General features: G+C 65.3%; 51 protein-coding genes and 1 pseudogene (2 of these 52 only partly in view). 14 read left to right on the forward strand and 38 right to left on the reverse strand.

All coding sequences use genetic code 11. The features are described from left to right. Positions 1-213, forward strand: partial view of a type II toxin-antitoxin system RelE/ParE family toxin gene (locus tag P8T11_RS09760; RefSeq protein ID WP_268082123.1) — the 3' portion only. 117 nt of this gene lie to the left of the window's left edge; only the last 213 of its 330 coding nucleotides appear in the window; its start codon lies beyond the left edge, outside the window; its stop codon occupies positions 211-213. Positions 214-255: 42 nt separating this feature from the next. Here the strand turns inward: P8T11_RS09760 and P8T11_RS09765 are convergent, their stop codons facing one another. Continuing rightward, a complete protein-coding gene (locus P8T11_RS09765; protein ID WP_268082122.1) occupies positions 256-1,146 on the reverse strand; it encodes a LysR family transcriptional regulator in 891 nt (296 codons plus the stop codon). A gap of 105 nt (positions 1,147-1,251) precedes the next feature. Between P8T11_RS09765 and P8T11_RS09770 the strand changes: the two genes are divergently transcribed. Continuing rightward, positions 1,252-2,316, forward strand: coding sequence for an NAD(P)-dependent alcohol dehydrogenase (locus tag P8T11_RS09770; protein ID WP_268082121.1), 1,065 nt, complete (start codon positions 1,252-1,254; stop codon positions 2,314-2,316). Between the two features lie 158 nt (positions 2,317-2,474). Here the strand turns inward: P8T11_RS09770 and aceA are convergent, their stop codons facing one another. Continuing rightward, a complete protein-coding gene (aceA, locus tag P8T11_RS09775) occupies positions 2,475-3,794 on the reverse strand; it encodes an isocitrate lyase (RefSeq protein ID WP_268082120.1) in 1,320 nt (439 codons plus the stop codon). 334 nt (positions 3,795-4,128) lie between these two features. Here aceA and queF point away from each other — a divergent pair, with 334 nt between their 5' ends. The 3 genes from queF (at position 4,129) to P8T11_RS09790 (ending at position 7,757) form a co-directional block, all read left to right on the forward strand. Continuing rightward, positions 4,129-4,953, forward strand: a complete 825-nt coding sequence (gene queF / locus P8T11_RS09780) for an NADPH-dependent 7-cyano-7-deazaguanine reductase QueF (RefSeq protein ID WP_268082119.1) — start codon at positions 4,129-4,131, stop codon at positions 4,951-4,953. A 133-nt stretch (positions 4,954-5,086) separates the two neighbouring features. Further along, complete coding sequence (locus P8T11_RS09785) at positions 5,087-6,241, forward strand: M20 aminoacylase family protein (RefSeq protein ID WP_268082118.1); 1,155 nt, start codon at positions 5,087-5,089, stop codon at positions 6,239-6,241. 97 nt (positions 6,242-6,338) lie between these two features. Beyond that, entirely contained in the window at positions 6,339-7,757 is a 1,419-nt protein-coding gene (locus tag P8T11_RS09790; protein WP_268082117.1) for an MFS transporter, read from the forward strand. Here the strand turns inward: P8T11_RS09790 and P8T11_RS09795 are convergent. The 12 genes and pseudogenes from P8T11_RS09795 to P8T11_RS09850 form a co-directional block, all read right to left on the reverse strand. Beyond that, positions 7,683-9,065, reverse strand: a complete 1,383-nt coding sequence (locus P8T11_RS09795) for an MFS transporter (RefSeq protein WP_268082116.1) — start codon at positions 9,063-9,065, stop codon at positions 7,683-7,685. The two genes, P8T11_RS09790 and P8T11_RS09795, sit on opposite strands and share 75 nt — an antisense overlap. 63 nt (positions 9,066-9,128) lie before the next feature. Continuing rightward, positions 9,129-9,701, reverse strand: a complete 573-nt coding sequence (pgsA, locus tag P8T11_RS09800; RefSeq protein WP_006225674.1) for a CDP-diacylglycerol--glycerol-3-phosphate 3-phosphatidyltransferase — start codon at positions 9,699-9,701, stop codon at positions 9,129-9,131. Positions 9,702-9,781: 80 nt separating this feature from the next. Continuing rightward, complete coding sequence (gene uvrC / locus P8T11_RS09805; RefSeq protein ID WP_259246079.1) at positions 9,782-11,611, reverse strand: excinuclease ABC subunit UvrC; 1,830 nt, start codon at positions 11,609-11,611, stop codon at positions 9,782-9,784. Next, a pseudogene (gene nagZ / locus P8T11_RS09810) lies at positions 11,574-12,631 on the reverse strand (beta-N-acetylhexosaminidase). Before nagZ ends, uvrC begins: the two are co-directional and overlap by 38 nt. Positions 12,632-12,645: 14 nt before the next feature. Next, positions 12,646-13,161, reverse strand: coding sequence for a holo-ACP synthase (gene acpS, locus P8T11_RS09815; RefSeq protein WP_268082114.1), 516 nt, complete (start codon positions 13,159-13,161; stop codon positions 12,646-12,648). A 70-nt stretch (positions 13,162-13,231) separates the two neighbouring features. After that, complete coding sequence (locus tag P8T11_RS09820) at positions 13,232-13,972, reverse strand: pyridoxine 5'-phosphate synthase (protein WP_268082113.1); 741 nt, start codon at positions 13,970-13,972, stop codon at positions 13,232-13,234. Then, positions 13,969-15,486, reverse strand: a complete 1,518-nt coding sequence (locus P8T11_RS09825) for an efflux transporter outer membrane subunit (protein WP_268082112.1) — start codon at positions 15,484-15,486, stop codon at positions 13,969-13,971. The genes P8T11_RS09820 and P8T11_RS09825 overlap by 4 nt, the downstream gene beginning before the upstream one ends. Beyond that, on the reverse strand, positions 15,483-18,713 hold the full coding sequence (locus P8T11_RS09830; RefSeq protein WP_268082111.1) for an efflux RND transporter permease subunit: 3,231 nt from the start codon (positions 18,711-18,713) through the stop codon (positions 15,483-15,485). The genes P8T11_RS09825 and P8T11_RS09830 overlap by 4 nt, the downstream gene beginning before the upstream one ends. Before the next feature lie 65 nt (positions 18,714-18,778). Further along, positions 18,779-20,065 carry an efflux RND transporter periplasmic adaptor subunit gene (locus P8T11_RS09835; RefSeq protein WP_268082110.1) on the reverse strand — a complete coding sequence of 429 codons (1,287 nt, stop codon included), beginning with the start codon at positions 20,063-20,065 and terminating at the stop codon, positions 18,779-18,781. A 304-nt stretch (positions 20,066-20,369) separates the two neighbouring features. Further along, on the reverse strand, positions 20,370-20,771 hold the full coding sequence (locus tag P8T11_RS09840; RefSeq protein WP_268082109.1) for a helix-turn-helix domain-containing protein: 402 nt from the start codon (positions 20,769-20,771) through the stop codon (positions 20,370-20,372). 159 nt (positions 20,772-20,930) lie between these two features. Continuing rightward, positions 20,931-22,124 (reverse strand): patatin-like phospholipase family protein, encoded by a 1,194-nt coding sequence (locus tag P8T11_RS09845; protein WP_268082108.1) that lies wholly within the window; start codon positions 22,122-22,124, stop codon positions 20,931-20,933. A 14-nt stretch (positions 22,125-22,138) separates the two neighbouring features. Then, complete coding sequence (locus P8T11_RS09850) at positions 22,139-22,735, reverse strand: DUF4136 domain-containing protein (RefSeq protein WP_268082398.1); 597 nt, start codon at positions 22,733-22,735, stop codon at positions 22,139-22,141. A 164-nt stretch (positions 22,736-22,899) separates the two neighbouring features. Here P8T11_RS09850 and P8T11_RS09855 point away from each other — a divergent pair, with 164 nt between their 5' ends. Then, a complete protein-coding gene (locus tag P8T11_RS09855; RefSeq protein WP_418910335.1) occupies positions 22,900-23,706 on the forward strand; it encodes a TOBE domain-containing protein in 807 nt (268 codons plus the stop codon). 9 nt (positions 23,707-23,715) lie between these two features. On the opposite strand, the gene P8T11_RS09860 is transcribed toward P8T11_RS09855, so the two are convergent. The 8 genes from P8T11_RS09860 to P8T11_RS09895 all read right to left on the reverse strand — a co-directional run bounded on the left by P8T11_RS09860 (position 23,716) and on the right by P8T11_RS09895 (position 29,433). Next, the gene (locus P8T11_RS09860) at positions 23,716-24,402 is read right to left on the reverse strand and encodes an ATP-binding cassette domain-containing protein (protein ID WP_268082107.1); all 687 of its coding nucleotides are present in this window, start codon (positions 24,400-24,402) and stop codon (positions 23,716-23,718) included. Continuing rightward, positions 24,399-25,085 (reverse strand): molybdate ABC transporter permease subunit, encoded by a 687-nt coding sequence (gene modB / locus P8T11_RS09865; protein ID WP_268082106.1) that lies wholly within the window; start codon positions 25,083-25,085, stop codon positions 24,399-24,401. Before modB ends, P8T11_RS09860 begins: the two co-directional genes overlap by 4 nt. Positions 25,086-25,109: 24 nt before the next feature. Next, entirely contained in the window at positions 25,110-25,868 is a 759-nt protein-coding gene (gene modA, locus P8T11_RS09870) for a molybdate ABC transporter substrate-binding protein (protein WP_268082105.1), read from the reverse strand. A gap of 114 nt (positions 25,869-25,982) precedes the next feature. Then, the gene (gene speD, locus P8T11_RS09875; RefSeq protein ID WP_268082104.1) at positions 25,983-26,333 is read right to left on the reverse strand and encodes an adenosylmethionine decarboxylase; all 351 of its coding nucleotides are present in this window, start codon (positions 26,331-26,333) and stop codon (positions 25,983-25,985) included. Further along, positions 26,330-26,503: a hypothetical protein gene (locus tag P8T11_RS09880; RefSeq protein WP_164741274.1), complete on the reverse strand. Its 174-nt coding sequence runs from the start codon at positions 26,501-26,503 to the stop codon at positions 26,330-26,332. Before P8T11_RS09880 ends, speD begins: the two co-directional genes overlap by 4 nt. Before the next feature lie 4 nt (positions 26,504-26,507). Then, on the reverse strand, positions 26,508-27,977 hold the full coding sequence (locus P8T11_RS09885) for a DUF4178 domain-containing protein (protein ID WP_268082103.1): 1,470 nt from the start codon (positions 27,975-27,977) through the stop codon (positions 26,508-26,510). Positions 27,978-27,983: 6 nt separating this feature from the next. Continuing rightward, positions 27,984-29,003 carry an SPFH domain-containing protein gene (locus P8T11_RS09890; RefSeq protein WP_268082102.1) on the reverse strand — a complete coding sequence of 340 codons (1,020 nt, stop codon included), beginning with the start codon at positions 29,001-29,003 and terminating at the stop codon, positions 27,984-27,986. 43 nt (positions 29,004-29,046) lie between these two features. Further along, positions 29,047-29,433, reverse strand: coding sequence for a DUF350 domain-containing protein (locus tag P8T11_RS09895; RefSeq protein WP_127186405.1), 387 nt, complete (start codon positions 29,431-29,433; stop codon positions 29,047-29,049). 89 nt (positions 29,434-29,522) lie between these two features. Between P8T11_RS09895 and P8T11_RS09900 the strand changes: the two genes are divergently transcribed. From P8T11_RS09900 to P8T11_RS09910, 3 genes are read left to right on the forward strand one after another with little or no spacing between them, the layout of a single operon-like run. After that, the gene (locus tag P8T11_RS09900; RefSeq protein WP_268082101.1) at positions 29,523-31,034 is read left to right on the forward strand and encodes a polyamine aminopropyltransferase; all 1,512 of its coding nucleotides are present in this window, start codon (positions 29,523-29,525) and stop codon (positions 31,032-31,034) included. Then, positions 31,034-32,686, forward strand: coding sequence for an NAD(P)-binding protein (locus tag P8T11_RS09905; protein WP_268082100.1), 1,653 nt, complete (start codon positions 31,034-31,036; stop codon positions 32,684-32,686). Before P8T11_RS09900 ends, P8T11_RS09905 begins: the two co-directional genes overlap by 1 nt. Beyond that, positions 32,679-33,926 carry an NAD(P)/FAD-dependent oxidoreductase gene (locus P8T11_RS09910; RefSeq protein ID WP_268082099.1) on the forward strand — a complete coding sequence of 416 codons (1,248 nt, stop codon included), beginning with the start codon at positions 32,679-32,681 and terminating at the stop codon, positions 33,924-33,926. Before P8T11_RS09905 ends, P8T11_RS09910 begins: the two co-directional genes overlap by 8 nt. A gap of 276 nt (positions 33,927-34,202) precedes the next feature. Here P8T11_RS09910 and P8T11_RS09915 read toward each other — a convergent pair whose 3' ends face one another. The 3 genes from P8T11_RS09915 to P8T11_RS09925 all read right to left on the reverse strand — a co-directional run bounded on the left by P8T11_RS09915 (position 34,203) and on the right by P8T11_RS09925 (position 37,065). After that, entirely contained in the window at positions 34,203-34,997 is a 795-nt protein-coding gene (locus P8T11_RS09915; RefSeq protein WP_268082098.1) for an ABC transporter ATP-binding protein, read from the reverse strand. A 1-nt stretch (position 34,998) separates the two neighbouring features. After that, positions 34,999-35,889, reverse strand: a complete 891-nt coding sequence (locus P8T11_RS09920) for an ABC transporter permease (protein WP_268082097.1) — start codon at positions 35,887-35,889, stop codon at positions 34,999-35,001. A gap of 204 nt (positions 35,890-36,093) precedes the next feature. Further along, on the reverse strand, positions 36,094-37,065 hold the full coding sequence (locus P8T11_RS09925) for an ABC transporter substrate-binding protein (RefSeq protein ID WP_268082096.1): 972 nt from the start codon (positions 37,063-37,065) through the stop codon (positions 36,094-36,096). 271 nt (positions 37,066-37,336) lie between these two features. Here P8T11_RS09925 and P8T11_RS09930 point away from each other — a divergent pair, with 271 nt between their 5' ends. Then, positions 37,337-38,293 carry an aldo/keto reductase gene (locus P8T11_RS09930; protein ID WP_268082095.1) on the forward strand — a complete coding sequence of 319 codons (957 nt, stop codon included), beginning with the start codon at positions 37,337-37,339 and terminating at the stop codon, positions 38,291-38,293. Between the two features lie 42 nt (positions 38,294-38,335). On the opposite strand, the gene P8T11_RS09935 is transcribed toward P8T11_RS09930, so the two are convergent. The 11 genes from P8T11_RS09935 to P8T11_RS09985 all read right to left on the reverse strand — a co-directional run bounded on the left by P8T11_RS09935 (position 38,336) and on the right by P8T11_RS09985 (position 51,137). Continuing rightward, positions 38,336-39,307, reverse strand: coding sequence for a Bug family tripartite tricarboxylate transporter substrate binding protein (locus tag P8T11_RS09935; RefSeq protein ID WP_268082094.1), 972 nt, complete (start codon positions 39,305-39,307; stop codon positions 38,336-38,338). Between the two features lie 167 nt (positions 39,308-39,474). Then, positions 39,475-41,016, reverse strand: a complete 1,542-nt coding sequence (locus tag P8T11_RS09940) for a malonate--CoA ligase (protein ID WP_268082093.1) — start codon at positions 41,014-41,016, stop codon at positions 39,475-39,477. 5 nt (positions 41,017-41,021) lie between these two features. Then, positions 41,022-41,813 (reverse strand): enoyl-CoA hydratase/isomerase family protein, encoded by a 792-nt coding sequence (locus P8T11_RS09945; protein WP_268082092.1) that lies wholly within the window; start codon positions 41,811-41,813, stop codon positions 41,022-41,024. A gap of 54 nt (positions 41,814-41,867) precedes the next feature. After that, a complete protein-coding gene (locus P8T11_RS09950; protein WP_268082091.1) occupies positions 41,868-43,184 on the reverse strand; it encodes a malonyl-CoA decarboxylase domain-containing protein in 1,317 nt (438 codons plus the stop codon). Then, positions 43,135-43,887 (reverse strand): GntR family transcriptional regulator, encoded by a 753-nt coding sequence (locus P8T11_RS09955; RefSeq protein ID WP_268082090.1) that lies wholly within the window; start codon positions 43,885-43,887, stop codon positions 43,135-43,137. Before P8T11_RS09955 ends, P8T11_RS09950 begins: the two co-directional genes overlap by 50 nt. Positions 43,888-44,054: 167 nt before the next feature. After that, a complete protein-coding gene (locus P8T11_RS09960) occupies positions 44,055-44,825 on the reverse strand; it encodes a spermidine synthase (RefSeq protein ID WP_268082089.1) in 771 nt (256 codons plus the stop codon). Between the two features lie 105 nt (positions 44,826-44,930). Next, positions 44,931-45,983 (reverse strand): acyl-CoA dehydrogenase, encoded by a 1,053-nt coding sequence (locus tag P8T11_RS09965; RefSeq protein ID WP_268082088.1) that lies wholly within the window; start codon positions 45,981-45,983, stop codon positions 44,931-44,933. An 18-nt stretch (positions 45,984-46,001) separates the two neighbouring features. Continuing rightward, entirely contained in the window at positions 46,002-47,231 is a 1,230-nt protein-coding gene (locus tag P8T11_RS09970; RefSeq protein WP_268082087.1) for an acyl-CoA dehydrogenase family protein, read from the reverse strand. A gap of 5 nt (positions 47,232-47,236) precedes the next feature. Beyond that, a complete protein-coding gene (locus tag P8T11_RS09975) occupies positions 47,237-48,205 on the reverse strand; it encodes a Bug family tripartite tricarboxylate transporter substrate binding protein (RefSeq protein ID WP_050448476.1) in 969 nt (322 codons plus the stop codon). A gap of 47 nt (positions 48,206-48,252) precedes the next feature. Then, positions 48,253-50,337 (reverse strand): acetate--CoA ligase family protein, encoded by a 2,085-nt coding sequence (locus tag P8T11_RS09980; protein ID WP_268082086.1) that lies wholly within the window; start codon positions 50,335-50,337, stop codon positions 48,253-48,255. Continuing rightward, positions 50,334-51,137: an enoyl-CoA hydratase gene (locus tag P8T11_RS09985; protein WP_050448478.1), complete on the reverse strand. Its 804-nt coding sequence runs from the start codon at positions 51,135-51,137 to the stop codon at positions 50,334-50,336. Before P8T11_RS09985 ends, P8T11_RS09980 begins: the two co-directional genes overlap by 4 nt. 139 nt (positions 51,138-51,276) lie before the next feature. On the opposite strand from P8T11_RS09985, the gene P8T11_RS09990 reads away from it, so the two are divergent. Further along, positions 51,277-52,050 (forward strand): IclR family transcriptional regulator, encoded by a 774-nt coding sequence (locus P8T11_RS09990; protein ID WP_418910314.1) that lies wholly within the window; start codon positions 51,277-51,279, stop codon positions 52,048-52,050. 45 nt (positions 52,051-52,095) lie between these two features. Here P8T11_RS09990 and bktB read toward each other — a convergent pair whose 3' ends face one another. Then, positions 52,096-53,277, reverse strand: coding sequence for a beta-ketothiolase BktB (bktB, locus tag P8T11_RS09995; protein WP_259246042.1), 1,182 nt, complete (start codon positions 53,275-53,277; stop codon positions 52,096-52,098). A gap of 52 nt (positions 53,278-53,329) precedes the next feature. After that, positions 53,330-54,115 carry a crotonase/enoyl-CoA hydratase family protein gene (locus P8T11_RS10000; RefSeq protein ID WP_268082084.1) on the reverse strand — a complete coding sequence of 262 codons (786 nt, stop codon included), beginning with the start codon at positions 54,113-54,115 and terminating at the stop codon, positions 53,330-53,332. Positions 54,116-54,339: 224 nt separating this feature from the next. Here P8T11_RS10000 and P8T11_RS10005 point away from each other — a divergent pair, with 224 nt between their 5' ends. The 3 genes from P8T11_RS10005 to P8T11_RS10015 all read left to right on the forward strand — a co-directional run. Next, the gene (locus P8T11_RS10005) at positions 54,340-55,497 is read left to right on the forward strand and encodes an acyl-CoA dehydrogenase family protein (RefSeq protein WP_268082083.1); all 1,158 of its coding nucleotides are present in this window, start codon (positions 54,340-54,342) and stop codon (positions 55,495-55,497) included. A 17-nt stretch (positions 55,498-55,514) separates the two neighbouring features. Beyond that, complete coding sequence (locus P8T11_RS10010; protein WP_268082082.1) at positions 55,515-56,522, forward strand: acyl-CoA dehydrogenase family protein; 1,008 nt, start codon at positions 55,515-55,517, stop codon at positions 56,520-56,522. Positions 56,523-56,611: 89 nt separating this feature from the next. Continuing rightward, positions 56,612-56,687 carry the start of a LysR family transcriptional regulator gene (locus P8T11_RS10015; protein ID WP_268082081.1) on the forward strand. The gene runs 830 nt beyond the window's last position, so only the first 76 of its 906 coding nucleotides appear in the window; the start codon lies at positions 56,612-56,614; the stop codon falls past the right edge of the window.

Genomic DNA, 56,687 nt, shown 5'->3' on the forward strand with positions numbered 1-56,687 from the left:
GAGCGTGCTTACTCACACCTTGGCCGTCACGCAACAACGGACTCTATTCGATACGCACACGAACTGGATTTGCCCGGGCTTCGGTCATGGCCACTCACCCGCTACCCTTATCTGGTTTTCTACGTCGAACGCACGGACCATATCGATGTTTGGCGCGTTCTGCATCAGAAACGTGACATTCCAGCGTGGATGCTTGGCCCTCAAGTTACGTGAGCAGACAACAGCACCGCCCGCTCCGCCTTCCCGTGCCCCGCGCTAGCCCGTCTGTTTCGCCATGTCGATAAACGCCCGTAACGCTGACGACACGCGACGTTGGCGCGGGTAGTACAGCATGAAGCCAGGTATCGTCGGGCACCAGTCATCAAGCATCCGCACCAATTGCCCCGATTGCAGCAGGTCGCGCACGTAGTGTTCCGGCACGCAACTGATGCCGATGCCGTCCACCGCCGCGCGCACTTCCGCGTGCACGTCGCTAAGTGCGATGCGGCCGGTCACGTCGACTTCCATGGCAACGCCATCCTTTTCGAATTCCCACTTGTAGAAGCGCCCGCTAGGAAAGCGGTAGCGCACGCACGCGTGGTTCAACAAGTCATGGGGATGATGGGGCAATTGCCTTCCTGCCAGGTAGGCGGGCGAAGCGACCACCACCGCGCGCAAGGCCGGGCCGATCTGCACGGCCACCATGTCTTCGGGCACGGCCTCCAACAAGCGCACGCCCGCGTCAAAGCCGGATGCCACGATGTCGACAAAGCTGTCGTCCTCGGCGATTTCCAGCTGGATATCCGGATAGGCAGCCAGGAAGCGCGCGGCGAACGGCATCAGCAGCATGTAGGACGCAGCCCGCGACGTGTTGATGCGCAACGTGCCGGACGCGGCGCCGCGAAAGTGGTTCATTTCTTCAAGCGCGTCGCCCAGGTCGGCCAGCGCGGGAAGCAAGCGTTCGGCCAGGCGCTGCCCGGCCGCGGTCAACGCCACGCTGCGCGTCGTCCGATTGAACAGGTTCACGCCCAAGCGCTCTTCCAGGTTGCGGATGGCGTAGCTGACGGCGGACGTGGACAGGGCCAGTTCCTCGCCCGCGCGGCGAAAGCTGCAATGCCGGGCCACGGCGGCGAACGCGGCCAGATGGGACAGGTTATCCGCCTGCATGGTTATGCAAATTCCTTCAATAAAACATGCGGAAATTCTAGCTTGATAGCGGCGATAGCGAGGCATATTGTGAACGCCTGCTTAACAAATTCCTGCGAATCGATCATGACCCAAGCCCGTGGCTATGCCGCCCACAGCACTGACACCCCGCTCGTTCCCTTCAGCTTCACGCGCCGCGAGCCGGGCGACGACGAAGTGCTCATCGACATCCTGTACAGCGGCATCTGCCATTCCGACCTGCATCAGGCGCGCGGCGATTGGGGCAACTCGATGTACCCGATGGTGCCGGGCCACGAAATCGTCGGCCGCGTCGCGCAAGTGGGCAAGAACGTCACCCAGTTCAAGGCGGGCGATTACGCCGGCGTGGGCTGCATGGTGGATTCCTGCCGGCACTGCAAGGCCTGCCGCCTGAACCTGGAGCAATACTGCGAGCAAGGCGCCACGCTGACCTATAACGACAAGGAGCGCGGCAGCGACCAATTGACGTTCGGCGGCTATTCCGACCACATCGTTGTCAAGGAACACTTTGTCGTTCGGGTATCCGACAAGCTGGACCTGAAAGCCGTGGCTCCCCTGCTGTGCGCCGGCATCACCACCTATTCGCCGCTGCGCCACTGGAAGGTCGGCCCCGGCCAGAAAGTGGGCGTTATCGGCTTGGGCGGCCTGGGCCACATGGGCGTGAAATTCGCGCACGCGATGGGCGCGCACGTGGTGATGATCACGACGTCCGCCGACAAGGGCCGCGACGCCAGGCGCCTGGGCGCCGACGAAGTTCTGGTGTCGCGTGACGCAGAGGCGATGGCCGCGCATGCCGGCTCGTTTGATTTCCTGTTAAACACGGTGCCCGTCAGCCATGACGTGAATCCGTACCTGGCATTGCTGACGCTGAACGGCACGATGGCGCTGGTGGGCGCGCTGACGCCGCTGGATCCGATCCCGGGCGCCAATCTCATCATGGGGCGCAAGTCGATTGCCGGCTCGGCGATTGGCGGCATGCAGGAAACACAAGAGATGATGGACTTCTGCGCCGAACACGGCATTGTCAGCGATGTCGAGATCGTGACGATCCAGGCCGTGAACGACGCCTACGAGCGCCTGGCCAAGAACGATGTGAAGTACCGCTTCGTGATCGACATGGCCTCGCTTGAGAAAGAGGCGGCCGCCGCCTGACGCGCAAGCGTGCTGGGCTAGGGAAAAAAAAGGGTGCCCGAAGGCACCCCGAATCCACCCTACAACAGCACCTACAACTACAACTGCAAAGCAATCAATCTCGTCACCCGGTCAACGGCTTACCGGGCGACGGGTCATGCGATAACGCAACCAGGCGATCAAGCCACCTTCTGTTCCTGGCCGTGTTCAAACTGGGCCTCTTCCGTGGAACCGGTCAAGGCGGTGGTTGAAGACTGGCCGTTTTCGATCGTCTGCGTCACGGCGTCGAAGTAGCCGGTGCCCACTTCGCGCTGGTGCTTCACGGCGGTGAAGCCCAAGTCGGCGGCGGCGAATTCCTTCTGCTGCAATTCCACGAAGGCGCTCATCTGGCGGCGGGCATAGCCGTGGGCCAGTTCGAACATGCCGTAGTTCAGCGCATGGAAGCCGGCCAGCGTGATGAACTGGAACTTGTAGCCCATGGCGCCCAGCTCGCGCTGGAACTTGGCGATGGTGCCGTCGTCCAGGTTCTTCTTCCAGTTGAACGAGGGCGAGCAGTTGTACGCCAGCAGCTTGCCCGGGAATTGGCGATGGATGGCGTCCGCGAACTTGCGGGCGTATTCCAGGTTGGGCGTGGACGTTTCGCACCAGATCAAGTCGGCGTAAGGCGCATAGGCCAGGCCGCGCGAGATGGCTTGGTCGATGCCGGCCTTGGTGCGGAAGAAGCCTTCCACGGTACGCTCGCCGGTGATGAACGGGCGGTCGTTTTCGTCGACGTCGCTGGTCACCAGGTCAGCCGCGTCGGCGTCGGTACGGGCCAGCAGCACGGTGGGCGTGCCCATCGTATCGGCGGCCAGGCGGGCCGACACCAGCTTGGCGACGGCCTCGCGGGTGGGCACCAGCACCTTGCCGCCCATGTGGCCGCACTTCTTCACCGAGGCCAACTGGTCTTCAAAGTGGACGCCGGCGGCGCCCGCGTCGATCATGGCCTTCATCAGTTCGAAGGCATTCAGCACGCCGCCGAAACCGGCTTCGGCGTCGGCCACAATGGGCGCGAAGTAATCGATGTAGCCTTCGTCGCCCGGGTTCTTGCCTTCCATCCACTGGATCTGGTCGCAGCGCGCCAGGGAATTATTGATGCGGCGAACCACTTGCGGCACCGAGTTGGCGGGGTACAGCGACTGGTCGGGGTACATCTCGCCAGCCAGGTTGGCGTCACCGGCCACTTGCCAGCCCGACAGGTAGATGGCCTTCAGCCCGGCCTTGACCTGCTGCATGGCCTGGTTGCCTGTCAAGGCGCCCAACGAATTCACGAAGGGTTCGCTATGCAGAGATTCCCACAACCGGGTCGCGCCACGTTCGGCCAGCGTGTGCTGCACGCTGATCGAGCCGCGCAGGCGGATGACATCCTCGGCGCTGTAGTCGCGCTTGATGCCCTGCCAGCGGGCGTTCTCGGCCCAGTCTTTCTGCAAATTGCGGATTTCGGTTTCGCGAGTGCTCATGGTCATGCTCCTGGTCAGTAATGGGAAAACTTCAAAAGATTCGCGTCTTGCATTGCGTGAATCGTTGGAGAAAGTCTATGCCTCTGCTGCAGGGCAATGTGGGCTTATGTCTTATAGAAGATGAAAAATGTTTTCCTTTAAAATCAAAGAATTAAAACTTCTATTTCGTATTGCGGAATGAATTTGCCATCTGTGAAATGCGCTTTGGTTGCGCAGCAGCAGGAACTTTCACATGACGAGACTTACATTTCATAATGCGGAAATCTGGCGTTTTTCCGACCGCCTACAATGCCGCTATTCCCGCTTATCCCTCTAGACACCCTTCTTTATTGCCATGACCCTGTCTCACGGCCCGCTGGGCCAGAGCGTGGCCTACGCCTCGCAATACGATCCCTCGCTGCTGTTCCCCATCGCGCGCTCGCACAATCGAGCAGCGCTGAACCTGGAAGCCGGCAAGCTGGCCTTTACCGGGGTGGATATCTGGAACGCCTACGAGCTGTCCTGGCTGGACGCCAAGGGCAAGCCGCGCGTCGCCATGGCCACGTTCTCGGTGCCGGCCGACAGCCCCAACATCATTGAATCCAAGTCGTTCAAGCTCTATCTGAATTCGTTCAACCAGACGCGGTTGGTAAATTCGGCTGCCCTGCGCGGGCGCCTGGAGCGCGACCTGAGCGCCGCCGCCGGCGCGCCGGTTGGCCTGGATTTCTTCCTGCCGCAACGCTTTTCCGAATTGCGGATGGCGGAGATGGACGGCATCTATATCGACAAGCTGGACATCGAGATCGACACCTACGAGCCCGCGCCCGAAGTGCTGCGCACCCGGCCCGGCGACGTGGTCGAGGAAACGCTGGCCTCGCGCCTGTTGAAGTCCAACTGCCCCGTGACCGGCCAGCCCGATTGGGCCAGCGTGCAGATCCGCTACCGGGGCGCCCCCATCGACCGCGAATCCTTGCTGCGCTATCTGGTGTCGTTCCGCCAGCACGCCGAATTCCACGAGCACTGCGTGGAACGCATCTTCAGCGACATCCAGGCGGCCTGCGCCCCGGAACACCTGACGGTCTACGCGCGCTACACACGCCGTGGGGGGTTGGACATCAACCCGTGGCGCAGCAACGTTGAAACGTCGCCCCCGGCCGACGTGCGCACGGTTCGCCAATAAGCCAAGCTCACGACCAGTTACAGATTCACCTCGCACCGCCGATATCGTCTAAGGTTCCCACGGCATCAGGCGGGCCGCCCGGCCCGCCGCCACATCCGAACCTCAGCCATTTCACTTCCCCCAGGAGGCGGCAATGCAAGTCCGTGATTGGTTTGTCGAGCGTCAACCGGAATTCGCGCAATGGCGGCAAGACCTGCACGCACATCCGGAATTAGGTTTTCAAGAACACCGCACCGCCGAACTGGTGGCGGAAAAGCTCAAGCAGTGGGGCCTGGAGGTGCATACCGGCATCGGCCGCACGGGCGTGGTGGCGGTGTTGCGGGGTGAACGCCCCGGTAACCGTCGCATCGGGCTGCGGGCCGACATGGACGCGCTGCCCATGCAGGAAAAAACCACCCTGCCTTATCGCTCCACCCATGAAGGCAGCTTCCATGGCTGTGGGCACGATGGGCACACGGCCACGCTGTTGGCGGTGGCGCAACACCTGTCGCAGAACCGAGACTTTGCAGGCACCCTTAATTTCATCTTCCAACCGGCCGAGGAAACGCTCGCCGGCGGTGCGGCGATGATCGAAGACGGGCTGTTCACGCGCTTTCCCTGCGACGAAATCTATGGCCTGCACAACAACCCGATGCTCGGCAAGGGCCGCGTCGCCGTACGCGAAGGCGCGCTGCTGGCCGCCTGCGACGGCTTCACCATCCGCGTGCATGGCATCGGCTGCCACGGCGGCATGCCGCAGCAGGGCAACGACCCGGTCGTGATCGCCAGCCAGTTGGTGGGCATGCTGCAAACCGTGGTCAGCCGGTCTCTGGACCCGCTGGTGGCGGGCGTGGTCAGCGTGGGCATGATGAACGGCGGCACCGCACCCAACGTCATCCCCGACCTGATGGAACTGCGGGGCACCGTGCGCACCATGAGCATCGCCGCGCGCGAAACCGCATTGCGGCGCGTACGGGAAATTTGCGACGGGCTGGCCCTGTCCAACGCCACCCGCATCGACTGTGAATTCGGCCTGGGCTGCCCGCCCACCATCAACGCGCCCGGCCCGGCCGCCACGGTCGCCGCCGCGGCGGCGCGCGTGGTCGGCATCGACGCGGTGGACGACCGGGTCACGCCCTTGATGGCCTCGGAAGATTTCTCCTACCTGCTTCAGGAATGTCCCGGCGCCTACTTCTTCGTCGGCCAGGACGGCCATTTCTGCCATCACCCTGAATACGATTTCGACGACGACATCCTGCCCACCGGGGCGGCCGTCTTCGTAGAGATCGTGCGCGACCGCCTGGGCTGATCCCTCCCTTTTCTGCTGTCGAGTCCACGGACCGCGTTGCCATGCAACGCGCCCGTGGGTCCCCATGCGCCTGTACGGCGCTTCGCAGGAGTCCGTGATGACGCTTCCGTCTTCCCCCGCTTACCAAGTTTCCGCCGCCATGCGTCGACGCGTGGTCATTGCATCGGTGCTGGGCAACGCCTTCGAGTGGTTCGATTTCGCCATCTACGGCATGTTCGCCGCCGTGATTTCGCGCCTGTATTTCCCCACCGGCGACACGGCAACGTCGCTGCTGCTGGGGCTGGCCACCTTTGGCGTGGCCTTTGCGGTACGCCCGATCGGCGGCCTGGTGCTGGGCATGTACGCAGACCGCCACGGCCGCCGCCGCGCGTTGTCGCTGATGATTTTGATGATGGCCGGCGGCACCGCCCTGATCGGCCTGCTGCCCACCTATGCCTCCATCGGCGTGGCGGCCAGCGTGCTGATGCTGGTGGCGCGGCTGATCCAGGGGTTTTCCGTGGGTGGCGAGTACGCCAGCGCCAGCGCCATGCTGGTGGAATTCGCCCCCACGGGGCGGCGCGGCCTGTACGGCAGCTTTCAGATGTGCTCGCAGTCGCTGGCGTTTTCAGCCGGGGCCGGCGTGGTCTACCTGCTGTCGTCGAATTTGTCGACGGCAGATCTGGAAAGCTGGGGTTGGCGCGTGCCGTTCCTGTTCGGCATCCTGATCGGGCCCATCGGCTATTACCTGCGCACGCAGGTGGACGAAACGCCTGAATTCCGCCGCTTTCAGGACCAGCTCATCAAACCCGAACGCACTACGCTGCGCACGCTGTTTTCGCGTTATCCGCGTGAATTGATTGGGTCGTTCTGCATTGTTGTGACGGGCACGGCGTCGAACTACGTCATGTTGTTGTACCTGCCCATCTTCGCCGTCACGGAATTGGGGCTGACGATGGGTGACGCGCAACTTAGCAGCGCCTTGGCCGCCGTGCTGCTGCTGGTGCTGTGCCCCTTGTCCGGTGCGCTATCGGACCGCCTGACGCGCCGCGCTCTCATGCTGCCGGCCACCTTCGCCTTTGGCGTGGTCACGTGGTTCATGATGGCGCGCGTGCTGCATGCACCGTCCTTCGCCACGCTCTTGCAGGCGCAATTGTTGGCGGCGGCCTGCATGGGTTTCATGTGGGGGCCCACGCCCGCGCTGATGACCGAGATCCTGCCCGTGAATGTGCGATCAACTGGTGTGTCGCTGTCTTACAACCTGGCGGTGATGTTGTTTGGCGGCTTGGCGCCCTTCATCAACACCGCCCTGATCCAGCAGACCGGCAACCTGATGGTGCCGGCCTATTACGTGGCGCTGTGCGTGCTGATCGGTTTGATTGGGCTGATGCTGCTTGGCCCGGGCAAGCCAGGAGGAGACGGCGTTCAAAAGAAGTCAGGATCGGGTGGCGAAGCCCTGAACACGTCAGGACCGGGCGACCGCGCCCCCCGGCAGCACGGGATCGGCGCGGCGCGCCTGCACGGCGATCCACTGCGCTAGCAATGCCGCCGCCGCGAAGGCCACGCCCGCGCCCACCCACGGCCCCTGGCGGAATCCTGCATCCAGCAGCAGGCCGAACGCCAGCGGGCCCAGGGCCGAGCCCACGTCCATGCCCGAATACACCAGCCCATAGACAGACCCGGTGGACCCCTTGGGCGTGACGCGGCGGATCAGCATGTCGCGCGAAGGCGCCGCCACGCCCGAGCAGAAGCCGGCCAGGCCCACCACCGGCGCAGCCAGCGCGGCGGGCACCAGGCCCAGGGCCAGCACCACCAGCGTCAGGCCGGCCAACAACAGCGCCACCATCACGGTACGCTCGGTGCGCGGGTTGGCCGACACCAGAAAGCCGCCCGCCGCCATGCCCACGGCCGACGCCACCATGTAGCCGGACAAGGCCGAGCTGGCCACCACTTCTGACAGGCCGTACAACTGGTCCAGCAGCGGAATCGTGTAGTTTTGCACCGACGACAGCGCAATCGACGTGCACGCAAAGAACAGGAATGCGCCCCACAGCGCGGGCTTGGACAATAGCGTCGCCAGGGTGGTCAGCACGCCTTCTTGCGGTTCGGCTGCCGCCTTGGGCTGGGGCTTGCTCTTCGACTGAGGCCCCGACTGAGGCCCCGACTGAGGCCCCGACTGTGCCCCCGACTGGATTGCCGCGCTGGCGGCCTGGGCGTCTTCGCTGGCGTCAGCGTCCAGTGGCATTGGCCCGCCAAGCAGCTTGCCGCCCAGCACGGTCAACACCAGCACCACCGCCACCAGCCCCGCGGCGCTGTACGCGGCCACGCGCCAGTCGGCCAGCAAGGTGATCGTGGTCATGAATATCGGCGTCAACGCCCACCCCAAATTGCCAGTCAGCCCGTGCGCTGAAAACGCATGCCCCAGGCGCGACGGCGTGATGCGGTGGTTGATGATGGAGTAGTCGACCGGATGGAAGACCGAATTGCCGATGCCGCCGACGATGGCGGCCGCCATCAGCATGGGGTAGCCGTTGGCCGAGCCGATCAACACGCCCGACAACACAAAGCACGCCAGCCCGAACCACAGCACGGGCCGCGCGCCAATGCGGTCCACCACGAACCCCGAGGACGCCTGGCCAATGCCCGACACCACGTAGAACGTGGCGACCAGCGCCCCCACCCGCGCGAAGTCCAGGCCAAACGCCGTGGCCAGCGACACGTTGAGTAGCGGCAGCACCAGTTGGAAAAAGTGCGATGCGGCGTGCGCAACGCCGATCAGCAGAATGGTCTTCCAGTCGCGCCGGCGGACATCGGCGTCCGACAGCAAGGGTGTGGCGGCGGTGTTCATTGAAAAAAGCCGCCAAAGCGGCTGGTGGCGCACGCAGCAATGCGGTGCGCGGGTTGTCTCCGGCTACAGCGCTTTTTCGCGGATGGCGGGCCAGGCGCGCTGCAGGTAATACAGCATCGACCAGACCGTCAGCACCGCGGCAACGATGATCAGCACGTCGCCCAGCAGCTTGGTGCTGATGCCATAGACGGGCTGGTTGTACAGTAGGCAGGGAATCGCCACCATCTGGGCGGCGGTCTTGAACTTGCCCAGTCGGTGCACGGCGACACTGGCGCTGGCGCCGATCTTGGCCATCCATTCGCGCAAAGCGGAAATGGTGATTTCACGGCCGATGATGATCAGCGAGATAAAGGCGTCGACGCGGCTGAGGTCCAGCAGGACGATCAGCGCGGCGCAGACCATCAGTTTGTCGGCAACCGGGTCCAGGAAGGCGCCAAAGGCCGAGGTCTGGTTCCAGCGGCGGGCCAGCCAGCCGTCGAACCAGTCGGTCAGCGCCGCGATGATGAACGCCCACGCCGCGAAAGTGTCGCGCGTGGGGACCGACATCCAGCTCTCGGGCAGGTAGAACAGCCCGACCACCAGCGGAATCATGGCGATGCGCAGCCACGTCAGGATAATGGGTACGTTAATTGGCATAGTGTTCGTATGCTACATCAGCCGGATGACGCTGGCTGCATCGGCACGGTGGGGTGGCCGTGCTTCGGCCGGCCTGGGGGCTAGCCACGCAGCGCCTCGTAGATGCGTTCCGCCAGGTCCTGGGAAATGCCGTCAACCGATGCCAGGTCCTCGATGCTGGCGGACGCCACGCCCGAAAATCCGCCGAATCGGGCCAACAGGCGCTGGCGGCGGCGGGCGCCCACCCCTTCAATTTCTTCCAGCCGCGACACATTACGCGTCTTGGCGCGGCGCGCCCGCATGCCGGTGATGGCAAAACGGTGCGCCTCGTCGCGCACCTGCGCAATCAGCATCAGCGCGGCGGACTCGCCGCCCAGCGCCACGGGGGGCCGCTCGTCGGCGAACACCAGGGTTTCCAGGCCAACCTTGCGCCCTTCCCCCTTGGCCACGCCGACCAGCGTCTGAATGTCCAGCCCCAATTCCGCGAACACCTTGCGCGCCACTTCGACCTGGCCCTTGCCACCGTCGATCAGCACCAGGCCCGGCATCTGCGCGTCGCCGTCCGCCACCTTGGCGAAGCGGCGCGTCAGCACCTGGCGCATGGCGGCGTAATCGTCGCCCGGGGTGATGCCGGCAATGTTGTAACGGCGGTAGAGCGAGGGCTGCATGTCGTGGTGTTCAAACACCACGCACGATGCTTGCGTGGCTTCGCCGGCCGTGTGGCTGATGTCGAAGCATTCGATGCGCAGCGCATCCAGCGCGGCTTCGTCGGTGTCCAGGTCCAGCGCCTCGGCCAGCGCCAGGGTGCGGCCGGCGCGGGCGCCGGATTCTGTCAAGGCGCGGGCCAGCGCCATCTCGGCGTTCTTGCCCGCCTGTTCCAGCCACGAACGGCGCGCCCCCTGCGGACGGGTCAGCAAGCGTGACGGCCGTCCGCCCGCCTGCTCGATCAGCAGGTTGATAAGGTCAGGGTCGGGCAAGGCGTGTGAGCAGACCAGCACGGGCGGCATGGCGTTGTCCGTGTAGTGCTGGGCGACAAAGGCCTCAAGCACCTGCGGCGCGGCTTCGCCTTCGGCGTGCGTCGGAAAGAAAGGCTTGTCGCCCAGGTGACGGCCGCCACGCACCATCGCCAGGTTCACGCAGACCTTGCCGCCCGCCACGGCCACCGCGATGATGTCGGTGTCTTCGCCGCTGGTGTTCTCCATGGTCTGCTGATGCAGGACGCGCGCCAGCGACCCCATCTGGTCGCGCAGCGCGGCGGCTTCCTCAAAGCGCAGTTCACCCGCCGCCTGCTGCATGCGCGCTTCGATTTCGCCCATGACATCTTTCGCTTCGCCATTCAGGAAGCGCACCGCGCGCTGCACGTCGCGCTCGTACTCCTGGGCCTCGATGGCGCCCACGCACGGCGCCGAACAGCGCCCGATCTGATGCAACAGACAGGGGCGCGAGCGGTTGGCGAAGACGGTGTCTTCACAGGTGCGCAGGCGGAAAACTTTTTGCAGGATCTGGATCGTCTCGCGCACCGCCCAGGCATTGGGGAACGGGCCGAAATACTGGCCGCGCTTGTTGGTCGCGCCGCGATAGTAGGCAATGCGCGGCCACTCATGGCCGGTGATCAGCAGATAGGGGTAGGACTTGTCGTCGCGAAACAGAATGTTGTAGCGCGGCTTCAGGCTCTTGATGAGGTTGTTTTCCAGGATCAGCGCTTCGGCTTCCGAGCGCGTCACGGTGACCTCCAGCCGCGCCACTTTCGACACCATCTGGGCGATGCGGGGGCTGGCCAGGTTCTTCTGGAAATACGACGAGACGCGCTTCTTCAGGTCGCGCGCCTTGCCGACATACATGACTTCGCCCGCTGCATCCAGGTGCCGGTAGACACCTGGCAGATGCGGTAGGTCAGACAGGAACGATTTGAGATTGAAGTCGTCGGGCATTCTGGTAACGGTGTTCGGCCTGCAGGGTATCCCAGTCGGGCGCATCGAAACGCGGCATCAGGCGGCGGATGCGCTCGACCGATTCAGGTGCGTGGTCGAACTTCAGGCGCGACAGCAAATCGTCGGCCAGATCCGGCCGGTTGCACACCAGCACCATGTCGCAACCCGCGTTGAGCGCCGCCTTGGCACGAGCCAGGATATCACCCGCCACCGACGCGCCCTCCATCGTCAGGTCGTCGGAAAACACCACGCCGTCATAGCCCAGGCGCTTGCGCAGGATGTCCTGCACCCACTTCCTGGAAAAGCCGGCCGGGTGCTTGTCCACCTTGGGGTAGATCACATGCGCGGGCATCACCGACGGCAGCACGGCGTCGCCCAGCCAGGCGTAGGGCGCCGCGTCGTCCTTCAGAATGTCGTCCAGCTTGCGGGGGTCGACGGGAATTTCATGGTGCGAGTCCGCGCCCACGTAACCGTGGCCCGGGAAATGCTTGCCGCAGGCCGACATGCCGGCCAGCGCCAGGCCCTGGATCAGCGCGCGCGACAGCATCGTGACCACGCGCGGGTCCGAATGGAAGGCACGGTTGCCGATCACCTGGCTTGCGCCGTAGTCCAGGTCCAGCACCGGCGTGAAGCTCATGTCCACGCCGCAGGCGCGCAGTTCTGCGGCCAGCACGTAGCCAGCCTCGGTCGCCAGGCGCATGGCCTGCAAGGGGTCACGGTCCCACAGCGTGCCCAGGTCGCGCATGGCGGGCAAGGCGGTGAAACCGTCGTCGCGGAAGCGCTGCACGCGGCCGCCCTCGTGGTCCACCAGGATCAGCAGCGGCTCCTTGCGGGCCTTGTGGATCTGGCGAGTCAGCTTGGTCAGTTGCTTGCGGTTTTCGAAGTTACGGGCGAACAGAATCACGCCGCCCACCAGCGGGTGGCGCAGACGGGTCTTTTCTTCTTTGGTCAGCGAGGTTCCCGCCACATCGACCATCACGGGGCCGGGGGCAGGACTACCTTGGATTTTTTCTTGGCCATGAGGGGGTCCTAATTCAGGGCTTGCGTTCGACCACCACATAGGCGGCGGCCATGTCGGATTCGTCGGTGATGGATACATGCGCCGCGCCGAAACGTTGACCATACCAGTCCTGCAGTTCAGGCGCGATGACCAGCACCGGACGCCCGCCAGGCGCGTTCAGCGTCTGCACGCGCCGCCACGTCATGGGCATGCGCATGCCCAAACCGATGGCTTTGGAAAACGCTTCCTTGGCGGCAAAGCGGGTCGCCAGGAAGCGCACGCCACGCACCGGGTCACGAGCACGGCGCGCATGGAATTTTTGCAGTTCTTCGGTGCCCAGGATCTTTTCCGCGAATCGGTCGCCGTGGCGTTCCAGCGCGCGTTCAACCCGGTCGATGCGCAGCAGGTCCATGCCGATGCCGGCGATGGCGCCGGCCGGGCTGGGGGCTGCGGTGGGGTTTGCGTTGGGATTTGCGTTGGGGTTTGCGGAGGGGGCAGCAATGGAACCCGCACCGGGAGCCGCGGCGGAAGCTTTGGAGGTATCAGACATAAACGTCACCCAAAAACAGCGGCACGGGAGACGTGGCGCAAGATGGCGGAATCCGGCATCCGGCCAGCGGTCACAGGCCGCGCAGCGCTTGCAGGCGTGCCTGCACCATCACCGCCTTCATGTCGCGGACCGCCTTTTCCCAGCCGTCAAACACCGCCTGCGCCACGATGGCGTGGCCGATGTTCAGTTCAGAGATACCGTCAATGGCGGCCACCGGGGCCACGTTGCCCAAGTGCAGGCCATGGCCGGCGTTCACCCGCAAGCCATGGCGCAGCCCTTCGGCCACGGCCAGGCGGATACGTTGCAGCTCGGCTTGTGCCGCGTCGCCCTGGGCTTCAGCATAGGCGCCGGTGTGCAGTTCGATGACCGTGGCGCCGGTCTTGGCCGCCGCGGCGATCTGCGCCAGGTCCGGATCGATGAACAGGGACACGCGTATGCCCGCTTCAACCAGCAGGCCCACGGCGTCGGTGACGGCGTCCATGGCGCCCGCCACTTCCAGCCCGCCTTCGGTGGTGAGTTCGGTGCGCTTTTCGGGCACCAGGCAAACGTCGTGGGGTTTGACGGCGCAGGCAATTTCCAGCATTTCAGCCGTGATCGCGCATTCCAGGTTCATGCGCGTGCGCAGCTGCGGACGAATCGCGTACACGTCCGCGTCCTGGATATGACGCCGGTCTTCACGCAGATGCAGCGTGATGAGGTCGGCGCCGGCATCCTCCGCGCGCAGCGCGGCGGCCACCGGGTCCGGGTACGCCGTATGGCGCTGTTGCCGCAAGGTGGCAACGTGATCGATATTGACACCAAGTTCTATCATTGCGTGGTCGTCGACACTTTGGTCGGTTCTTTCGTGGTTTCTTCCCAGCCGCCGCCCAAGGCCTTGTAGAGCTCCACGCGGTTGATCAGCGCGGCCAAACCGGTTTGCACCAGCGACAACTGGGCATTGAAGAAGTCTACCTGCGCGGTCTGCACCTGCAAGAAGCTGTCGATGCCGTTGGTATAGCGCAGGTTCGACAGTTCCAGGGTACGGGAAGACGATTCCTGCAAGGCGCGCTGGGCGTCCAACTGCGCGCCGTAGGTGGCTTCGCCCGCCAGCGCATCGGACACTTCCCGGAACGCCTGCTGGATGGTCTGCTCGTATTGCGCCACGGCAATGTTGTCGCGCGCCTTGGCCAGGTTCAGCCCTTCACGGATCGAGCCGCCGGCAAACAGCGGGGTCGTGATGGACGGCGAGAAACTCCAGTAGCCCTGGCCGCCCTTGAACAGATCACCCAGCGACGGGCTGGCCACGCCCAACAGGCCGGTCAGGGAAATGGTGGGGAAGAACGCCGCGCGAGCCGCGCCGATGTTGGCGTTGGCTGACCGCAGCTGGTTTTCCGCCGCCAGGATGTCGGGGCGCCGTTCAAGCAGGTCGGACGGCAGGCCCGACGGCACGGTGGCCAGCAACTGGTCACGGCCAAACGTGGCGGGCGGCGGCAGGTCCGCGGGCAAGGGCGCGCCCACCAGCAGCACCAGCGCGTTCAGCGCCTGGGCGCGGGCCCGGGCCAATTGCGCCAGGTCCGACGAAGCCGTATCCAGCAGCGTCTTGGATTGGTTCAGATCCAGTTCGGACGACACGCCGCCATCGAAACGGCGCTTGACCAGGTCATAGGATTCCTGGCGCGACGCCAACGTGCGCTGCGTCAGGTCCAGTTGGACTTCGGCCGCGCGCAGGTTGAAGTACGCCTGCGCGACGGAACCGACCAGCGTGATCTGCACGGTCTTTTGCGCCTGCTCGGTCGACAGGTACTGTTGGTACGCCGCTTCCGACAGGTTGCGCAGCCGGCCGAACAGATCGATTTCGAACGTCGTCAGGCCGATGCCGGCCTGGTACGAGCTGGAAATCGAGCTGGAATCCGGCCCGCCCGCGCGCATGTTGGCCGGCAGATGCTGGCGTTGGCCCTGGATGCCGGCGCCAATGCTGGGCCACTGCGCCCCGCGCTGAATGCCATATTGGGCGCGCGCTTCTTCCACGCGCTGCACGGCCACGCGCAGGTCGCGGTTGTTGACCAGCGACAGCGCAATCAGGCTTTGCAGGCGCGGGTCGCGGAAAAATTCGCGCCAGCCCAGGTCGGCGGCCGGTATGCCGGCTTCGGGCACCACCGCCGACGCCGGCTGCGAGCCCAGCGACGTGGGGTTGTTGTAGCCGCCGTACTGCACCTTCGGCTGGTCGGGCCAAGTGCCCGTGACCGGTGCGTCGGGGCGCTTGTAGTCGGGCGCCAGCGAGCAGCCGGCCAACGCCACCGCCACGAAGGCGGACAGGGCGGATTGCTTGATCATCAGGGCTTTCATGCCTTGCCCTCCGGGCCACCATTGGGTTGTACGGGGGTGTATCCCGCTTCTGCGTCGGGCTGGTCGCCGGCCGCCTTCTTGGCCGCCTGCTCTTCTTCCCAGGCCTTCAGTTCGGCGCCCAGCAGGCGCGGGCGGGTCTTGAACAGGCCCAGCACCACCACGAAGAAGGTCGGCACGAAGATCACGGCGAACGGCGTGGCGGCAAGCATGCCGCCCAACACGCCCAGGCCCACCGCGCGCTGGCTGGCCGCGCCGGCGCCCGTGGCCATGGCCAGCGGCACCACGCCCAGGATGAACGCCAGCGACGTCATCAGAATTGGCCGGAACCGCAGCCTGGCCGCTTCCACCGCGGATTCATACAGCCCCATGCCCCGGGCGTACTGATCCTTGGCGAACTCCACGATCAGAATGGCGTTCTTGGCCGCCAGGCCAATCACGGTCACCATGCCCACCTGGAAGTACACGTCGTTGGACATGCCCAGCGCGCTGACCAGCGCCACGGCGCCCAGCATGCCCAGCGGCACCACCAGCATGACCGACAGCGGGATGGCCCAGCTTTCATACAGCGCGGCCAACACCAGGAACACGATCAGCAGCGACAGGCCCATCAGGATAGGCGCCTGGTTGCCGGCTTGCCGTTCCTGGTAGGACAGGCCCGTCCATTCGTAGCCGAAGCCTTGCGGCAACTGCGCCACCAGGTTCTGCATTTCTTCCATGGCCTGGCCGGTGGTGTAGCCTGCGGCGGCAGCGCCGCCGATACGCATGGACTCGTAGCTGTTGTAGCGCACCACCTGCACCGGGCCCTGGACCCACTCGGCCGACACGAAGGTCGACAAGGGCACCATGCCACCCTGGGCGTTGCGCGCGTTCAGCTTCAGAACGTCGGACAGCTGCATGCGATACGGCGCATCCGCCTGCACCCAGATGTTCTGCATCCGGCCCATGTTGGGGAACTTGCTCAGGTAGGCCGAACCCACCGCCGTCGAAATCAGCGAGGCCGCTTCATTGAAGTCCACGCCCAAGGCGGCGGCCTTGTCGCGGTCGATGTTCAGCGTCAGCTGCGTGCCGGCCGCCAGGCCGGTGATACGCACCTGCGACAGCACCGGGCTCTTCATGGCCATGCCCATCAACTGGCCCGTCGCGGCGGCAAGCGCCTCGGACCCCGCCGCGCCCCGGTCTTGCAGGCGCAGGTCGAAGCCGGTGGCGTTACCCAAGGACGAAATGGCCGGCGGTACCAGGGTGAACACCTGCGCATCGTGGATGCCCATCAACTGCTTCTGGAAGGCGTTGAAGGCGATGGCGCCCGCGGAGTCCTGCTTTTCCTTGCGGTCCTTGAAGTCTTTCAAGGTGGTGAACGCAATGGCGGCGTTCAGGCCGTTACCGTTGAAGCTGAAACCCTGCACGGCGATGATGTTCTCAACGGCGGGAATGCTGCGGAAGTATTCCTCGACCTGTTCGATCACTTCAACCGTGCGGTTGGCGCTGGCGCCCGTGGGCAGTTCGATGTTGCTGATGACGTAGCCCTGGTCTTCCTCGGGCAGGAACGACGACGGCAGGCGCAGGTACAGCCAGCCCAGCAGCAGCACCAGCACCAGGAAGGCCAGCATCATGCGGCCGCCCTTGTGCAGAATGCGCGACACCCAGTTCTGATAACCGTGGGTGGTGGCGTCGAACTTGCGGTTGAACCAGCCGAAAAAGCCCTTTTTCTCGTCGTGGTGGCCCTTGGGCACCGGCTTCAGGATGGTGGCGCACAGGGCCGGCGTGAAGGTCAGCGCCAACAGGGCCGAGAAGAAGATCGACACGGCCATGGCCACCGAGAACTGTCGGTAGATCACGCCCACGGACCCGCTCATGAAGGCCAGCGGCAGGAACACCGTGACCAGCACCAGCGTGATGCCGATAATGGCGCCGCTGATCTGCGGCATGGCTTTCTTGGTGGCCTCCTTGGGCGGCAAGCCCTCGGTGGCCATGATGCGTTCAACGTTTTCGACCACCACGATGGCGTCGTCCACCAGAATCCCGATGGCTAGCACCATCGCGAACATGGTCAGTACGTTGATCGAGAACCCCAGCCCCAGCATCACCGCGAACGACCCCAGCATGGCCACCGGAACGACCAGCGCGGGAATCAGCGTGTAGCGCACGTTCTGCAGGAACAGGTACATCACCAGGAACACCAGCACCATGGCTTCAGCCAGGGTGTGCAGCACCTGCTCGATCGACACCTTCACGTAGGGCGCGGTGTCGTAGGGAATGGCGTACTGGATGTTGCCCGGGAAGTACTTGGACAGCTCTTCCATCTGCTGGCGCACGCCCTGGGCGGTGGCCAGCGCGTTGGCGTCCGGCGACAGCACAATGGCGAAGGCCGCCGTGGGCTTGCCGTTCAGGCGGGCGCCGAACTGGTAGTTGTCGGCGCCGACTTCAATGCGGGCCACGTCGCGCAGCAGCACCTTGGAGCCATCGGTGTTGGCGCGCAACACGATCTTGCCAAAGCCGTCCACGGTGCTCAGTTGGCCGTTGGCCGTGACCGTGGCCGTGATGCGCTGCGATTCCGGGTTGGGCGGCGCGCCGATGCTGCCGCCCGAGATCAGGACGTTCTGGGCCGAGATGGCCTGGTTGACCTCGTTCATGCTCAGGTTGAAGCCCACCAGCTTGGCCGGATCCACCCACACACGCATGGCGCGCGGCGCCGCGAACAACTGGAACTGGCCCACGCCGGCCACCCGCGATACCGGGTTCTGCACGTTGCGCGTGATGTAGTCGGCCAGCGCCGTCTGGTCCAGCGACCCATCCTCGGACGACAGCGTCACGATCATCAGGAAGCCGGTACTGGTCTGCTCGTATTGCAAGCCCTGCTGCTGCACGGCCGCCGGCAACTGCGCAATCACGTTCGACACGCGGTTCTGCACGTCAACCTGGGCCAGATCGGGGTTGGTGCCCGGAGCGAAGGTGGCGGTGATGGTGGCCGTGCCGTAGGAATCACTGACCGACTCGTAGTAGATCAGGCCCTTGGCGCCGTTGAGCTTGTCTTCGATGATGCTGGTGACCGATTCCGCCACTTCCTTGGCCGAGGCGCCCGGATAGGTGGCGGTGATCGTGATGGCCGGCGGGGCCACGTCCGGGTACTGTGCCACCGGCATGTTCGGGATGGCCAACACCCCGGCCAGCAGAATGAACAGGGCGACTACCCAGGCGAAAATTGGTCGATCAATAAAAAATTGCGGCATGTGGGCTGACTCTGAAAGCGATGCTCACCAAAGGGGAACGCGGCGCTTGTGGCGCCGCGTGCCGCTTACGATTTCTGGCCTGCGGCCTTGTCCTGCTGAGCGGGTTCGGCAGGTTTGGACGGCGCAGCGGGCTGGCCGCCCGGTTGGGGGTCGGGTTTCGCGGCGGGCTGTGCGCCAGATTGGCCCGCGGGTTGGCCCGGTTTAGAGGCCGCGCCGTTCTTGGTCCATTGGCTGACCTGCACCGGCGCCCCCGGGCGGATTTTCTGGAAGCCTTCAACCACGACCACGTCGCCAGCGTTCAGGCCGCTGGTGATCAACCAGTTGTTGCCCAGCGCGCCGCCAGTGGTCACGGGCAACTGTTGAATCTTGTTGTCCTTGACCAGCATCAGGCTTTGCGAACCGTCGGCGGTGCGTTGCAGCGCCTGCTGCGGCACCATCAGCGCCTTGTCGTTCACGCCCTGCTCCAGGCGGACCCGCACATACATGCCGGGCAGCAAGATGCCATCGGGGTTGGGCACTTCGGCGCGCAGGTTCACCTGGCCCGTGGACGGGTCCACGGTAATGCCCGTGAACAGCAGCTTGCCGGGGTGGTCGTATTCCGTGCCGTCTTCCAGCACGACCGTGGCGCGGGCGGTGTCCTTGCCCACCTGCTGCAGCTTGCCGCTGGCAAACGCGCGGCGCAGCGCAGCCAGCTCAGCGGTGGACTGGGTGAAGTCCACGTAGATCGGGTCCAACTGCTGCACGGTGGCCATCTGCGTGGCCGAGGTGGATTCCACCAGCGCGCCTTCAGTGACCAGCGGCTTGCCGATGCGGCCCGTGATGGGCGAGGTGACGTCGGTATAGCCCAGGTTGATGGCGGCGTTGTCTTGCGCGGCCTTCGCGGCCGCGACGGTGGCGTCGGCCTGCCGGAACGAGGCCACGGCGTTGTCGTATTCCTGCTTGCTGACCGCGTTGGCCTTCACCAGCGGGGCGTAGCGGTCGGCCAGCAGCTTGGCGCTGAACAGGTTTGCCTGCGCCTGCTTCAGTTGTGCCGTGGCCTGATCGTACGCAGCCTTGTAAGGCGCCGGGTCGATCTTGAACAGCAGTTGGTTTTCCTTGACGTCGCCACCTTGCTCGAAGGTGATCTTCTGCACGATGCCGGTCACGCGCGCGCGGATTTGCGCATCGCGCACGGCATCCACGCGGCCAGGCAGTTCAGAGACGATGGGCGCGCGCTCAGGCTGAACGGTAATGACGCTGACCTGAGGCATGCCTGGGTTCATATGCGGCTCTTCTCCGCATCCCGCCAACACCAGCGCGAGGATGCCACCGGAAACAGCCAGACCTGAAACACGTTTAGGCAAAAACCGCATTGAAACCCCCGCGTAAGCGTAATGAACCGCTTCAGTTAATCGCATCAATCCGCATCGATCTGAATCGATCCGCATCTTCGTCAATTGCATCAATGTCAATCGCATCAATCAGCCTGATCAGGCTATCGAATCATCAAGCGCACTAGCTTCAACCATGACGGCCAAACGCGATCACGCGCGATGAAACCAAGCCTTTACATCAGCCACGATACGTAAACAGCCCAATAATGTAACTCAGTTACTGGGGAAATTACGGATTTTCAGCCGTTCACACGATGCATGGGGGGACAATCCGGTCACTGGCTCACAGGTTCGAAAGCTCTCTGAGATTGCCCAGGAACACATAGCCCACGCCGTGCACAGTATGCAGCGGCAAGCGAATGCCTGTCTGCAAAACTTTGCCGCGCAGTCGGCAGATCGCCACATTCAGGGTGCGCAGGTTGGTGCTTGCGCGCAACGTCATCAGTTCTTCACGCAACAGTTCACGGTTTGGGTTACGCAGCAGGCAAATGAAGCACGCGCGTTCGATTTCCGTCAGGTCGATACGCACGCCACTGGGCGCCAAGAGCGTCCAACCCCGGTATAGCAGGCTCCACCAGCCATCAAGGCGGTCGTTCGCCAACGGCAGGGGCGCGGCGGTCTGGGGCAAGGCAGAGGCGTCCTGCGGCTGGGATGCCAGGCGGGTAAAAACGTCGAGCGCGTTCATGGCGAGTCTCCACCAGGACGGCCTACACCAACAGCGGCGGGGGCCCCGTCCCGGAACAAGGTTGCGGTTTGTCCTTGAAGACTACCGGCCTTGCGGCCTTATGACGCGGGTACGACGCCCTATCGGCCCGAATATCAGACCAGTCCTATGAAAACCTGACTAACTGCGCTTGCCGTTGCGATGGATATCGTGCGTGACGAAGCAACTGTCTTGCGTGGGACGGGCCAAAATGCCGGGTTTCGCAAGGGTCTGGCGGATATCGGACAAGCCGGACTCCCAGTGCTCGCGCATGGCCTCGGTACCGAATTCATAGTCCTTGGAATAGCGTTCCCGATGCTTGGCTTCGTAGATCAGGTTGATGATGTTGGTGGCCGGCGTATGCGACAGCGTGCGGATATCGGCGAGCTCGGGCGCGTTGCGCTCGGCTTCGGGCAGGCGCTCAAGCAGGCGCTGCAAACCGTGGCGCAGTTTCAGCACGCGGCGCAACTGGTCGGTAACCAGGCGGGTGCGGCTGGAATACTGGATGTCTTTCTGGCGCTCGGCGACTTCTTCCAATGTCGTGGGCAGGCCGCCGCGCGCGGGCCAGAGGTCAACCTGGAAGGCCAGCGTGTCGCGCATGTTTTCGGTGGTCAGCACTTGCGCCAGCGGCGTGTTGGACACCACGCCGCCGTCCCAATAGTGTTCGCCTTCGATCTCCACGGACGGAAAGCCCGGCGGCAAGGCGCCCGAGGCCATGACGTGTTCGGGCCCCAGGGTGTCTTTCAGGCTGTCGAAGTAAGCGAAGTTGCCCGAGCGCACGTTCACCACGCCGAAGCTGGCTCGTATGGCGCCGCTGTTGAGCAGGTCAAAATCCACGAACTGGCGCAGCGTCGCGGCAAGCGGCGTGGTGTCGTAGAAGCTGGTGGACGCCGCGCCCCGCCCTTTCACCAGGTAGGGCGGCGGGAAGCGCGGCTTGAAGAAACCCGGCTGCCCCGAAAACAGGGCCTGAAACGCGGACACCTGGCCGTTCATGGCGGGCGAGCCAAAGCCGAACGGAACGCCTTCGAACATGCCCGCCAGCGTATCGCCCCACGGCACCGACGCAAAGCCCGAGGGGCGGCAGATGCTTTCCCAGAAGCCGCGCAAGCGATCAACGCGCTCATCTTCGCGGGAGCCCGCGATGATGGCCGCATTGATCGACCCGATGGAAATACCCGACACCCAGTTTGGCCGGATGCCGGCCTCGTGCAAGCCCTCGTAGACCCCCGCCTGGTAGGACCCGAGCGCGCCTCCGCCTTGCAGCACGAGGGCAACGGTGTCGTAGGCCGGCGTGTTGCCGGTGTCTTCGGACAAAGTCTTGCGGCGAGTGGTCATACGGCTACCTCGGGTCAGGGTTTGCTTTTGTCCGGCAGTTGCGGCGCGGCCACGCCGGCGCGGAACGGATACTTGGCGAAGATCTGCGCCACGGCCTTGTCCACGTTCTGCGGCGTGTTGGCGCTGTCGGGGTTCTGCACTTCGCCCACGGCCACGCCTTCCCACACCAGTTGCTTGCGGCGCGCGTCGACCAGGTCGATGTTCAACGTGCCTTCGGTGTATTGGTAGACATCGTCGCCCCAGCCGTAGCCGGGCCAGCCGCCGTAGAAGCCAGAGCGGTAGCCGTAGTACGGCCCCATGGGCGGCGCAGCGGGGGTGACCTGCGTTTTTTGCTGGAGCTTGGCGCCGAAGTTCACCAGCAGGTCGGGATTGGATGCGTTGTAGGTATAACCGCGCATTTCCATCTGGCCGCGCGTGGCGTCCTTCAGGCGCTCGGTGAGCAAGGTGCTGTAGCCGGCCTTGTCGGTGCCTAGCGGCGTCATGAAACCGAAGGTTCGGTACTGCGCAAAATTGGCCTGATGGTCGTAGTCGCCCTTGATCGTGGGCCCTGAGGCGCACGCTGCAAGCAAGGCCGTCATGGAACCCGCCGTCAACCATTTCACCGCTTTCATCGCTTTCATGGGGATGTCTCCGAGAGCACAGGGCCACGACATAGTGCCGCGAAGCCCGTAAAGTTTCAACAGAATCTCATTCGCATCCCGTGCCGACGCCACCCCGGTCGCGCCTCGCCGCGCCCTGCCCGTCCATTACACTCGGGGCTGGCTTTTTGACCCTGATGCTGACCACCATGTTGGAACTCGACGGCTCGATCTGGTTTCGTTCCGGCGCCCAGACCTGGGGCGGAAAAAATCGCATAGACCTGCTGGCGCAGATTGACGCCACCGGCTCCATCACGGCCGCCGCGCGCGCCGTGGGCATGAGCTACAAGGGGGCCTGGGACGCCATCGACGCCATGAACAACCTGGCCGGCGAACCGCTGGTGCTGCGGGCGGCGGGCGGCAAGGGCGGCGGCGGCACGCAACTGACCGACCGCGCGCGCCGCCTGATCGCGACCTTCCGCGCGCTGGAATCCGAGCACCGGAAATTCATGGACAAGCTGACGCACGCGGGGCTGGACGCCAGCGGCGACATCGACCTGATGAGACGCTTCATGCTGAAAACCAGCGCACGCAATAAATTCCTGGGCACCGTGACCGAGATCCGCACCGGTGCCGTCAACGACGAAATCCAGCTTCGCATCGCGGGCGGGCACCTCATCACCGCCACCATCACGCGCGACAGCACGGCGGAACTGGGCCTGCAGCCCGGTAAAGAGGCGATTGCGCTGGTCAAGGCGTCCGCCGTCATCATCGGCGCGCCGGGTCCGGGCTTGCGGCTGTCGGCGCGCAACCAACTGCTGGGCCATATCAGCGCCATCCGGCCGGGCGCGGTCAATAGCGAGATCCTGATCGGCATGGAAGGCGGCGCCACGCTCGCGGCCATCGTCACCAATGACAGCGCAGAGGAACTGGGGCTGGAAGTGGGCGCGCCCGCCGTGGCCATCTTCAAGGCATCCAGCGTGATCCTGGGCGTGCTGGACTAGGGTTCTGAATCAAACCCCCACGTCATCGCGGCGGTGGCCCACCTTGCCGTCGCGCACTTCAAAGACCTCGTCGGCCAGCGCGTCCACGTCCGCCGGGTCATGCGTGATCAGCAGCATCGGCACGTCAAGCTGCCGCTGCAAGGCACTCAATTCCTGGCGCATCCGGCCGCGCAGGTGCGCGTCCAGCGCCGAGAACGGCTCGTCCAGCAGCAGGATGTCGGGTTGCAGCATCAAGGCCCGCGCCAGCGCCACGCGCTGCTTCTGGCCGCCGGAGATTTCACCGGGATAGCTGCCGACGATGGCGCCCAGTTCAAAGGCATCGACCCAGCGCCTGGCCTCGGGCCCTACCTCGCGCCGGGGCGGGTTGCGCCAACCCCGGCGCAATCCAAAAGCGATGTTCTGCGCCACCGTCAGATGCGGGAACAGGGCGTAGTCCTGGAACAGATACGCCACGCGCCGCGCCTGCGCGGGCAGGCAGATGCCGGCTTCGGCGTCGAACAGCACCCGCCCATTGATCTCGATGCGTCCGGCGTCCGGGCGCAGCAGCCCTGCCACGGCGCGCAAGGTCAGGCTCTTGCCCGCGCCGGACGGCCCGAACAGGGCGATGCGTTTTGATGACGACGTAAACGCCGCATCCAGTTGAAAGTGCCGGTCGCCCGACACCATGCGCCTGCTGACTTGGATGCTGATGCTCATCGCCCGCCCCCGTTGCGCTGGCCGGCGCCCACCGGCAGCAGCTTGCCCGCCACCACCAGGACCACCACGCAGGTCATCGACGTGACCAGCACCAGCAGATTGGCGGTGCGGTCGTCTCCCGCCTGCACGGCTTCGTAGATGGCGACCGACAGTGTCTGCGTGCGGCCCGGCAGGCTGCCGGCGATCATCAGCGTGGCGCCGAATTCGCCCAGCGCGCGGGCAAAAGCCAACAACACGCCCGCCACAATGCCACGGGCGGCCAAGGGCAGCGTCACGCGGAAGAACACACCGGCGTCGCCCACGCCCAGCACGCGCGCCGCGTTTTCCAACTGCGCGTCCACGTTTTCAAACGCGGCGCGCGCCGACTTGAATACCAGCGGAAACGCCACGATGGCGGCGGCGATCACCGCGCCCTGCCAGGTGAAGACCAATTCAATGTCCCACTTCGCCAGCGTTTCACCGATGATGCCGCGCCGGCCCAGCAACACCAGCAGGTAGTAGCCCAGCACGGTAGGCGGCAACACCAGCGGCAACGTCAGGATGGCGTCCAGCAGATCACGGCCCGGCCAGCGCCAGCGCGACAGGCCATAGGCCGCGGCGGTGCCGGCCACGGTGGCCAACAGCGTTGCCCAGCCGGCCACTTTCAGCGACAGCAGCAGCGGCACCCAGACCGAATCCGTCATCGATACCCGCCTATCCAACCGACATCAAGGTTGCTGAAAGCCATAGCGCGCCAGGATGGTCTGGCCCGCGGGCGACAGCACATAGGCCACGAAACGTTCGGCTTCCGCGGCGGCCGCCTGGCGCGCCGTAACGGCAATCGGATAGGTCACGGGCGTTTGCGACGGCACGCGCACCGCCACCTTGACCTTGTCGGGCATGATGGCGGCGTCGGTGGCGAACACGAAACCGGCGTCAACCTCGCCGCGCGATACATAGGCCAGGCTTTGGCGCACGTTCTGCGCCAGCACGCCCTTGGCCTGCACGGCGTTCCACAAGCCCGCCGCTTCCAGCGCGCCCTGCGTGTAGCGGCCCACCGGCACCGAGGCCGGGTTGCCGTAAGCCACGCGTTTGATGTCATCGCGGGTCAGGTCTTTCAGCGATGTGATGTTGGCCTGGCTGTCGGCCGGCACGATCAACACGACCTGGTTCGCCGCGAAGTCCACGCGCGAGGCCCGTTTCACGGCCTGTTCCGCAACCGCCTTGTCCATCGCCTTCTGGTCGGCCGAGGCGTACACATCGGCGGGCGCGCCCTTCAAGATCTGCTGCAGCAAGACGTCCGACGCGCCGAAGTTCAACACGACCTTGGTGTCGGGGTGTTCCTTTTCGTAGGCCTGCGCCACGTCCTTGAAGGCGTTGGTCAGGCTGGACGCGGCGGATACCACCAGGTCGGCCGCGTGGGCGCCAGGCATCCACAGAGCGCAAAGCGCCAGGGCCAGCGTCGGCAGCGCACGTTTGCAAGACATGGTCTTCCTTGAAAATTGCGGTTCGGTAGCGAAATATATAGCGGTATATAACGACCGTCAATTTGGCACCTGGGCAGGGTCCGCGCCCGATAAAGGTTTAGGGAAGAAGCGGCTTCAGCCGCGCTCGACGGTCGTGACGCGCAGCGTCTCCGGCGCCAGCGCCTCCTGCAGGCTGGCCAGCGCCAGCTCGGGCTGGGCCGCGCCGCACATGAAGATGTCCAAGGCCGCGAAGCGGTGTTCGGGCCAGGAATGAATGCTGATATGGGATTCGCTCAGCATGACCACGCCAGTCACCCCCGCGCCCTCGCCGAAGTGATGGAAATGCGCGCTCAGCACATTTGCGCCCGCGGCCCGCGCTGCCGCGACCAATTGCGTTTCAAGCACCTTGGCGTCGCGCAGAAGGTCGGCGGCTACACCGCGAAAATCGGCCAGCACATGGCGGCCGGGCGTGGCGTGCACCGTCACTTGTGCGATCCACCCGACGACCAGCCCGAGCCTCCGGACGAACTGCCCCAACTACTGCTGCTACTGCTGCGGCTGCCACTGCCGCCGCTCATGCTGACGCCCGGCGAATTGGCGCCCGTGGCCGCCATCACCACCACCAAGGCATAGATGCCATACAGGAACTTGCCCATCGTTCTACTCGTCCTTTCCGGAAAGCTTGTCCGCCAGCTTGGCGGGGAACCACAGGAACGCCAGGCCGATCAAGATCGGCACGAAACGACCGTTCAGGATGTTGCCGAAATTCAGGAACACCATGCCGATCGTGGCGATCCAGGCCCATTTGCTGTATCCGCCCCGCTTGCCGCCCCGCGGCAGGGACTTCTGCTTGGCAAGTTCGGGGTTGCCGAACCATTCCGCCAGTTGCGCCGGCGCCACCGGCGCCGATGCCGACCAGCCCAGCTCGGACTCGCTCAGTTCGCGCGTCAGCTTCAGCGTGCCGGCCTTGTAGTCGGTGATCTTGGTGGTGTCGCCCGCCTTGACGCGCCAGTTGAACGCGCCCAGCGGCATCTCTACCCGCGAGGTGTAGTCGTACAACTTCTGGTACAGCTTTGAGCGCCAGCGCACGCTGGTGGCGTTGTTCTGGCTGGGCCAGGTGTCGCAGACTTGCACGCGCTCCCAGCCTTCGTCGGTTTCCACCAGCCAGATAAAGCCCTTGGCCGGATTGAACAGCAGGTATTCGATCCAGTCGGACGGTTCTTCGGGGTCGGGATCGGCGCATTTCATCAAGCCGATCAGCGTGTAGCTGACGCCACTGATCTTGGCCACCGCGCCCAGCGACAAGGTGGTGCTGATCGACTTGACCTTGCGCGCCTTCGCGATGACTTCGACGGTGGGGCCGGAACAATCGACCGCGGCCGCGCAGGACGGGCACACCACGTGGGTGGCCATGGCCGCCACGAAGCTGATGGGCGCACCGCAGTTGGGGCAGTCCAGCGCCTTGATCTGGCCGCGAAAACGGCCGGCGGTCTCTTCCACCTGTTCGTTGCTGCGCAACGATGCCGCCTGCATGGCGGACAGGTCGAAGGCCTTGCCGATATAGAGCTCGGGTTCGGGGCCGTCGGAAAAATCCAGCGTGAGAAAGGCGTCCACACTGCGGAAATCCGCCACCTTGGCTTCCCAGCCATTGCCCGGCACAAAAGGCAGTTCGCCCTGCGCCCCGCCGGCCTGTGCGCGGCGCATGTCCGACGCCACGAAGCGCTGCCCGTCCAGCTTGAGCTCGTCGCCTGGCGCGATGTCGGCAAAAGCCGGCAGGCCTTGCGTGGACTTGACCTTGCGCCGCCGCGTAAGCGCGTACTGGCCCGAGGCGTCCGACAGCCAGCCGTCGGCGCCATCTTCGAACCAGACGTACCACTCGTTCCAGAAGCCGTCGTCGTAGCGCAGCTGGATGCGGCCGATCACGTCGAAACGCTTGCCGTCGACGCTGCCCGCCGCGCCCAGGCACAGCGGCGAATAGTCTTCCAGCACGTCGGCCATTTCGCCGATGCGCTTGACTGACTCGGCATCTTTCAACAAGGTGCTGCGGCAAGCGCCGCAGACCGCCATGACCGAGGCGGTAGAGGTGAACTTGACCGGGGCGCCGCACTGCGGACACAGAACCTGCTGCATGGGGCCTTAGCTGGTCAGTTTCTTCAGCACTTCCGCCTTGGCCGTGTCGTAATCGGCGGCGGTGATCAGGCCTTTATCCAGCAGGTCTTTCAACTGCTGCAAGCGCGCGACGGGGTCGGGTTGCGATGGCGCCGCGGGTTGCTGGGGTTGAGCTTGAGGCTGGGCTTGCCCCACGCCCAAACCCGCCGCCATGGTCTGCCCCAACGCCGCGCCCGCCGCCAGGCCCGCGCCCACGCCGGCGATACCGCCTTCGTTCTGCGCGGCCAGGGGAATCGCCGTGGCCGTCTGGTACTGCGTGAACTTGTCCAGGTCGCCCGCCATGCCCATCGAAATCCGCGTGTCCAGCGCCTTTTGCAGCTCTTCGGGCAAGGACACGTTTTCAACCGTGAAGTTGTCCAGCTTGACGCCATAGCGGTCAAACACGGGCGCCAGTTGTTCGCTGATGCTTTGCGACATCAGCCCCTGGTTGCCCGCGATATCCAGGAACGGCACCTTGGACCCGCCCAGCGCCGTGGTCATGGCGGCCACCACCATGTTGCGCAATTGCGCTTCCAGGTCGTCCACCGTGTATTCGTCGCGCGTACCGCTGATTTCCCGATAGAACTTGGCCGGGTCCGCAATCTGGTACGAATACACGCCGAACGCGCGCAGCCGCACCATGCCGAATTCGCTGTCGCGCAAGGTCACGGGTTGCGCCGTGCCCCAGCGCCGGCCCAGTTGCAGCCGCGTGCTGAAGAAGATCACGTCCGACTTGAAGGGCGACTCGAACAGCTTGTCCCAGTTCTTCAGGTAGGTCAGGATCGGCAGCGTTTGCGTGGTCAGCTTGTACATGCCGGGGCCGAACACGTCGGCCACCTTGCCTTCGTTCACGAACACCGCCATCTGCGATTCGCGCACGGTCAGGCTGGCGCCGTACTGGATTTCAAAGTCCTGCATCGGATGGCGCCAGGCGAGCACGCCGTCGCGATCCTCGTTCCATTGCAGGATGTCGATGAACTGCTTGCGAATAAAGGAACCGAGACTCATGAAAAGCTCTCCCGTGTCAGATCGGATTCGACGGCGCCCGCCTTCAGGTCAGGCAGGCCGCGTTCACGATGCCGGCGGCCAGCGAGATCGAACCGATCAGGCCGCCCATGGCGATGTTGTTTTGTTCGATGGCTTCGTTCATGCCCTGGATGGCCTTGTTGACCACCACATACACAACGATCTGCACCAGCATGGCGGCCAGGCCCCACACCAGGAACATCACGAAGCTGGCATGCACGGCAATGCTTGAGCACAGGGTGAAGCTGAAGCCCACCAGCGCGCCACCATACGACAGCACGGCGGCGATGTTGCCTTCGCGGATCAGGTCGAATTCCTTGTAGCGGGTCACGGCGGTATAGACCGCGGTGAAGACGCCCAGCATGACAAGCGCCGAGACGATATAGATCAGATAGGTCACCGCCGGATGCATCGCTTCTCCCATTGCCAGCCTCCTAATTGCGCGCAGTATATACGCCGCGTTCGATATACTGCGAACGCATTTTTCGCCCCGGACACCTCATGCGCGACCGCGTTCTCATCCTATCGGTATTGATCGTTGCTTCCTGCGGTTTGGGCTATGAGCTCATCAGCAGCGCGCTAGCCAGCTATTTACTGGGCGATTCCATCCTTCAGTTCTCCTCCGTCATTGGCTGCTATTTGTTCGCCATGGGCATCGGCTCGTGGTTGTCAAAATATGTAAGAGACGAAGACGTTTTGAATCGGTTTATCGACGTCGAGCTGCTGGTGGCCTTGTTGGGCGGGGTCTCGGCGGCGGTGCTGTTCCTGGTGTTCGCCTGGCTGTCCGCGCCCTTTCGCGCGGCGTTGTATGTGGGCGTGTTCGTCATCGGCTTGATGGTGGGCATGGAGATTCCGCTGGTGATGCGGGTGTTCAACCAGCGCAAGGCCGAGTTCCGGGAAATTGTCAGCCGCGTGCTGACCTTCGACTATCTGGGCGCGCTGGCGGTGTCGTTGATCTTCCCGCTGCTGCTCGCGCCCAAGCTGGGGCTGCTGCGCACCAGTTTTCTGTTTGGCATCCTGAACGCCAGCGTGGCCCTGTGGACCACGTGGCTGTTTCGCGCCGAGGTGCGCCGCCCCGGCGAAAAAGCGTTGCGCGCCTGCGTGGTGATCGGCTTCCTGGGGCTGGGCTTCATCTATTCCTCCGCCATGACGACCTGGGCCGAAAAAGGCCTGTACGGCGACGACGTGGTGCATGCCGAAACCACGCCCTACCAGCGCCTGGTGGTGACGCGCTGGCACGACGACCTGCGGCTATACATCAACAACAACCTGCAGTTTTCGTCGCGCGATGAGCATCGTTACCACGAATCGCTGGTGCATCCGGGTTTGCAGACGCTGCCCTGGGCGCGCAACGTACTGGTGCTGGGCGGCGGCGACGGGCTGGCGGTGCGCGAAATCCTTAAATACAAGAACATCGAACACATCACGCTGGTGGATCTGGACCCCGCGATGACGGGCTTGTTTTCGCGTTCCGAGCCCTTGGTTGCGCTGAACCAGGGTTCGCTCAAGGACCCGCGCGTCACCGTCATCAACGACGACGCTGGCCGCTGGCTGGAAACGCACGCCGAGGTCTACGACTTCATCGTGGTGGATTTTCCCGACCCGTCCAATTTCGGCCTGGGCCGCCTGTACTCGGTGCCCGTCTATCACCTGATGGCGCGCCACCTGGCGGAAAACGGCTACATGGTGATCCAGTCCACGTCGCCCTACTTCGCGCCGCGTTCGTTCTGGAGCGTGGACGCCACGCTGAAGGAAGCCGGACTGAACACCTGGCCGTACCACACCTATGTGCCGTCGTTCGGTGATTGGGGCTTCATCCTGGCCAGCAAGCGGCGCGACTACACGCCGCCCGACAAGATCACCGTGCCCACGCGCTATCTCGACGCCGTGACCACGCGCGAACTCTTCCACTTCCCTGCCGACATGCCGGCGCTGGCGATGCCGCCCAACCGCTTGAATGAGCAGTCGCTCGTGCGCTATTTCGACGAGGACTGGCGCAAGGTCATCCGCTGATGCGCCGCCGCAGCTTTCTTCTGGGCGCGGCCACGGCGGCGGTGGCGGGCGCGGCGGGGTACGCCCGGTCGCGCATCGTCGAGACCACCGCTGACGTGTCCTATCCCGGCATGCAGGCCGGGCATGCGCTGCGCGACGGCGCCGCGCTGCCCGCGCCATCGGCCAGCCATCGGCATCAGGTGGTCATCTTGGGCGCAGGGGTGGCGGGCCTGTCCTGCGCCTGGAAGCTGGCGCGCGAAGGGTTCACCGATTTCGTCGTAGTGCAAGGGCCGGAATTTGCCGGCAACGCGGCGGGCGGGCAGCGCGACGAACTGCACTATCCGCTGGGCGCGCATTACCTGCCGCTGCCGTCGATGGCATCTACCCACGTGCGCGAGATGCTGGACGACTTCGGCATCATCGAGCGCGGCGCGGGCGACCTCCGCCCGTACTACGACGAGACCATCCTGGTGCATTCGCCGCAAGAACGCCTGCTGCGCAATGGCCAGTGGGAAGACGGCCTGCTGCCCATGACGGGCTTGCCCGATGCGGACGTGGCGCAACACCGCCGCTTTCTGGCGCTGATCGACCGCCTGCATACTCAGCTTGGCAACGACGGCCGCAAGGTCTTTTGCATTCCGCTGGTGCTGTCGTCCGACGACCCCGCGTGGCGGGCGCTGGACACCATCACCTTCAAGCAATGGCTGGACCGCGAAGGCTACACGTCGCCCGCCTTGCACTGGTATCTGAACTACTGCTGCCGCGACGACTACGGCGCCAACTACGACGTGGTTTCGGCCTGGGCGGGGCTGCACTATTTCGCCAGCCGCGACGGCCATGCCGCCAATGCCGCTGAAGGCGCGGTGCTGATCTGGCCGGGCGGCCTGTCGGTGCTGGCCGACCGCATGCGCCAGGCCATCGATGAAAAACTCGGGCACACCCGCTGGCTGATGGCCGGCACGGCAGTGCGCGTGGCCGAGACGCCCGCCGGCCCCTTGACTACCTGCTTGACGCTGGACGCCGAGCCGCGCGCCTATACGCTGCAAAGTCGGCGCACCGTGTGCGCCATGCCGCTGTTCGTGGCCCAACGCATCCTGCCGGACATCCGCGCCTATGGGTATGACCCGGCCGCGCATGCCTCGTCGCATGCGCCCTGGCTGGTTTCCAACTTCGTACTGGACGGCTATCCCATCGAGGCGCCCGGCGAACCGCTGTCCTGGGACAACGTGGTCTACCAGGGGCGGGGGTTGGGCTATGTGGTGTCCACGCACCAATTGCTGCGCGTGACACGGTCGCCGCGCACTGCCTTCACGGCCTATCACGCGCTAAGCGGTCAGACACCCAGCGCCGCGCGGCAATGGTTGACCACGGCCAGCCCGCAAGACCTGCGCGACGAAGCCGCCGCCGATTTGATTGCCGCCTACGGCCGCGAATTCTGGCGCAACGCGCGCCGGCTCGACATCACCGTGCGCGGCCATGCCATGGCCTCGCCGCTGTGCGGGTATCTATCCAACGCCGGGCTTGCCGCCTTGCGTGATGTGGACGGCCCGGTACTGTTCGCGCATGCGGACTTGTCGGGCTATTCCGTCTTTGAAGAAGCGTCGTGGTGGGGCGTGGTGGCGGCCGGCCGCATCCTGGGACAACAAGCGCTGCGTAGAGGAACACATGGGTAAGCACGTCATCGTCTTGGGCGCGGGCATTGTGGGCGTATGTTGCGCGCTGGAGCTATTGCGCCGGGGCGCGCGCGTCACGCTCGTCGACCGCCAGGCGCCCGGCATGGAAACGTCATTGGGCAACGCGGGCGTGCTGGCGCGCAGTTCCCTGATGCCGTTCAATCACCCCGGTTTGTGGGGGCAACTGCCCCGGCTGATGAAGAACGACAGCGTGCAGTTCCGCTATCGCGCGTCGTATCTGGCCAGGAACCTGGGCTGGGCGGCGCGGTTCTTGTTGAACGCGCGGCCGTCGGTATTCAAGGAAACCGTCAAGGCGCTGGACGGCCTGATCCGGCTATCCGCGCCCGAACATTTGAAGCTGTTGGACGAAGCTGGTGCGCGCCATCGCTTGCGGGACACGGGCTGGGTATTTTTGTACCGCAGCGAGGCGGCGTGGCACGGCAGCGCGTTGGCGCGCAACACGTTTGCGCAGTATCAGGTGCCGACGCAAACCTTGAACGCCACCGAATTGGGCGAGCTGGAACCGGCGTTGTCACCGATCTTTCACCGCGCGCTGTGGATCCAGGGTTCGTATTCGGTTGACGACCCGCATGCGGTGGTCGCGGCGTACGCCGACCTGTTCCGCGCAAAGGGCGGCACGTTCCGGCGCTTGCAGGCCGCCAGCATCCGTCGCGACGGCCAGGGCTGGACGGTGCATGGCGCGCAAGGCTCGGAGTCGGTGTCGGCGGACCAGTTGGTGGTGGCGTTGGGGCCGTGGTCGAAGGCGATGTTGAAGAGCACGGGCATTGAGCTTCCCATGGCGTTTGAACGCGGCTATCACATGCATTACCGAGGTAAAGACGGGGCAAGCGTCACGCGCCCGGTGTACGACACGGGCGGCGGATATGTGTTGTCGCCCATGGCGCGCGGGCTGCGATTGTCGACGGGAGTGGAATTGGACGCCTGCGACGCGGCGCCACGCAACACGCAGTTGGACATGGCGGAGGCGCGGGCGCGTGAAGCGTTTCCGTTGGGTGAGCGCTTGGACGCGGCAGCTTGGCTGGGCCGTCGCCCTACCCTGCCCGATAGCCGGCCGATGATCGGCCAGGCGCCGAAACACCCGGGGTTATGGCTGGCGCTGGGCCATCAGCACATCGGTTTCAGCACCGCGCCGGGCACGGCGAAGATATTGGGTGAGTTGATGTTCGACGAGGGCGAGGCATCGCGCCATCAGGCGTTTCGGCCGGGGCGGTTGATTTAGGGGGGGTTGTTAAGGGGCGGGCCGTTGATTTAGGGGCGTTGTTAAGGGCCAAGCCGTTGATTTAGGGGGTGTCGCGGGCGGCGGTGATTGATGGGTTGCGCGCGATCCAGGATGGGGTTCTTGCGGCGGACATCGCGCGCTTCACCCATCCTACGAATGCGTCGTTGACTTCGTAGGATGGGTGAAGCGCGCGATGACGGGCAACGGATCCCTGCCACCCCAACGCGCGCAACCCATCTCGTGCTGCCCCAACGGGCACCATCTCACGCCGCCCCGCTACCCCAACAACAACGCATCATCCGACAGTTTTTCCCCGCGCACGCGCTCGAACATCGCCAGCAGATCCGGCACGTCCATGCCGCGGCGCTCGTCGCCGGAAACGTCCAACACCACCTGCCCCTGATGCAGCATCACCGTGCGGTCGCCCACGTCCAGCGCCTGGCGCATGCTGTGGGTGACCATCATGGTCGTCAACTGGTTTTCGGCGACGATGCGCGCCGTCAGTTGCAGCACGAAATCTGCGGTGCGTGGGTCCAACGCCGCGGTGTGCTCGTCCAGCAGCAAAATCCGCGACGGCTGCAAGGCGGCCATCAGCAGGCTGACCGCCTGGCGCTGGCCGCCGGACAACAACCCGATGCGGTCGGTCAGCCGGTTCTCCAACCCCAAGCCCAACGTAGCCAAGCGCTCACGAAACCCGTCCTTCATCGACGCCTTGACCGCGCGGCTATACCCTCTGCGCACGCCGCGCATCTGCGCCAGCGCCATGTTTTCTTCAATGGTCAGGTCTTCGCAGGTGCCCGCCATGGGGTCCTGGAACACTCGGGCCACCTGGCCGGCGCGCGCCCAGACGGGCTGGCGCGTCACGTCCACGCCGTTGATGTCGATGCTGCCCGAATCAATCGGCAGGTCGCCCGATACCGCGTTCAGGAACGTGGACTTGCCAGCGCCGTTGGACCCGATGACGGTCACGAACTGGCCCGAAGGAATGTCCAGCGACAACCCACGCAGCGCGCGGGTTTCGATGGGCGTTCCCGCGTTGAAGGTAATTTTCAGATCTTTTGCGGACAACATATCAGCGCCCCTTCTTGCCGACGAGACGGCGCTTGAGCATGGGGATGACCAGGGCAATCGTGACCAGCACCGCTGTGACGAGGTTCAGGTCTTGCGCCTTCAGGCCGATGAAATCGCTATTCAGCGCCAGCGCGATGAAGAAGCGGTAGACGATGGCGCCGATGATCACGGCCAGCGTCGCCAGCACCAGCTTGCGCGACGGCAGGATGCTTTCGCCGACGATCACCGCGGCCAGGCCGATCACGATGGTGCCGATGCCCATCGAAATATCCGCGCCGCCCTGCGTCTGCGCGAACAGCGCGCCGGCCAGCGCCACCAGGGCGTTGGACAAAGCCATGCCGCCCAGGATCATGCGGCCGGTGTTGACACCCTGCGCGCGGGCCATGCGGCCGTTGGAGCCGGTGGCGCGCAGCGCCAGGCCGCTTTGCGTGGCGAAGAACCAGTCCAGCGCCAGCTTCACCAGGATCACGATCACAATCAGGATCAGCGGACGCGCGACGTAGTCGGAAATCCACTCCGGCTGCAAAATCGTGAACACGGTGGGCTCGGTGATCAGCGGCACGTTGGGCTTGCCCATGATGCGCAGGTTGATCGAGTACAGCGCGATCATCATCAGGATGCTGGCCAGCAGGTCCATGATCTTCAGCTTCACGTTCAGCCAGCCCGTCACCAGCCCCGCCGCCGCGCCGGCGATAGTGGCGATGACCGTGGCGGAAAACGGGTCGGTCCCCGACGCGATCAGCGTGGCACAGACGGCGCCGCCCAGCGGAAAGCTGCCGTCAACGGTCAGGTCGGGGAAGCGCAGCAGGCGAAAGGAGATAAACACGCCCAAGGCCACCAGGCTGAAGATCAGCCCGATCTCCAACGCGCCTAACAACGAGAACAATGACATGGGTTAAATCCAATCAGGGTAAGGATGGTGCATATTAAAGACTTGAAACGTCGGATTTCTTGCGTTCCGGCATCAGTTTTACCCGAGCTTTCGCAATAAACGTTTCTCGGTTCGTCGGGGACGGGGCCGCCGCGCGCCCCAAAAAAACATAACAAAAACCCCGCGCACGCCGCTTGAGCGTGGCGGGGTCTGGCCGGAGTCGCTTTACTTCACGACCACCGCGGCCGACTTGATGACGTCTTCGGACAGGGTCACGCCCTGCTTCGCGGCGGCGCCCGGGTTCACGTAGAGTTCAAGCTTGGAGATGGTTTCCGACGGAATGGCGCCGGGCTTTTCGCCCTTGAGGATACGCACGACCACCCTGCCCGTCTGCATGCCCAGGTCGTGGTAGTTGATGCCCAGCGCCGCGATACCGCCGCGCTTGACGCTGTCGGTGTCGGAGGCAATCAGCGGGATCTTGGCGTCGTTGCCGACCTTGACCAGGGATTCATACGCCGACACGACGTTGTTGTCGGTGTTGGTGTAGATGACGTCAACCTTGCCGATCAGGCTGCGCGCGGCGGAAGCCACGTCCACCGAACGCGGGGCGGCGGCTTCGACCAGGCTCATGCCCGACTTGGGCAGGATTTCCTGAAGCTTCTTCACCACCACGACCGAGTTGGCTTCGCCCGGGTTGTAGACGATGCCCACGCGCTTGGCGTTGGGCACGATTTTCTTGATGAGTTCAACCTGCTTTTCCAGCGCCAGCATGTCCGACACGCCGGTCACGTTGGTGCCCGTGGCGTCCATGCTCTTGACCAGTTGGGCGGCCACGGGGTCGGTCACGGCGGAATACACCACCGGCACGTCCTTGGTGGCGGCCACGACAGCCTGGGCCGACGGCGTGGCGATGGCCACGATGGCGTCCGGGCGGTCACCCACGAACTTGCGGGCGATCTGCGCGGCGGTGCCGTTGTTGCCCTGCGCGCTTTGGTACTGCCATTTCAGGTTCTTGCCGGATTCAAAACCGGCTTGCTTGAGGGCGTCTTGCACCCCGTCACGCACGGCATCCAGCGCCGGGTGCTCGACGATGGCGGTCACCGCCACCGATTTTTGCTGCGCGGACACCGGCGCGGCGATAGCCATTGCCAGCGCCATGGCGCCAACCGTCAGAAAATGTTTTTTTCCGATCAGCATACTAAGCTCCTTGAACCCTTGGTTTTTGTTCATTACTACAACTGCGCCGGCGGCTTCCCGCCGGTCGGTCAGCCGTAAAGCCGTATAGTCTAACTTGCCGCCAGACAAAAGAATTTGCGGGGAATCCCTGAAATGGTGCATGCCAATCAGGCATGCTCCAAGCCGGGGCGCGCGGCGCCAATATACTAAATATCGCCACCCGGGCTCTTGCTGCCCGCGCTTCATCCAGCAGCCCCGGGGCAACCCGTCAGACGCATCCAAAGGCCTCACCATGATCAAACGCGCGCTGGGCCGTTCCGGCCTGCAAGTTCCCCCGCTTACCTTCGGCGGCAACGTCTTCGGCTGGACCGTCGACGAAGCCGGCGCCTTTTCCCTGCTGGACGCCATGGTGGACGCGGGCCTGAATTTCATCGACACGGCCGACGTGTATTCGCGCTGGGCCCCCGGCAACCAGGGTGGCGAATCCGAAACCCTGATCGGCAAATGGCTCAAGCGATCCGGCAAGCGCGACCGCGTGATGATCGCCACCAAGGTCGGCATGGAAATGGGCCCTGACGCGGTGGGCTTGTCGCCCGCATACATCCGCCGTGCGCTCGAGGCCTCGCTGGCCCGGCTGCAAACCGACTACGTGGACTTGTACCAGTCGCACAAGGACGACCCGGACACGCCGCTGACCGACACGCTGGCCGAATACGCCAAGCACATTGAAGCCGGCAAGGTGCGCGCCATTGGCGCGTCGAACTACACGGCGGTGCGCCTGTCCGAAGCGCTGATCGCGGCCGAACGCCACGACCTGCCGCGCTACGAAAGCATCCAGCCCGAATACAACCTGTACAACCGCGCGTCCTTTGAATCCGGCTTGCAAAGCCTGGTGAAGACGCAGCAAATGGGCACGATCAACTACTACGCGCTGGCCAGCGGCTTTCTTAGCGGCAAGTACCGCAGCGCGGCCGATGCCGGCAAAAGCGCGCGCGGCCAGAAGATTGTGGACACGTATCTGAACGAACGCGGCATGCGCATCCTGAGGGCGCTGGACGAGGTCTCGGAAGACGCCGGCTGCACGCCCGCGCAAGCCGCGTTGGCCTGGCAGATTGCGCAGCCCGGCATCACCTCGCCCATCGTCAGCGCCACGTCCCTGGCGCAGCTGGACGAACTGGTGAAAGCCGCCAGCTTGACGCTGACGCATGACCAGTTGACCAAGCTGAGCCAGGCCAGCGAGTGGCGCTGACGAGGCCCCAGCGCCGCTAGTGGCAACTTAGCGGCGCCCCCATCAATCCAGCGTCACGCCGGAATCCTTCACCACTTTCGCCCAGCGAGTCACCTCGCTGTCAACGAACTTGCCGAAGGCGGGGCCCGTCATGTTGGGCACCGCCGAACCGTTGCCGGCCCAGGTTTCCTTCAACTTCGGCGTATTCAGCGCCTTGGTGATTTCAGACGCCATCTTGTCGACCGCCTCTTGCGGCGTGCCGGCCGGCGCCCAGATGGCGTACCACGTGGACACCACGTAATTCGGCACACCCGCCTGGGCAGCGGTGGGCACGTCGGGCAAGGAAGCCGACCGCTCGGTGGCGGCCACGGCCAGGGGCTTGATCGCCCCCGCGCGAATGTGGCCGGCCGAGGATCCCAGGCCGTCGAACGCCATGTCCACCTGTCCGCCGATCAGCGCCGACAACATAGGTCCCGCCCCCTGATAGGGCACGTCGACCAACTTGATGCCCGTCTGCATGGCGAACAGCTCGCCCGCCAGATGGTGCGTGCTGCCCTTGCCGGCCGTGCCGTAGTTGATTTCGCCGGGATGCTTCTTGGCATAGTCGATGAACTCCTGCAGCGTCTTGACCGGCAGCTTGCCGGGGTTGATCACCACCACTTGCGGTGGCTGCGCCACCAGTGCGACAGGCGCGAAGTCCTTCTGGATGTTGTAGCTGAGGTTTTTGTAGAGCGAGGGAGCCAGCGCATGGTGCGCGCCGCCCATGAAGAAGGTGTAGCCGTCGGGCTTGGCCTTGGCCGCCACACCGGCGCCCACTGTGCCGCCCGCGCCGCCCTTGTTGTCGATGACGACCGTCTGGCCCAACTGCATGGTCAGTTGCTGGGCCAGCGGACGGGCGAAGGTGTCCGTGCCGCCGCCAGCGGGGAACGGAACAATCAAGGTGATGGCGCGCTCTGGCCATTGCGCGGCGGCCGAGCCGCCGAAACCCAGGGCTGCCACGGCGAATACGGCCGCGGCGATCGTGCGAACTTTCATAATGTCTCCTCTTGCTGCATCACGGGGACGGCGCGGTTGTCTGCGTCTCGTCTCTTGAATTTTTTATTGAATGAAGCTGCCAGGACTGCATAGCGGGGATCGGGTCGGCGTCGCCTCCTTGGAAGAAAAAAATGCCGGCCCCTGAAGGCCGGCACTGATGGTTGGCGTCAGAGCGCCTGATAGGTTTCGCGCAGCACGTTCTTTTGCACCTTGCCCATGGTGTTGCGCGGCAGTTGGTCGATGATGTGCACGCGCTTGGGCACCTTGAAGTTCGCAATGCGCGACTTCAGTTCGCGCTGCATGGCATCCGCGTCCAGTGACACGCCGTCCTTGGGCACCACCACCGCGACCACGGCTTCGCCGAAATCCGGATGCGGCACGCCGATGACGGCCGATTCAGCCACGCCGGGCATGTCGTCGATCAGGGTTTCAATTTCCTTGGGATAGACGTTGAAGCCGCCCGAGATGATCAGGTCCTTGCTGCGGCCCACGATGGACAGGTAATCGGCCGGCGCTTCGTGGCCAGCGGATTCGCCGCCCCAGCGGCCGACGTCGCCCGTCTTGAACCAGCCGTCTTCGGTGAATTCCTCGCGGGTTTTTTCCGGCATGCGCCAGTAGCCCGAGAACACGTTGGGGCCACGCACCTGCACGTTGCCGATCTCGCCCGGTGCGAGCGCCACGCCCGCGTCGTCCACCACCCGCACTTGCACACCCGGCAGCGCGCGGCCGACGGTGCCGGCCAGGCGCTCGCCCAGCTTTGCGTCGTAAGGGTTGGACGTCAGCATGACGGTTTCGCTCATGCCGTAGCGTTCCAGGATGGCGTGGCCGCTGCGCGACTTGAAGTCCGAAAACGTTTCGGCCAGCAGCGGCGCGGAACCCGAGATGAACAAACGCATGTTGGCGCACACCGCGCGGTCAAAGCGCGGGTCGGCCAGCAGGCGCACATAGTAGGTGGGCACGCCCATCATCACCGTACTTTGCGGCAGATAGCGCAGCGCCTGGTCGGTGTCCAGCTTGGGCAGCCAGATCATTTTGGCGCCCGCCAGCAAAGCCCCGTGCGAAGCCACGAACAAACCGTGCACGTGGAAGATGGGCAGCATGTGCAGCAGCACGTCGTCTTCGCGCCAGCCCCAGTATTTGTGCAGCACCTGCGCGTTGGCGGCCAGGTTGCCGTGCGACAGCATCGCGCCCTTGCTGCGGCCGGTGGTGCCGGACGTGTACAGGATGGCGGCCAGGTCTTCCGGCTTGCGCTCCACGGTCTTGAACGTTTGCGGCTGGCCGCCCGCGGCGTCCAGCAGCGTGCCCGTGCGGTCTTCGTCCAGCGTGTAGACGTGCGCGCAGCCGGCCTTGTCGGCGGCGCGTTGCACCCAATCCTGGTTCTTGCTGGCGCAGACCACGACGGCCGGCTCGGCGTTACCCAGGAAGTACTCGATCTCGGCTTCGCGGTAGGCCGTGTTCAGCGGCAGGTACACCAGGCCGGCGCGCAAGGTGGCCAGATACAGCAGCAGCGCTTCCGGCGACTTCTCCACTTGCACCGCCACGCGCGACCCGTCGGGCAGGTCCAGCGACGTCAGCAGGTTGGCCAGGCACGCGGAGGCGCGGTCGATGTCATCCCAGGTGTATTCAAGGTCGGGCGTTTCCAGCGCGACTTTGCTGCGATCTTTGGGGAAGCCGCCTTGCAGGACAGCATAGAGGTTGGCGTTGCTCACCTTGGTCAGTCTCCGGAAAAGGAAGGATCTACGCCGGCCAGGAACGCGCGCACGCCTTCCTGGTGGTCCCGGCTTTCGGCATAGGAGAAATAAGCTTGATATTCGTCTTCGGTCAAGGCGCCGCCTTGGGCAAGCCTGGCCGACAGGCGTTTATTGATGCGGGCGGCCAACGGCGCGCCCTGGCAGATGCGTTCGGCGCTGCGGCGCGCGGCATCGGCGACCTGCTCATCCGGCACGATGCGCGTCAGCAAGCCCAGGCCATGGGCCTCGTCGGCGCCGAACACGCGGCCTTCCAGCAGGATGGCCAGCGTGGCCGCGCGTCCGACCAGCGCCAGCAGGCCGCGCATTTCATCAGGCGCCATGGGAAAACCCAGGCGGTTGATCGGCACGCCGAAACGGGCCGAGGCGCCGGCGATGCGCAGGTCGCACTGGCTGGCGATCTCCAGCCCGCCGCCCACACACACGCCTTCAATCTGCGCCACTACCGGATGCGGGCAATTGGCCACCGCTTGCAGGGCCGGCGCCAGGATGTCGCGGTGATAGCGCTGCACGCCCGCCATGTTGGCGCGCTGGGCGGGGAACTCGCGGATGTCCGCGCCTGCCGCGAAATTGCCGCCTTCGCCGCGCACGATCACGCAGCGCAAGGCGTCGTCGGCAGCCACGCGCGTGAACACGTCGCGCAGTTCGCCCCACATGCCCACCGTTATCGCGTTCAGGCGCCCTGGGTGCGATAGCGTCACCCAGGCCAAGGCCCCTTCGCGTTCCAGCCGCACGCGGCCGGTCACGTCTTGCGTCATGTCCCCTACCCTTTTTTATTGATATGTCTTGCTGTCGTCGCCGGGCAATGGCAATCAGGCCACGCGCCCCACGCCTCGGCTGACCTGGGGCTTGCCTTCGCCCAGGCGCGCCAGGTTGGTGTCGAGTTCGTCCAGGTCGTACAGGTAATTGACCATCATCGCGCAGGATTGCTTGAGCCCCTTGGTTGATGTATCAGCCGCCCAGTTCAAGCGTTCAATGCGCGCGCCGTTGCCCAGGTGAAAGCGCGCCACCGGGTCCAGCGGCAAGCCGTTTTTCATGGATTGCAGATAGGTCGCGGCCAGGCGGAAGCCGGCGCGCTTGACCACATCGGACGCCGGGCCCTGCGCGGCCTTGGCCAGACGCGACACCCAACGCTGCCCGTCCGGCACGCCTTCGCGCTTGCGGTCCTTGGTGCGCGATTTATCTTCGCGCACGATGGCCTCCACGGCGTCGGCGTCCAGCTTGCCCAGCCAGTCGGCAAAACCGGGGATGGGCGACAGCGTGGCAAAGTTCTTCAGCTTGGGCAGTTCTTCCAGCAGTTGCTCCACCACGCGCTTGAGCAGGAAGTTGCCGAAGCTGATGCCCTTCAGGCCGGGCTGCGTATTCGAAATGGAATAGAAGATGGCCCAGCGCGCCTTGTCCAGATCCTGCGGCGGCAGCGTGCTGTCCAGCAGCACCTGCACGTTGTCGGCCATGTTGCCGGCAAACGCCACTTCCACGAAGATCAGCGGCACGCCTGGCATCTGCGGATGGAAATAGGCGTAGCAGCGGCGGTCGGGCGACACGCGGCGGCGCAGATCATCCCATGACGTGATCTCGTGCACGGCTTCGTACAGGATCAGTTTTTCCAGCAGCGAGGCGGGTGAATCCCAGGTCAGCGGGCGCAGTTCCAGCAAGCCCACGTCAAACCATGCCGACAGCAAGCCTTCCAGTTCCTTGTCCAGCCCCTGGATGCCGGACACCTGCTTGCGCCAGCGCAGCATGTCGGCCCGCAGATCCACCAGGAAGCGCAAGCCATGCGGCAAGGCGTTGAAGCGCTTGAACAGGCGCGTGCCTTCGCCACCATCGGCCGCGAAGGTGGCGCGCACTTGCGCCAGCGCAGCCAGCATCAGCCGGCGGTCTTTGCCGTCGGCCGCGCTGTACTGCTCGCACCAGCGGCGCGCCAGCTTGTTGGCGGCCACATCGGTCAGGCGCGCTTCGAACAGGCGGCGCACGTCGGATTCGCTGGGCAGGCGCCCGCGTTCCCATAGCTTGCCCAGCCGCGTCATCAGGCTGGCGCCTTCGGCCGCGGCGGCGGCATCGATCAGTTCGGGGTCGGGTTCAGGCGTGCGAGCGCCCCGCGCGGGCGCGAGATTGGCGGGTACGGACATGGGCGGGCTCCTGGATAACGATGGGATCGGTCAAGACCGGGTCGGCGGCGTCTTCATTGGCCAATGCGCGCAGGGCTTCCAACTGCCGCATCAGATGGGTGTGGGCCAGCGCCTGGGCGGCGTCGCTGTCGTGCGCTTTCAGCGCATCGAAAATGGCCAGGTGTTCGGCGCAGGACTGCTGGATGCGCCCGGGCCGCGCCAGGCTGCGATGGCGCGACAGGCTGAGCACCTTGCGCAGGTTGCCCACCATGTCCGACAGCCATTGGTTGCCGGCCAGCGCCTGCACGGCTTCGTGGATCAGGTAATTGGTTTGGTAGTAGGCGTCGATACGGCCGGCGCGCGCGTGGCCGGCAAGTTCGGCATGCAGCGGCTCAAGCGCCGCCAGTTCTTCGTCGCTGGCCTTGCGCGCGGCTTCGAAGGCGCAACGCCCTTCCAGCATGGCCATCAGCGGGAAGATGTCTTCCAGGTCTTGCGTGGACAGTTCGTTGACAAAGCAGCCACGCCGGGGCTCCAACCGCACCAGCCCTTCGGTGGCAAGCACCTTCAGCGCTTCCCGCAACGGCGTGCGGGAAATGCCCATTTCGCCGGCCAGGCGCAGTTCGTCGATCCACTCGCCATTGCACAGCGCACGCGCGTGAATCATGGCGCGCAGGCGATCCGCGACTTCCAGGTAGAGGGCTTGACGGACGATGGGTTGGCTCATGGGGCGGCGGTTTGAATTGACGCCGATATTTGGCGCCGTAATTCATAATTATGAACAGGCCCATGTTAAATCCCGACGCGGAAAAAGGTAAACCCCTGGAAAACCCCTTCCGCCCCCGAACCCCATCCTAAAAGCGAAAACGCCCCCGGCAGAACGCCGGGGACCGATCAGAAGTGCAGCACGCCGTCCACGGCGTGGCGGGTCAGCGCCCGCGCCCAGCGGCGCGCCGGCAGCCCGTACTTGGATTCGACCACTTCGGCGCGTTCCAGCAATTCGGCGGGGGTGACCGACAGGCGCGGCCCCGAGAAGGCCAGCACGATCTGGTTGCCCGCGTCCACTTCCGGCAGCAACACCACGCGGTCGTCAAACGCCTTGGACAGGTTCTCGATGTTCTTGCCAAAGCTCTCGTGACGGCCGAACAGGTTCACCGCCACCACGCCGACCTCGCCCAGCACGCGCCGGCAATCGCGGTAGAACTTCACGCTGTCGCGCACCGGGCCTTCTGCCGCGGCGTCATACAGGTCCACCATCAGCACGGGGCAACGTCCGGCGTTGGCGGGGTCGGCCACCCACAGCCCGGCATCCATGTGTTCGACTTGCAGCCGGTTCGATCCGGGCAGGCGGAAGAACATGTGGCACGCCGCGGTCACGCGAGGGTTCCATTCCACGGCCAGCAGCGGGCTGCGCGTGTGCTTCACGCAAAAGCGCGCCAGCGAACCCGCGCCCAGGCCCAGCATGCCGATGGCCTCGTCCTTGGGCGGCTCCAGGAACAGCAGCCAGGCCATCATCTGCCCGGTGTATTCCAGCACCAGCTCGGCCGGGGTCTTGACGCGCATGGCGCCCTGGACCCACTGGGTGTTGAAGTGCAGATAGCGCACGCCGTCCAGTTCGGACAGGGTCGGCTGGTCGAGTTCGGAGGGGAAGTTCGATTTATTCATGGCGGCGATTGTAGGGCGGACGCCGGGCGGGCGTCTGGCCGTTGCTTGCATGGGCCGCCTGCCCGGTCTGCCTGCACCGGCTGGCCGCGCCGCCGGTTCGCGCCGTCAGGCTGCGGCCCTGTCGGCGCCGGCGCCTTCCCAGATCCGCTCCAGCCATTCGGTGCAAGACGCCTCCGCGTGCAGGCTCGCCGCCAGCCGCAGCACCCGCTTCAGGTACAGGTGCGCATCGCATTCCCAGGTGATGCCCAGGGCGCCATGCACCTGGATCGCGTTCTGCGCGGCGCGCCGGCCGCCTTCCACCGCCAGCAGCGGCACGTACAGGCTGTCGCGGTCCGCCGACGGCGCGTCGGCATCGTGCGACGCCGTCGCCGCCATGCCGGCCAAGCGCGCGTCGTCCAGCGCCATCCAGTCGTCGGCCAGGCGATGCTTGATAGCCTGGTTGGCGCCGATGGCGCGGTCAAACTGGCGGCGCGCGCGTGCATACGCCGCCGCCATGTCCAAGGCCGCCGACGCCGCGCCCAACAATTCCGCCGAGCGCAGCAGCGTCATGCGGGTTTTTAAACGCCGCCACACGCGCGCGTCGACTTGTAATTCGATAGCTTCCTGCACGTCGGGGCGCGCTACCCGCGCCACCGGCATCGTCGGGTCCAGGCCTGTGGTGGCCGACATGCCGGACAAGGGCGCATGGCGTTCCAGCCGCAAGCTGCCCGGCCCCAGGCAGCGCAGCGCCAAGGCCGGCACGCCTGCCTCCGCGCCCTCGATGAACGCCGAGCCGTCCGGCCGCATCGCTGCATCCGCGAAATACATCTCGCCTTGCATCATGGCTTGCGCCCACTGCGCCACGGGCCCCGCCGCGCCGGCCTCGCACAAGGTGGGCAGCACCACCATGTTCGCCACCAGCGGCAGGCTCAACAAATGCCGCCCCGCCGCTTCCGCCACGACCCAGGCTTCGCGCATACCCAGGCCCAGCCCGTCGTTCCCGGTCGGCGCCAGCAGCGCGGGCCAGCCTTGCTCGGCAATCTCGCGCCATAGCGTCAGGCGGGCGTCCACCGGACGCGCCGCCGCCGCGCGGGCAACGCTTGGAGGATGGCGGTCAGCCAGAAAGCGCCCGGCCGCCTCTTGCAACATGCGCTGGTCTTCATTCAAGGAAAAAGTCATGGTATCCAGTGGCTAGGTTCAGGCCTTCGGCAGGCCCAGCATCTGTTCGGCGATGATGTTGCGCTGGATCTCGGACGTGCCCGCCAGGATGGTCTCAGCGCGCGACCACAAGTAGGCGTGCGTCAGCTCGGCGGCTTGCGCGTCAGCCTCGTCCGCCAGGCATGCCGCGTCGCCCAGCATCTGCATGGACAGTTCCAGCAGCCGCTGATGTGCTTCGCTCCAGTGGATTTTGGTGGACGAGCCTTCCGGGCCGGGCGGGTCGCCGCGCATGGCGCCTTCCAGCGCGCGTTGCGACTTCAATGCCAGTACATGGCTGTCGGCCGCCAGCCGCGCCCACTTGTGGCGTACGACCGCCGACGAGGCCGGCACATGTCCATAGGCATCGGGGCGCAGCGCCAGGCGTCGCACCGCGTCCAGCTCTTGCCCAAACCGCACAAGGCGTGGAATGAAATACGTGCCGCGTTCAAAGCTGGCGGCGGCCATCGCCACCTTCCAACCCTGGTTCTCCTGCCCCAACAGCAGGTCTTGCGGCACGAACACATCTTCGAAGAACACTTCGCAGAACTCGGCATCGCCCGTCATCTGGCGGATGGGCTCCACCCGCACGCCGGGGCTGCGCATGTCCACCAGCAGGAAGCTCAAGCCCTTGTGCTTGGGCGCGGCGGCATCCGTGCGCGCCAGCACGAAGCACCACTGCGCGCGGTCGGCAAACGACGTCCATATCTTGTGGCCGTTGACGCGGTAGCCGCCCGCCACGGCTTCGGCGCGCGTGCGCACCGAAGCCAGGTCGGACCCGGCCCCGGGTTCTGAATAGCCCTGGCACCAGACCTCGCGGTTGGACAGGATGCCGGGCAGGAAGCGGCGCTTCTGGGCCTCGCTGCCAAAGTGCAGCAGCGTGGGCGCCAGAATGCCGTGGCCGATCAGGTTCACGCCCAGCGGCGCGCCGCAACGCGCATGCTCTTCATGGAACACGGCCTGGCGCGACAGCGGCAAGCCCTGCCCGCCATAGTCCCGGGGCCAGCCCAGGCCCGACCAGCCGGCCGCGCACAGCGCGTCTTCCCAGGCGCGCCGAAAGTCCAGGTCGCGCGGGGCCGCGCCGCCCGGCCAGCCGCGCACGAAGCCGGCGTAGGCGTCGTTCAGCCACGTGCGCAGTTGCTGGCGGAAGGCGGCGTCGTCAGTGGCCGCGATGGTCTGCGCCGCGCCATCCTGCGCCGCGCTGTCTTGCGTGGCGTGTTCCTGTCGACCCATTCCTGCTACTCCAGTCGAATATTGGATTCGCGCGCCACCTTGGCCCAGGTGCTTACGTCTTGCCGGATGAAGGCGGAGAAGGCCTTGGGATCGCTGCCGATGATGTCCAGCCCCAGGCCCGTGAACTTCGCCTTCACCTCGGGCTGCGCCAGAATCTGCGCCAGGCTCTGGTAGAGCTTGTCGATCGCGGCTTGCGGCGTGCCCGCCGGCGCCACCAGACCCAACCACGGCATGGCCGAATAGCCCGGCAGCCCGGACGCCGCCACGGTCGGCAGGTCCGGCACGGAAGCCGAGGGCTTCGTGGTCGTCACTGCCAGCGCGCGCAACTTGCCGTCCTTGACGAACGGGCCCGACGAAGCCCAGGCGTCGAACATCACCTGGATGCGTCCGGCCACCAGATCGTTCAACGCGGGCGCGCTGCCCTTGTACGGAATATGCGCCATCTGCACGCCGGCCATGCTGTTGAAGAGTTCGGCCTCAAGATGCGTGGAGCTGCCAGCGCCCACCGAGCCATAGCTGACCTTGCCGGGGTTGGCTTTCAGATAGGCGATGAGCTCACCCACGTTCTTGGCCGGAACCGACGGATGCACCTCCAGCACATGCACCACCGAGGCCACCTGGCTGACCGGCGCGAAATCCTTGATGGGGTCGTAGTTGACCTTGGCGTAGATGCTGGGCGCGATGCCCAGCGACGACGCCGCCATCAGCAGCGTGTAGCCGTCGGGCGCGGCGCGCGACACGTAGTCGGACGCAATCATCGTGCCCCCGCCCGGCTTGTTTTCCACAATGACGGTCTGGCCCAGCTTGGCCGTCAACTGCTCGGCCAGCAGGCGGCTCATGATGTCCGTCGCGCCACCAGGCGAAAACGGCACCACGATACGCACGGGGCGGTTGGGATACGGGTCCTGGGCGTGCGATGGACCTGTCACGCCAATGCAGGCCAGCGCCACGCCGGCCAATAGTCTTTTCATCATGCTTGTCTCCTCCTGGGGGATGCGCTTGCGCGGTGTGCGCGGTTGCACTACGGGGTTGCGGGCAGGATCAGCGCGTCCAGTACCGCAACGCCTTGTCCCGCCTCTTTGATCAGCAAGGGATTGACTTCAATTTCCGCCACGTTCGCCGGCGCGGCCAGCATGGCGTTGCCCACGGCGACGATACTTCGGCAAGCCGCCGCCAGATCGGCGCGCGGCTTACCCCGGTAGCCGTCCAGCAGCGCAAACGCCTTCAGCTCGCGCAGCATCTGCATGGCCATGTCTTCGTCCACGGGCAGCAGCCGGTGGCTGGTGTCTTGATAGATCTCCGTCAGCACGCCGCCCAGCCCCACGGTCAGCACGGGACCAAAGACCGGGTCGCGCGTGGCACCCACGATCAACTCGGCCACGCCGCGTTCCATTTTCTGCACCAGCACGCCGTCGATGCGGGCATCCGGTTGCGCGGCCGCCGCCGAATGCAGGATCTGTTCGCGCGCAGCCATGACGGCGTCGTCATCCGCCAGGCCCAGCGCCACGCCGCCCACGTCCGTCTTGTGCGCGATGTCGGCGCTAAGGATCTTCAAGGCCACGGGATAGCCCGCGGCGCGCGCATCGGCCACGGCTTCGTCGGCACTACGCGCCGGGCGAGCCTGGGCCTGCGGCAGACCGAAGGCGGCCAGGTAGGCGCGTGCATCGGCTTCGTTGCAGGGCAGCGCCGGCACCGCCGCCGCATCCAGGCGGGGCGCGGGCGCAATGCGATGACTACCGCGCGCTTCGCACCACAGCAGATAAGGCGCCAGCGCGGACACCGCCTGCCCCAGGTCTTCAAACACGGCCACCTCGGCTTCGCGCAAGGCCGCGCGGCTTTGGGCCAGGCCGGTATCGATGGCGATGAACAGGCGCGCATGCTGGCGCGACGCCTCGGCCAAGGCATCGGCCATGCGGTCCAGCATGTAGCCGGGTGCATAGACCACCACCGCGTCGATGGCGTCGGTGGTGGCCAGCGCTTGCAGCACCGTGCGCACGAAGTCGGGGTCGTTGACCACGTTGCCGGTTACGTCCACCGGGTTGCCAACCATGCCGTAATCGGGAATGCCCCCGCGCAGCACGGACTGCAAGTCTTCGGGCAGATCGGGCAAGTCCAGGCCCGCGCCGATGAACTTGTCGGCCAGGATCGCGCCCAGCGCGCCCGACATCGTCAACACCGCCACGCGCTTGCCGGCGCTGCGGTGGCGCAGCGTGGCCAGGCTGGCCAGGTGCGCCATCTGCGCAAAGTCGGTGGCTTCAATCACGTTCAGTTGACGAAACGCCGCCGCATACACGCGCCGGTCACCCGCCAGCGCCGACGTGTGCGAACGCACGGCCTGCGCGCCCTTGTCGGTGTTGCCGGCCTTCAGCGCAATCAGCAGCTTGCCCTGGCGTTCCAGTTCGCGGCAGGCCCGCACGAAGCGTTCGCCGTCACGCAGTTGTTCGATATAGCCCAGCACGATTTCCGTGCTCGGATCGCCCGCCAGATATTCCAGGTACTGTGAGAAATCCAGGCAGGCTTCATTGCCGGTGTTGATGAAATGCGAGAAAGGCAGGTCAAGCCGGCGCGCGATGGCGTACACCGCCGCGCACACATTGCCGCTTTGCGTCAGCAGGCTGACCACGCCCGGCCCGGACTGCGCCGGCGCGGTCTTGAACACCGACGCAAACGCCGTGTGCGCCTGCGTGTTCAAGTTGGCGAAACCCATGCAGTTGGGCCCGGCCACGGCCATGCCGCTTTGCGCCACGAAGGCTTCCAGTTCGTCTTGCAGGCGCGCGCCCTCACCGCCCGCTTCCGCAAAACCCGCCGCATAGACGATGGCCGCGCGCACGCCCTTGGCGTGGCAGCGGCGCAGCATCGGCGTGACATCGGCCGCGGCAATCGCCAGCACCGCCAGGTCCACCGGCTCGGGCACGGATTCAATGTCGGGCCAGCAGCGCTTGCCGAACACTTCCTGGTACTTCGGGTTGACCGGATAGATGCCGCCCGCGTAGCCAAAGCGCGTCAGCAATTCCAGCGGCATGCCGCCAATGCGGCCCGCGTTGGCGCTGGCGCCGATCATCGCGATGGAGTGCGGATCCAGCAGGCAATCCAGCGCGGGCCTCATGCCGTTTCGCCCTTCTTGTTGCGCTGAATGGCTTGCGCCAGGCCGCGCTCGCGCACCGCCTGGAATTCTTCGCTCAGGTGCGACAGTTGATGCGTGTCAAAGTGGGCCGATAGCGCGGTGCGAAAGCCTTGCGCATCGGCGGTGCGGTTCAACGACCGCTTGATCAGCCGCAGCCCGAACGGCGGCGCCTGCGCGATGCGTCGCGCCAACGCCAACGTGGCGTCGTCCAGCTCGGCCTCGGGCACCACGCGGTTCACCATGCCGATGCGCAGCGCTTCCTGGGCGTCGACCTTTTCGCCGGTGTAGAGCATTTCCTTGGCTTTGCGCAGGCCCATCACCCAGGGGTGGATCAGCACTTCGGTGGCGGCGGCGGCAAGCGTGTGGCCGACCGGGTCGGAGAAGTACGCCGTGTCGGCGCACACGACCAGGTCGCACATATTGGCGATCATGAATCCGCCGGCCACGCAGGCGCCCTGCACCTGGGCCACCGTGGGCTTGGGAAAGTCCCAGATGCGCAGGCAGTAGCCGTAATAGCGGCGCGATTCATATTCCCAGCGCTCTTCCACGGTGAAGTCCGCGCGCTTGGCCTGCGCTTCTTTCAAGTCGTGGCCCGCCGAGAAATGCGCGCCGCGCCCGGCCAGCACCACCACCCGGACGGCGTCGTCCTGCTCGGCGCGGGTCAGGGCGTCGTCCAGCTCATCCAGCATCTGCTGGCTTTGGGCGTTGCGCGCGGACTCGCGCGCCAGGCTGATGCGGCAGACCGAGTCGTGGTGCTCGACGGCCAGGGTGGCGTATTCCATAGTCTCCTCGTCTCTTGCTGAGCCCGGACTCGCGTGGCCCGGGTCGGTGGGATCGCAGCGATAGCACTGCATCGATTTGATTGAATTAACGCACCTTGAATCCTAGAATACAAAATAATCAATCGATTTTTCCCACAATATGAACAAGATAATGGCTACCGGCGGGACTCAAAGCATGCGTCGGGCCTTGGGGTTGCTGCGCGTGCTGGCGCAACACCAGGAAGACGGCATCGACCTGCAAGGCGTCATGACGGCTACCGGGCTGGAACGCTCGACTGCCCATCGCCTGTTGAGCTGCCTGCTGGAAGAACAATTCGCTGAACGCGACGGCCGCACCCGGCGCTACCGCCTGGGCGTGGATTCCATGCAATTGGGCTTTGCCGCGCTGCGCCGCACGCCGCTGCTGGACGCGCTGCGCCCCTTCGCGCAGAAGTTGGCGCGGCTGTCGGGCGACACGGTGTTTCTGGTGATCCGCCAGGGCGACTACGCGCTGTGCCTGCTGCGCGAGGCCGGTTCGTTTCCGGTGAAGGTATTCACCATCGATCAGGGCGAGCGCCGACTGCTGGGCGTGGGTGCGGGCGGCCTGGCGCTGATGGCCAGCCTGGCGGATGAAGAGATTGCGTCACTGTATGCGCGGCACGCGGCCAGCTATGCGCAGATCGGGGTATCAAGCACGGCCTTGATGAAGGCCGTGAAGCAGACACGCGCGGCGGGGTATTCCGAGATCGTGGACACGATCACGCCGGGCGTTTCGGGGGTGGGGGTGGCGTTTCCGGTGTCGGAACTGACGTGGGTGGCGTTCAGCTTCGGCGCCATCAGCAGCCGGCTGGATGCGCCGCGCCGCGCCAAGATGGGGGCACTGCTGCACGCCGAATGCCTGGCCTGGGCACAGGACTATCTGGGTCATGAATGATGGACACGCGCCCCGCGTGAAGGCGAGGCGCGTGCAGTCAGCAACTTAAATGCGCTCGAAAATAGCTGCGATGCCCTGCCCGCCGCCGATGCACATCGTCACCAGCGCGTAGCGCCCGCCCACGCGTTGCAACTCGTGCAACGCCTTGACGGTGATGATCGCGCCGGTGGCGCCGATGGGGTGGCCCAGGCCGATGCCGCTGCCGTTGGGGTTGACCTTGGCCGGGTCCAGCTTCAGTTCGCGCGACACGGCGCAGGCTTGCGCGGCAAAGGCTTCGTTGGCTTCGACGACGTCCAGTTGGTCCACCGTCAGTCCGGCGCGCTTAAGCGCGGCCTGCGTGGCGGGCACCGGGCCGATGCCCATGATGTCGGGGTCCACGCCCGAATGCGCGTAAGCCACCAGGCGCGCCAGCGGCTTGATGCCGCGCTTGGCGGCCACCGATGCGTTCATCAGCACCACGGCGCCCGCGCCGTCGTTAAGACCCGACGCATTGCCCGCCGTGACGGTGCCGTTCTCTTTCTTGAACACGGGCTTGAGCGCGGCCATGGTGTCGGCCGAGACGTCGCGGCGCACGTGCTCGTCGGTGTCGAACACGACTTCGCCCTTGCGCGTCTTCAGCACCACCGGCACGATCTGGTCGCGGAAATAACCGGCGTCGATGGCGGCGGCCGCGCGGCGATGCGATTCCACCGCCAGCAGGTCCTGGTCTTGCCGGCTGATGCCGAACTTGGCCGCCACGTTTTCGGCGGTCACGCCCATGTGCATGCGGCCAAAGGGGTCGGACAAGGCGCCGGTCATCATGTCCAGCATGGTGCTGTCACCCATGCGGGCGCCCCAGCGTTGCGACGGCACGATGTACGGGGCGCGGCTCATGCTTTCGGCGCCCGCGCCGATGGCGATGTCGGCATCGCCCAGCATGATGGTTTGCGCGGCCGACACAATGGCCTGCAGGCCCGAGCCGCACAGGCGGTTGACGTTGAAGGCCGGCGTTTCCTTGGCGATCCCGGCGTTCATGGCCGCCACCCGCGACAAATACATGTCGCGCGGTTCGGTGTTGATGACGTGGCCCACCGCAACGTGGCCGACCTCGTCGCCCTTGACGGCGGCGCGTTCCAGCGCGGCCCGGATGACGGTGGCGCCCAGATCGCAGGGCGGCACGTCTTTCAGCGCGCCGCCAAAATCGCCAATGGCGCTGCGGACGGCCGATGCGACGATAACTTCATTCATGGTGTTTCCTCCTTGGGGTATTTCCATCTGATGTTTCCATCATACCGCTGGCCTAGCGCCGCCGCGCCGCAAGGAATTGGGCGACGGCATCCGCGTGCGCGTCGGTCTTGTGGGCCAGCGCCTGATAGGCCGCCGACAGTTCCAGCAAGGCGTCCAGCCGCGCATGCTGGCTTTCACGCAAGAGCCGCTTGGTCAGCCGTACGGCCTGGGGCGAGTTGGCGGCCATGCGGCTCGCCAGCGCGCGCGCGGCGGGCAACAGTTCCACGGCCGGCACCACGCGCGACACCAAGCCCCATTCCAGCGCGGTGGCCGCGCTGATGGCGTCACCGGTGAACGACATTTCGGCGGCGCGCGCCATGCCGATCAGGCGCGGCAGAAACCACGCGCCGCCGTCACCGGGAATAATGCCCAGCTTGACGAAGCTTTCGGCAAACGTGGCGGCTTCCGACGCGATGCGCACGTCGCACATGCAGGCCAGGTCGCAGCCCGCGCCGATGGCCGGCCCGTTCACCGCCGCAATCGTCGGCACCTCAAGCGCATGCAGCGCCAGCGGCAGGCGTTGAATGCCGTGCCGGTATTCCTGACGCAGTTCCGCGCTGCCGACCTCGGGGCCGATCTGCCGCTGCATCTCGTTGATGTTGCCGCCGGACGAAAACGCCTTGCCCGCCGCGGTCAGGATCAGCACGCGCACGGCCGGGTCGCGTTCAATGCGCGCAAACACGGCCAGCATCTGGTCCACGATGTCGCTGCCGGTCAAGGCGTTGCGCGTGGCCGGATCGTCCAGCGTCAGCGTGGCCACGCCGTCCGCGTCCAGCTCGAAATGCACGAGTTCCGTCATGTTGTGCTCCTGAAATGAAAGTTCATGGATCGCCGGCGCGCGCAGCGGCGAAAGCCTTCAGCGTAGGCTCCGCGCCCGGGCATCGTCCAATATTAGTTTTGGGTTGCTTGATATGAAATCGGTATCGAAAATCCTGAAAATAATATTGGACGCCTGTCTGCGCGCTCAGTGATAGTCGTTGGATGCGCCCGCCTTGGGCATGCCACCCCTTTCGGTTCACCGCCATGATCGATACGCTGGAACTGAGCACCATTCCGTCCGCCGACGAAGCCTTGCGCGCTGAGGTTCGCACCTTTCTGGCGGACACGCTGGACGGCCTGGAGCCCGACGAACGCGCGCGTTCCTGGATGGGTTTTGATGCCGGCTTCAGCCGCCAGCTTGCCGAACGCGGTTGGCTAGGCCTGACGCTGCCGCGCGAATACGGCGGCGCCGAGCGCGGCCACTTCGCGCGCTTCGTGCTGTCGGAAGAATTGCTGGGCGCGGGGGCACCGGTGTCGGCGCACTGGATCGCCGACCGCCAGAGCGCGCCCTTGATCCTGAAATACGGCTCGCCCGCGCAACGCGCGTTCTACCTGCCGCGCATCTGCCGCGCCGATGCCTTCTTCTGCATCGGCATGAGCGAGCCCGGGGCCGGCTCCGACCTGGCTGGCATCCGTACCCGCGCAGACCCGATCAGCGCCGAACGCGGCGGCTGGCGCTTGAACGGCAGCAAGATCTGGACGACCAACGCGCACCGCTCGCACTACATGATTGCGCTGGTCCGCACGTCGGGCACCCCCGAAGACCGGCATCAAGGCTTGTCGCAACTGATCGTGGACCTGTCGCTGCCCGGCGTGACCGTGCGCCCCATACAAGACCTGACGGGCGATGCGCATTTCTCGGAAGTGTTCTTCGACAACGTGGAGCTGCCTGCCGATGCACTGATCGGTGAGGAAGGCGCGGGCTGGGCGCAGGTGAATGCTGAACTGGCCTTCGAGCGCAGCGGCCCCGAACGCTTGTATTCCAGCATGGCGCTGCTGGAATGCTGGTTGACGCATTGCCGCGGCCTGTCGGACAACACCGCCAGCCGCGCCACGCTGGGCGCCATCTTGTCGCAGATGGCGGTGCTGCGCGCCCTGTCGCTGGCGGTGGCGGGCAAGCTGGCGGCCGGAGCAAGCCCGGCCACCGAGGCCGCGTTGGTCAAAGACCTGGGCACCGAACTGGAACAACGCATTCCGCAACTTATCGGCGATGCGCTGGGCCGCCAAGCGGATGTGCCAACGCCCTTGCCGCTGCTGCGCACGCTGGCCTACCTGGAACAGATTGCCCCCACCTTTTCCTTGCGTGGCGGCACGCGCGAAATTCTGCGCGGCATCATCGCACGCGGCCTTGGCCTTCGATAACCTCCCGGACACCCCCCATGGACACCTTGCTTGGCGACGCCGCCGAACGCCTGTTCGCTCAAACCTGCACACCCGCGCTGCTGCGCGCCGCCGAACAAGGCCTGCCCATCGACGCCGCCTGGCAGGCCTGCGAGGACGCGGGCTTCGCGGACGCGCTGGTACCGGAATCCCAGGGTGGCGCCGGGCTTGTGCTGGCTGATGCCCTGCCCGTGGCGGTGGCGGCGGGCCGCCACCTGTGCCCCTATCCCATCGCGCAGACGATGCTGGCGCGCGCCTGGCTGGCGGCTATCGGGCAGGCACCGCAGGCAAGGCCGGCGGGCGCCATCGCCATCGCGCCTTATGGCCTGGCGATGGATGGCAAGCGCATCACGGGCATCAACGTGCCCTGGGTTCGTACGGCCGCCCACGTGCTGGCAGAGATCAACGGGCAGGCCTGGTTGCTGCCCGTGCAGGCGGGATGTGTCCACCACAATGGCGTGCATGGCTCATTGGACGGCGAGGCATCCTGGGCGATGGCGGACGCGCAATGCCTGGGCAGCGGGCCGGCGCTGGATACGCTGGCGGCCGTCGCCTATGCAGGCCTGATGGCCGGCGCGATGGAACGGGTGCTGGACATGACGCTTGCGCACGCCAACACACGCACGCAGTTCGGCCGCGCCATCGGCCGCTTTCAGGCCGTGCAGCAGCAGATCAGCGTGATGGCCGAACAGGTATGGGCGGCGCGCATGGGCGCCCAACTGGCGTTTCAAGGCCGCGACGGCTTGCCGCAAGCCCTGCTGGCGGCCGTGGGCAAGGCGCGCGCCAGCCAGGCGGCGCCACTCGTGGCCGACATTGCGCATGCCGTGCATGGCGCCATGGGGATCACGGCGGAATTCGACTTGCAGTTGTATACGCGCCGCTTGCGCGACTGGCGGCGGGCGGCAGGGTCGGAATCCTACTGGCATGAACGCATCGGCGCGCATGCGCTGGCCAGCAACGCCAGCGCGCTGGACACGGTACGCACCACGCTGCAAGGCATGGCCTAGGTACTGTTGATACCGAAAGGCTTGGACGGATGGCGACGACGATAGCGTCCACGTATTATCGAAGGCCGCCGCCGCCTTGGACCGCCCTCATGGATTTCCGTCATCTACAGCAATTCCTGGTGCTTGCCGACACCTTGAATTTTCACCGCGCCGCGGAAAAGCTGC

This window comes from Achromobacter spanius (assembly GCF_029637605.1).
Classification (GTDB): domain Bacteria; phylum Pseudomonadota; class Gammaproteobacteria; order Burkholderiales; family Burkholderiaceae_B; genus Achromobacter; species Achromobacter spanius_E.

Bases quoted from the DNA above. Each gene is read 5' to 3' on its own strand.
- P8T11_RS09850 (WP_268082398.1), bottom strand. From the start codon at position 22,735: ATGAAAGCGGTGAAATGGTTGACGGCGGGTTCCATGACGGCCTTGCTT.
- queF (WP_268082119.1), top strand. From the start codon at position 4,129: ATGACCCTGTCTCACGGCCCGCTGGGCCAGAGCGTGGCCTACGCCTCG.
- P8T11_RS09770 (WP_268082121.1), top strand. From the start codon at position 1,252: ATGACCCAAGCCCGTGGCTATGCCGCCCACAGCACTGACACCCCGCTC.
- P8T11_RS10010 (WP_268082082.1), top strand. From the start codon at position 55,515: ATGGACACCTTGCTTGGCGACGCCGCCGAACGCCTGTTCGCTCAAACC.
- P8T11_RS09880 (WP_164741274.1), bottom strand. From the start codon at position 26,503: ATGGGCAAGTTCCTGTATGGCATCTATGCCTTGGTGGTGGTGATGGCG.
- P8T11_RS09920 (WP_268082097.1), bottom strand. From the start codon at position 35,889: ATGTCATTGTTCTCGTTGTTAGGCGCGTTGGAGATCGGGCTGATCTTC.
- bktB (WP_259246042.1), bottom strand. From the start codon at position 53,277: ATGAATGAAGTTATCGTCGCATCGGCCGTCCGCAGCGCCATTGGCGAT.
- P8T11_RS09980 (WP_268082086.1), bottom strand. From the start codon at position 50,337: ATGAGGCCCGCGCTGGATTGCCTGCTGGATCCGCACTCCATCGCGATG.
- P8T11_RS09925 (WP_268082096.1), bottom strand. From the start codon at position 37,065: ATGCTGATCGGAAAAAAACATTTTCTGACGGTTGGCGCCATGGCGCTG.
- modA (WP_268082105.1), bottom strand. From the start codon at position 25,868: ATGTCTTGCAAACGTGCGCTGCCGACGCTGGCCCTGGCGCTTTGCGCT.
- P8T11_RS09955 (WP_268082090.1), bottom strand. From the start codon at position 43,887: ATGAGCCAACCCATCGTCCGTCAAGCCCTCTACCTGGAAGTCGCGGAT.
- P8T11_RS09890 (WP_268082102.1), bottom strand. From the start codon at position 29,003: ATGAGTCTCGGTTCCTTTATTCGCAAGCAGTTCATCGACATCCTGCAA.
- P8T11_RS09950 (WP_268082091.1), bottom strand. From the start codon at position 43,184: ATGTCCGTACCCGCCAATCTCGCGCCCGCGCGGGGCGCTCGCACGCCT.
- P8T11_RS09910 (WP_268082099.1), top strand. From the start codon at position 32,679: ATGGGTAAGCACGTCATCGTCTTGGGCGCGGGCATTGTGGGCGTATGT.
- P8T11_RS09845 (WP_268082108.1), bottom strand. From the start codon at position 22,124: ATGACCACTCGCCGCAAGACTTTGTCCGAAGACACCGGCAACACGCCG.
- P8T11_RS09935 (WP_268082094.1), bottom strand. From the start codon at position 39,307: ATGAAAGTTCGCACGATCGCCGCGGCCGTATTCGCCGTGGCAGCCCTG.
- P8T11_RS09860 (WP_268082107.1), bottom strand. From the start codon at position 24,402: ATGAGCATCAGCATCCAAGTCAGCAGGCGCATGGTGTCGGGCGACCGG.
- P8T11_RS09785 (WP_268082118.1), top strand. From the start codon at position 5,087: ATGCAAGTCCGTGATTGGTTTGTCGAGCGTCAACCGGAATTCGCGCAA.
- P8T11_RS09840 (WP_268082109.1), bottom strand. From the start codon at position 20,771: ATGAACGCGCTCGACGTTTTTACCCGCCTGGCATCCCAGCCGCAGGAC.
- P8T11_RS09895 (WP_127186405.1), bottom strand. From the start codon at position 29,433: ATGCATCCGGCGGTGACCTATCTGATCTATATCGTCTCGGCGCTTGTC.
- aceA (WP_268082120.1), bottom strand. From the start codon at position 3,794: ATGAGCACTCGCGAAACCGAAATCCGCAATTTGCAGAAAGACTGGGCC.
- P8T11_RS09825 (WP_268082112.1), bottom strand. From the start codon at position 15,486: ATGAAAGCCCTGATGATCAAGCAATCCGCCCTGTCCGCCTTCGTGGCG.
- P8T11_RS09820 (WP_268082113.1), bottom strand. From the start codon at position 13,972: ATGATAGAACTTGGTGTCAATATCGATCACGTTGCCACCTTGCGGCAA.
- P8T11_RS09945 (WP_268082092.1), bottom strand. From the start codon at position 41,813: ATGACGCAAGACGTGACCGGCCGCGTGCGGCTGGAACGCGAAGGGGCC.
- P8T11_RS09900 (WP_268082101.1), top strand. From the start codon at position 29,523: ATGCGCGACCGCGTTCTCATCCTATCGGTATTGATCGTTGCTTCCTGC.
- P8T11_RS09795 (WP_268082116.1), bottom strand. From the start codon at position 9,065: ATGAACACCGCCGCCACACCCTTGCTGTCGGACGCCGATGTCCGCCGG.
- P8T11_RS09985 (WP_050448478.1), bottom strand. From the start codon at position 51,137: ATGGAATACGCCACCCTGGCCGTCGAGCACCACGACTCGGTCTGCCGC.
- P8T11_RS09965 (WP_268082088.1), bottom strand. From the start codon at position 45,983: ATGACTTTTTCCTTGAATGAAGACCAGCGCATGTTGCAAGAGGCGGCC.
- P8T11_RS09975 (WP_050448476.1), bottom strand. From the start codon at position 48,205: ATGATGAAAAGACTATTGGCCGGCGTGGCGCTGGCCTGCATTGGCGTG.
- P8T11_RS09960 (WP_268082089.1), bottom strand. From the start codon at position 44,825: ATGAATAAATCGAACTTCCCCTCCGAACTCGACCAGCCGACCCTGTCC.
- P8T11_RS09855 (WP_418910335.1), top strand. From the start codon at position 22,900: ATGCTGACCACCATGTTGGAACTCGACGGCTCGATCTGGTTTCGTTCC.
- P8T11_RS09905 (WP_268082100.1), top strand. From the start codon at position 31,034: ATGCGCCGCCGCAGCTTTCTTCTGGGCGCGGCCACGGCGGCGGTGGCG.
- P8T11_RS09990 (WP_418910314.1), top strand. From the start codon at position 51,277: ATGAACAAGATAATGGCTACCGGCGGGACTCAAAGCATGCGTCGGGCC.
- acpS (WP_268082114.1), bottom strand. From the start codon at position 13,161: ATGTCTGATACCTCCAAAGCTTCCGCCGCGGCTCCCGGTGCGGGTTCC.
- modB (WP_268082106.1), bottom strand. From the start codon at position 25,085: ATGACGGATTCGGTCTGGGTGCCGCTGCTGCTGTCGCTGAAAGTGGCC.
- pgsA (WP_006225674.1), bottom strand. From the start codon at position 9,701: ATGCCAATTAACGTACCCATTATCCTGACGTGGCTGCGCATCGCCATG.
- P8T11_RS09930 (WP_268082095.1), top strand. From the start codon at position 37,337: ATGATCAAACGCGCGCTGGGCCGTTCCGGCCTGCAAGTTCCCCCGCTT.
- P8T11_RS09835 (WP_268082110.1), bottom strand. From the start codon at position 20,065: ATGCGGTTTTTGCCTAAACGTGTTTCAGGTCTGGCTGTTTCCGGTGGC.
- P8T11_RS09915 (WP_268082098.1), bottom strand. From the start codon at position 34,997: ATGTTGTCCGCAAAAGATCTGAAAATTACCTTCAACGCGGGAACGCCC.
- P8T11_RS09765 (WP_268082122.1), bottom strand. From the start codon at position 1,146: ATGCAGGCGGATAACCTGTCCCATCTGGCCGCGTTCGCCGCCGTGGCC.
- uvrC (WP_259246079.1), bottom strand. From the start codon at position 11,611: ATGCCCGACGACTTCAATCTCAAATCGTTCCTGTCTGACCTACCGCAT.
- P8T11_RS09885 (WP_268082103.1), bottom strand. From the start codon at position 27,977: ATGCAGCAGGTTCTGTGTCCGCAGTGCGGCGCCCCGGTCAAGTTCACC.
- P8T11_RS10005 (WP_268082083.1), top strand. From the start codon at position 54,340: ATGATCGATACGCTGGAACTGAGCACCATTCCGTCCGCCGACGAAGCC.
- P8T11_RS09830 (WP_268082111.1), bottom strand. From the start codon at position 18,713: ATGCCGCAATTTTTTATTGATCGACCAATTTTCGCCTGGGTAGTCGCC.
- P8T11_RS09790 (WP_268082117.1), top strand. From the start codon at position 6,339: ATGACGCTTCCGTCTTCCCCCGCTTACCAAGTTTCCGCCGCCATGCGT.
- P8T11_RS10000 (WP_268082084.1), bottom strand. From the start codon at position 54,115: ATGACGGAACTCGTGCATTTCGAGCTGGACGCGGACGGCGTGGCCACG.
- P8T11_RS09970 (WP_268082087.1), bottom strand. From the start codon at position 47,231: ATGGGTCGACAGGAACACGCCACGCAAGACAGCGCGGCGCAGGATGGC.